Origin of the sequence: Saccharothrix algeriensis (genome assembly GCF_016907655.1) — a bacterium.
GTDB classification, from domain to species: domain Bacteria; phylum Actinomycetota; class Actinomycetes; order Mycobacteriales; family Pseudonocardiaceae; genus Actinosynnema; species Actinosynnema algeriense.
On sequence record NZ_JAFBCL010000001.1, the window covers coordinates 2504107 to 2560635 of the forward strand.

Here is a 56529-nt window from a genome sequence, read left to right on the forward strand (position 1 = left end):
CTGGTCGTGACCGATTCCGGCGCTGTGGCGTGTCGCGGGGTCGCCCTGACAGACTCCGATCCCGTGCGAGCACGTTCCGCGCTCTTCGACGTCTACGGCGGCCACCTCCGCGAGCGGGGTGGCGCGGCGACCATCGCCGCCCTGGTCCGGCTGCTGGAGCCGCTGGGCTTCGCCGCGCCCGCCGTGCGCACCGCGGTGTCCCGCACGGTGCGCCAGGGCTGGTTGGAGCCGGTGCGGCTGCCCTCCGGGCCGGGCTACGCGATGACACCGCGCGCGGAGCGCCGGCTGGACGAGGCCGCCGCCCGCATCTACCGGACCCGCCCGTCCACCTGGGACGGTCGCTGGCACGTCGTCGTGCTGGAGGAACTGCCCGCGCGGGAGCCGCGGGACCGGCTCGCCTCCTCCCTGCAACTGCTCGGCTACGGCGCGCTCGGCCCCGTGACGTGGATCGCACCGCGGCCGTCGCCGGAGCTGGCCGACGTGCTCGCCGGCGAGGGCGTGGCGGCGAGCACCTTCCACGGCGAGCACGAGGGCGCGGCCGGGGCGCTGGCGGCGCGGGCCTGGGACCTGGCCACCCTGGGCGCGGACTACGCGCGGTTCGTCGCCGAGTGGGAGCCGGTGGTGTCCGCAGTGGACGGTGCGTCGCCGGCCGGCGCGTTCGCCGCGTCCCAGCGGTTCCTGCACGCGTGGCGGAAGTTCCTGTTCCGCGACCCCGGGCTGCCCCGCGAGCTGCTGCCGGAGGGCTGGGCGGGCCGGGCGGCGGCGGAGTTCTTCGACCGGCACACCGCCCGCCTCGCGCCGGCCGCCCGCGAGTTCGTCGACGACTGCCTGGGAACCGACTAGACCGGAGGTCCTGCCCGTGTCCGACCTGCTCATCGAGGACGCCGACCGCGTCCGCACGATCACGCTCAACCGGCCGGAGTCGTTCAACTCGTTCACCGTCGCGCTGAAGGAGCGGCTGCTGGAGGTGGTGCGCGAGACGTCGGCAGACGACGCGGTGCGCGCGGTGGTGATCACCGGGGCGGGGCGCGCGTTCTGCGCGGGCCAGGACCTCAAGGAGCACGTCGCGCTGCTCCAGGCGGGCGACCCGGCCCCGCTGCGCACCGTCGAGGAGCACTACAACCCGCTGGTCGAGGCGGTGGTGGCGATGCCGAAGCCGGTCATCGCGGCGGTCAACGGCACGGCGGCCGGCGCGGGCGCGTCCCTCGCCTACGCCTGCGACCTGCGGGTGGCGGCGGCGTCGGCGAAGTTCCTGATGGCCTTCGCGAACGTGGGCCTGACGGCCGACTCGGGCGCGTCCTGGACACTGCCGCGGCTGATCGGGCACGGCCGCGCGATGGAGATGCTGCTGCTGGCGGAGCCGGTCGGCGCGGAGGAGGCGCTGCGCACCGGCATGGTCAACCGGGTGGTGGCCGACGGCCGGGCGCTGCCCGCCGCGCGGGAGCTGGCCGCCCGGCTCGCCGCCGGGCCGACCACCGCCTACGCCAAGATCAAGGAGGCGATGGCGTTCTCCGGCGCGCTGTCCGCCGCGCTGGAGGTCGAGGCGCGCACCCAGGCCGAGGCGGGCGCCACCGCGGACCACCGGGAGGCGGTCGCGGCGTTCGTGGCCAAGCGGCCGGCGCGGTTCACCGGGCGGTAGCGGCCCCGGTGGCGCGGAAGCAGGTCTCGATGTGGTCGTCGACCATGCCGGTGGCCTGCATCAGCGCGTAGCAGGTGGTGGGGCCGAGGAAGGTGAAGCCCCGCCGCTTCAGCTCCTTGGCCATCGCCGTGGACTCGGGTGTGACGGCCGGCACGTCCTGGGCGGTCCGGGGCCGCCGGTGGCGGCGCGGCGCGAACGACCACAGCAGCTCGTCCAGCCCGACGTCGAGGCGGGCGACGGCGCGGGCGTTGCCGATCGTCGCGTTGATCTTGGCGCGGTTGCGGACGATGCCCGCGTCGGCCATCAGGCGGTCGAAGTCCTCCGGCCCGTACCCGGCGACGACCTCCGGCCGGAAGCCGGCGAAGGCGCGGCGGAAGTTCTCCCGCTTGCGCAGGATGGTGATCCAGGACAGCCCGGACTGGAAGGACTCCAGGCTCATCCGCTCGAACATGGCCACGTCGCCGTGCAGCTCGACGCCCCACTCGGTGTCGTGGTACTCGGCGTAGTCCGGCGTGCTGTCGCCCCACGGGCAGCGGATCACCGGTGGTACCCCCGGGCGAACTCGGCGAACCTGCGCAGCGACCACCGCACCCCCGGCGCGAGCACCAGGCCCAGCGGCTTCGGGATGTCCTCGGCCCAGGTGAACCGGCTGCCCGCGCCGCGCGGCTCGACCAGGAACTCGGCGGTCCCGCGCACCAGCCGGCCGGTGTGCCGGACGGCGCAGCGGCGCGGCGGCTCCCAGGCCGTGACGCGCATGGTGTCGGTGAACCCGATCGGGCCGACGCCGGTGAACGCGGTCAGCCCGGTGCCGACGCCCCGGCCGTCGCCCGCGGTCACCCGGACCTCGGTGGCGAGCATCCACTCGCCCTGCCGGGCCCAGTCGGTGACCGCCGCCCAGGTCACCTCGACCGGCGCGGCGACGTCGACCCCCAGCTCAAGCCTGGTCACGCGCGGTCTCCAGCTCGGCGACCCGCGCCCGCAGCCGCTCGACCTCGCCGGCGAGCCGGTCCAGCGCCCAGTCGACCTCGGTCATCTTGTAGCCGCGGAAGACCTGCTGGAACCGCAGGTCGCGCACGTCGTCCTCGGTCAGCTCGTCGGCGGGCAGCCGGGTCGGCGACGCGCCGGGCGGCAGCGGCGCCAGTTCCTCCCCGCGTCCGAAGACGAGGGCGGCCAGCAGGAACACCACGGCCGCCACGAGGACCATGACGACGAGGTAGATGAGCGCGGTGGTCACGGGACGATCGTGGCACACGCCGCGCTTGCGGGCCGTGAGGAAGCGGCGGAAGACCGGTCCGCGGGCCCGAACCGACCGCGGGCGGCTGATCCCGGCGACAGCCGCGGGCGGCGGGTCCGACGACAGCCGCGGGCGGCTGGTCAGACGACAGCCGCGGGCGGCGGGTCAGACGACAGCCACGGGCGGCGGGTCAGACCGCGGAGAAGACCAGGCAGCGGCGGGCGAGGACGAGCAGCCGCAGCAGGACCGCCAGCAGCACCGCGCTGGCGGCGGTGACCGGCAGGGGCATCAGCAGGCGGGTGGCGTCCAGGTGGGCCGTGGCGACCACGATCGCCAGGGTGCCGAGCAGGCTGACGCCGACCGCGCCGACCGCCACCGCGCCGGCCAGGCGCGCCAGGGTGTGCGCGCCGGCGCCCCGCCGGGCCAGCCGGCGGCCCGCGAGCACGGCGCACAGCGCCGCGCCGGCGAGGACCCAGCCGGTCGAGTCGTTGGCCCGCGCCACCGCGAGGTACCAGTCCGGCGGCGGGCCGGCGTCGTCGAACGCGGACCACGGGCCCACCCAGTACTGCCGGTTCAGCTCCCACAGCACGTGGCCGAGCGGGAGGACCAGGACGAGCGTCCACAGCGTGCGCACGCCGTGCGCGAGGGCCAGCAGGCCCTGGTAGTCGCGGGCGATCCGGTGGACCGGGCCGAACTCGGCGACCGCCCGGCGCCGGGCGTCCGCCGCCGGCAGGCCGCCCGCGCGGTGGGCGGCCACCGCGTCGTCGAGGCTGTCGCGGGCCTCCGCGAGCAGGTCGCCCTTCACCTGCGCCGGTCCCCGCAGCCTGCGCTCCAGGTCGGTCAGGTACTCGTCGATCACGTCTGCGCCGGCCACGGCCCGCCCCCCAGCACGCCCTCGATCACGGCGGTGAACTCGCGCCACGCCGTCCGCTCGGCGGCCAGCGCCCGCCGCCCCGCCTTGGTGAGCCGGTAGGTGCGCCGCTGCCGGCCGCCGACGGTGCTCCACTCGCTGGCGACCAGGCCCGCGGTCTCCAGCCGGCGCAGCGCCGGGTAGACGGTGCCGGTCGGCAGGTCCAGCGCGCCGCCGCTGCGCAGCTGCAGCGCCTCGATGATCGCGTAGCCGTGCAGTTGGCCGCCGTCGAGCGTGGCCAGCAGCAGGGCGTCGAGGTGCCCGCGCAGCGCATCCGACTTCACGGGCGCCGACTCTACGGGGTCGCGGGTTCCGGGGGGCATCCGGGAAAACCCCGATCACATGTAGGTTGCCTACATATAAGGTGGCTACTCATGGACGCACTCGGACTCGCCCGGCTCCAGTTCGCCGTGACCACGTCGTTCCACTTCCTGTTCGTGCTGCTGACGCTCGGCCTGGTCACCGTGGTGGCGGTCGCGCAGACCCGCGCGGCGTTCTCCGCCAACCCCGTGCACGCGCGGATGACGCGGTTCTGGGGCCGGCTCTACGTGGTGAACTACGCGCTGGGCATCGCCACCGGCATCGTCATGGAGTTCCAGTTCGGGCTGAACTGGTCGGGGCTGTCGCACTACGCGGGCGACGTGTTCGGCGCGCCGCTGGCGATGGAGACGCTGGTGGCGTTCTTCCTGGAGTCCACCTTCCTCGGGTTGTGGATCTTCGGGTGGGACCGGCTGAACAGGTGGGCGCACCTGGCGCTGATCTGGCTGGTGGCGCTGACCGCCTACGCGTCCGCGTTCTGGATCATGGTGGCCAACGCGTTCCTGCAGCACCCGGTGGGCCACGAGGAGCGCGCCGGCGTGCTGCGCCTGGTGGACTTCCCGGCGCTGCTGGCCAACCCGCTGTTCGGCACGGCCTTCGGGCACGTCGTGCTGGCCGCGCTGACCGTCGGCGGGGTGTTCGTGACCGGCGTGAGCGCCTACCACTTCATCAAGCGCACCACCGAGGTCGAGTTCTTCCGGCGGTCGCTGCGGCTGGGCGTCGGGCTGACCGCCGTCGTCACGCCGCCGCTGGTCGCCCTCGGCCTCGGGCAGTTCCCGATCATCGACCGGTTCCAGCCCGGCAAGGTGGAGCACGTGGCGCCGGCCGGCGCGGCCGGGCTCGGGCTGATGGTGCAGATCGGGCTGGTGCTGGTGCTGGTCAGCTGGCTGACGGTGCCGCTGCTGTTCCGCGACCTGGTGGTGCGGCTGAGGTTCCCGCTGTACCTGATGGTGCTCGGGATCCCGCTGCCGTTCGCGGCGGCCGTCGGCGGGTGGCTGTTCCGCGAGCTGGGCCGGCAGCCGTGGCTGGTCCACGGGCTGCTGCGCACCGAGGACGCGCTGTCGGACGTCGGCCGGGACTCGGTGCTGCTGTCGTTCATCGCGTTCACGGCCGTGTTCACCGCGCTGGCGGTCGCCGACTGGCTGCTCATCGCGCGACTGGTCCGGCGGGGCCCGGTCGACGCGCCCGCTCCCGTGTCCCCGCTCGTGCCGGCCCTCTGAGCCGGCCCCTCGATCGACCGGTGAAGGGGTGTGACCGTGGAAGTCCTGTGGGTCGTCCTGCTCGGGCTGCTGACGGCGGGGTACTTCGCGCTGGCGGGCTTCGACTACGGCGTCGGGCTGCTGTTCCGGTTCGTCGGCCGGGACGAGGCCGAGCGGGCGCGCGTGCTGCGCGCGGTGACGCCGTTCGTCCTGGGCAACGAGGTGTGGCTGGTCGCGGCGGTCGGCGTGCTGTTCGGCGCCTTCCCCCGGCTGGAGGGGGAGCTGCTGTCCGCGCACCACGGCGGGTTCGTCGCGGTGCTGGTGGGCCTGGTGGCCTTCACCGCGGCCGTCCAGCTGCGCTCGCACCCGTGGTGGGACGTGGTCCTGGTGGGCGGCGCCGCGGTGGTGGCGGTGGGCTGGGGCCTGGTGCTGGGCGGCGTGCTCGGCGGGCCGGCGGCGCTGTGGGCGGTCGGGGTGGCGACGCTGTTCCTGTTGCACGGGGCCGTTTTCCTGGCCTGGCGGCTGTCCGGGCCGCCGCGCGCGCGGGCGGTGGCGGCGGCCCGCGCGCTGGTCGCGCCGGCCGGCGCGTTCGCGGTGGCGGCGGTGCTGTCGAGCGGCCCGGTGCGGGCGCCCGCGGTCGGGTGGGCGGGCGCCGCCACCGCGGCGGCGCTGCTGGCCGGCGCCTGGTCGGCGTTGCGGCTCAAGGCTTATCGGCCGGCCCTGCTCTGCACCGCGGCGCTGTGCGCCGTGCCGGTGCTCGCGGTGTTCGGGGCGCAGTCGGTGGTGGAGGTCGCGGCGATGGCGCACGCCCCGACGCTGCGGGTGTTGAGCTGGGCCGCCGCGGCGGTGCTGCCGCTGGTGCTGGTCTTCCAGTGGGCCACCTGGTGGATGTCCCGTGCGGCACGCTGACCGCGGGTACGTGGTCGCGCTCGCCGCCCTGGGCGTGGCGACCGCGGCCCTCGTGCTGGCGCAGGCGGAACTGCTGGCGTCGGTGCTCGCCGGTGGCGGCGGCCTGGGCCTGCTCGCCGGGGTGGTGGCCGCCCGCGCCGGGCTCGGCTGGGCCGGGCGCGCGGTGACGCAGCGGGAAGCGGCCTCGGTCAAGGCCGCGCTGCGCGCGCGGGTGCTGCGCGAGCAGGTGGTGCGCGGGAGGTCCGGCCCCGCAGGCGGGGTCGTCACGCTGGTGGTGAAGGGGCTGGACGCCGTCGAGCCCTACTTCGCGGGCTACCTGCCCCAGTTGGCGGTGGCCGCGGTGGTCCCGGTGGCGGTGCTGGCCCGGCTGGCGTTCGCGGACCCGGGCTCGGCGGTGACGATCGCGCTGACCCTGCCGCTGGTGCCGGTGTTCGCGGCGCTGGTCGGGATGCACACCCGCGACCGGACGCGGCGGCAGTGGGCCGCGACGGCGGACGTCGGCGGGCACTTCCTGGACGTGGTGCGCGGGCTGGGCACGTTGCGGCTGTTCGGGCGCGCGCAGGCGCAGGCGCGGGCGGTGCGCGCGGTGGCCGCGGCGCACGCGGAGGAGACGATGCGGACGCTGCGGGTGGCGTTCCTGTCGGCGCTGGTGCTGGAGCTGGTGGCGACGCTGTCGGTGGCGCTGGTGGCGGTGCCGGTGGGGCTGCGGCTGCTGCACGGCGGGGTGACGCCGCAGGTGGCGCTGCTGGTGCTGCTGCTCGCGCCGGAGGCGTACCTGCCGCTGCGGGCGGCCGGCGCGCAGTTCCACGCCGGCGCCGAGGGGCTCGCGGTCCTGGAGCAGGTGTCGGCGGCCCGGCCCGAGCCCGCCGCGGTGCGCCGCCGCCCGCCCGACCTGCGGGTGGCGTCCCTGGTGTGCGAGGGGGTCGAGGTGCGCTACCCCGGCCGCGCCGAGCCCGCGCTGAGCGCGTTCGACCTGCGGGTCGCGCCGGGCGAGCGGATCGCGCTGGTGGGGCCGAGCGGCGCGGGGAAGAGCACGCTGCTGGCCGTGCTGCTGGGCGAGGTCGTGCCGTCGGCCGGGCGGGTCCTGGTGGGCGGGGTGGACCTGCGCGAGCTGGACCGGGAGCGGTGGCTGCGGCAGCTGGCGTGGGTGCCGCAGCGGCCGACGCTGTTCCCGGGGACGGTCGGGGAGAACATCGCGCTGGGCGCGCCCGGCCCGGCCGCGCGGGCGGACGTGCGGGCGGCGGCGCGGGCCGTGGGGCTGGCCGGGCTGGTGGACGTCGAGCGCCCGCTGTCCTCGGGCGAGCGCCAGCGGGTCGCGGTGGCGCGGGCGCTGGTGCGCGCCGAGGCGCGGCTCCTGCTGCTGGACGAGCCCACGTCGCGGCTGGACGGCCGGACCGAGGACGTCGTGCTGCGGGCGGCGCGGGAGTGGGCGCGGGGGCGGACGGCGCTGGTGGTCGCGCACCGGCCGGCGCTGCTGGGCGAGGTCGACCGGGTGGTGGAGGTGCGGTGAGGCGGCTGGTGGCGGCGGTCGTCGCGGGCGCGGCGGCCGAGCTGGCGGGTGTCGGGCTGATGGCCACGGCGGTGTGGTTGGTCGTGCGGGCGGCCGGGCAGCCGCCGCTGTCGGCGCTGGCCGTGGCGATCGTGGCCGTGCGCGCGCTGGCGATCGCCCGCGGCGGGCTGCGCTACGTCGAGCGGCTGGCCGGGCACGGCGCGGTGCTGCGCGGGATGGCCGAGGTCCGGGGCCGGGTCTACGACTCGCTGCTGCGGCGGCCCCTGCCCGGCGGCGACGCGTTGACCCGGCTGGTGTCGGACGTGGACGCCGTGCAGGACGCGGTGCTGCGGTGCCTGCTGCCGGCGTGCGTGGCGGGCGTGGTGGGCGTCGTCGCGGTGGTGGCCGCGGGGTTCGCCTGGCCGCTGGTCGTCGGGCTGCTGCTGGGCGGGCTGGTGCTCCCGTCGGCCGCGTGCGCGTCGGCCCACCGGCACCTCCGGTCGCTCGCGCCGCTGCGCGCGGAGCTGGCCGAGCGGGTGGTGACCCTGCGGGACGGCGCGGCCGAGCTGACCGCCTTCGGGGCCGCGGAGCGGGAGCTGGACCGGGCGGGCGCGGTCGTCGACGAGCTGGCGGCGCGGGAGCGGCGGGGGTCGGCGGCCGCCGCGGCGTCGGTCGGGCTCGCGGTGGCGGTGCAGTTCGGGACGGCCCTCGCGCTGCTGGTGACCGGCCACCCGGCGCACGTCGTGCTGGGCGCGGTGGCGGTGCTGGAGGTGACGGCGCCGCTGGCCGACGCCGGCCGGCGGTGGGCCGAGGTGCGCGGTTCGGTGGCGCGGGTCCGGGAGGTGCTCGCCGCGCCGGAAGGGCCGGCAGCGGGAGGACCGGCGGCGGGAGGACCGGGGGCCGGGTGGCCGCCGGTGGACGTGGCGGGCGGGCGGCGGATCGGCGTCGTCGGGCCGAGCGGGGCCGGGAAGAGCACGCTGCTGCGCGACCTCGCGGCGGCGCACCCCGGTGCGGCCAAGGGCGCGCTGGCCGACGCGCACGTGTTCCACCGGACCGTCCGCGCCAACGTGCTGCTGGCCCGGCCCGGCGCGACGCAGCGGGAGCTGGACCGGGTCGCGCGGATCGCGGACCTCGACGTCGGCTGGGACACCGTCGTCGGCGAGCGCGGCGAGGAGCTGTCCGGCGGCCAGCGGCAGCGGCTGCTGCTGGCCCGCGCCCTGCTCGCCGACCCGGAGGTCCTGCTGCTGGACGAACCGGTCGAGGGTCTCGCGACCCGGCACGGCGACGAGGTGCTCGGCCGCGTCCTGCGCGCCGCGCGCGGCGCGGTCGTGCTGGTCACGCACCGCCTGGCGCCGCTGGTGGACTTCGACGAGGTCCTGGTCGTCGAGGACGGGCGGATCACCCGGCGCGGGACGCACGCCGAACTGGTCGGCGCCCCGGGCTACTACCGGGACCGGTGGCGCGCCGAGCACCCCGGCGACCGGACCCGCGCCTGACCGTCCACACCGGACTCAGGCGAGCGCCCGCAGCACCCGCGCGGGCGGACGGGTGCCGGCGATGCCGGCGACCATCTCCAGCACCTTGCGCGTCTGCCGCACCTGGTGCGCCCGGAACACCTTCGCGCCCTGCCACGCCGCCACGGAGGTCGCCGCGAGCGTCCCGTCCACCCGGTCGTCCAGCCGCGCGCCCAGCGTCTCGCCGATGAAGTCCTTGTTGGACAGCGCCATCAGCACCGGCCACCCGGTGCCGACCAGCTCGCCCAGGCGCCGCAGCAGCTCCAGCCCGTGCCAGGTGTTCTTGCCGAAGTCGTGCGTGGGGTCGATGAGCACGCCGGCCCGCGGCACGCCGAGCGCGACCATCCGCTCCGCGCGCTCCACCAGCTCCGCCACCACGGCGGCCACGACGTCGTCGTAGCGCACCCGGTGGGGGTCGGTGCGCGGCGGCAGGCCGCCGGTGTGCGAGCACACGATGCCGACGCCGAACTCGGCCGCGACCTCGGCCAGCGCCGGGTCCGCGCCCGCCCAGGTGTCGTTGATCAGGTCCGCGCCGGCCTCGCACACCGCGCGCCCCACCTCGTGCCGCCAGGTGTCGACGCTGATCACCAGCGACGGGTGGCGCTCCCGCACGGCCGCGACGAACGGCACGACCCGGCGCGCCTCCTCGGCCGCGTCGACCCGCTCGCCCTTGGAGCCGGCCTTCACCCCGCCGATGTCGACGATGTCCGCGCCGTCCGCCACCGCCCGGTCGACGGCGGCCATCGCCGCGTCGTCGGAGAAGGTCGCGCCCCGGTCGTAGAACGAGTCGCGCGTCCGGTTGACGATCGCCATCACCAGGGCGCGGTCCTGGGCCACGTCGCGCTCACCGAACCGCATGACGGCCATCGTGCCACGCCCGAGTCGGGCGACCCGCGTCACGCAGCGTTGCTACTCATGAGTAACCCTCTGCTCCCGGGTGACAACCGGGTGATCCGGGTCGCCCGCGGAGGAGGGCCGCGCACGCCGGGCGCTTGCCCGGCGGCACGAGCGCTCCCGGCTCGTCGGCCGCGTTCGGCGCGGACTCCCACCCGGAGTTCCCGCAAAGCTGACACCGGCTGTCAGGGGGGTTTGTCAGGATGGCCCGCATGGAATTGCAATCGCCCTTCACCATCACCCGCTGGGACGAGAAGTCCACCGACGGGACGGAGCCGCAGTTCGGCCGCGTCCAGGTCGACAAGACCTACACCGGGGTGATGGACGGCACGAGCACCGCCGAGCTGACCACCTGCCAGCCGGTGGAGGGCTCGGCCGGGTACGTGGCCATCGAGAAGTTCCGGGGCACGCTGGAGGGCCGCTCGGGCGCCTTCGCGTTCCAGCACGGCGCGACCATCTCGCCCGCCGGGCCCGACTTCTACGGCCGGATCATCCCCGGCTCGGGCACCGGCGAGCTGGTCGGCATCACCGGCACGGTCAAGCTGGAGCACGAGCTGATCACGCTGGACTACAGCCTCGGCTGACGGCCCACCGGGTGGCGGCGGGCCCGTGGCCGCTCGGCGACGGGCCCGCCGGGACCACCGGACCGGGGTGGCGGGGCCGGGCCTCAGTGCGCGTCCGCCCAGGCCCGGTGCGCCTCGTTGACCACGCGCACCGCGTCGTCGATGTCGTCGGTCAGGTGCAGCAGCGCCAGGTCCTGGTCGCCCACCTTGCCGCTGGCCAGCACCGAGCCGCGCACCCAGTCGTACAGGCCCTGCCAGTAGTCCTTGCCGAACAGCACCACCGGGAACTTGGTGACCTTCTTCGTCTGCACCAGGGTCAGCGCCTCGAACAGCTCGTCCAGCGTGCCGAACCCGCCCGGCAGGCAGATGAACGCCTGGGAGTACTTGATGAACATGGTCTTGCGCACGAAGAAGTAGCGGAAGTTCACGCCCAGGTCGACCCACGGGTTCAGGCCCTGCTCGAAGGGCAGCTCGATGCCCAGCCCCACGGAGAACCCGCCCGCCTCCGAGCAGCCCCGGTTGACCGCCTCCATCGCGCCCGGACCGCCGCCGGTGATGACGGCGAACCCGGCCTCGGCCAGCGCGCCGCCCAGCTTGCGGCCCACCTCGTACTCGGGGTGGTCGCGGCCGGTGCGCGCGGAGCCGAACACCGTCACCGCGCCGGGCAGCTCGGCCAGCGCGCCGAAGCCCTCCACGAACTCGGCCTGGATGCGCAGCACCCGCCACGGGTCGGTGTGCACCCAGTCGCTCGGACCGCGCGAGTCCAGCAGCCGCTGGTCGGTGGTGGTCCGCTCGTCGCGGTGGCCGCGCCGCAGCACGACCGGGCCGCGCTGCTTCTCCCTGGGGTGCTCGTCGACGCCGTTCTGGTCGCTCATTGGCGCGAGTCTATCCCGCCCTCAGCCCTGGTTGAGGAAGCGGTGCAGCACTTCACGGCAGCGTCGGACCTGGTTCACCGGGACGTGTTCCCCGCGGGTGTGCGCGAGCGTCGGGTCGCCCGGCCCGAAGTTCACCGCCGGCATGCCCAGCGCCGCGAACCGCGCCACGTCGGTCCAGCCCAGCTTGGCCACGGGCGTGCCGCCCGCGGCGGCGACCAGCTCCTGCGCGGCCGGGGCGCCCAGGCCGGGCAGCGCGCCCGCCGAGACGTCGGTCACGGTGACGTCGAAGCCCTCGAACAGCTCGCGCAGGTGCTGCTCGGCCTGCTCCGGCGTCCGGTCCGGCGCGAACCGGTGGTTGACCGCGAGCACGCACTCGTCGGGCACGACGTTGCCCGCGACGCCGCCGGCGATCCGCACCGCCTGCAGGCCCTCCCGGTACGTGCAGCCGTCGATGTCGACCGTGCGGGCCCGGTAGCCCTCCAGCCGCCGCAGCGCCTCGCCGACGGCGTGGATCGCGTTCACGCCCATCCACCCGCGGGCGGTGTGCGCCCGGACTCCGGTCGTGCGGACGTCGACCCGCATGGTGCCCTGGCAGCCGGCCTCGATCGCGGCGTTCGACGGCTCGCAGACGATCGCCAGGTCGGCGGCCAGCCAGTCCCGCAGCTCGCGCTCGACGCGGCCGAGGCCGTTGCGCACCGCCTCGACCTCCTCGCAGTCGTAGAACACGAAGGTCAGGTCGTGGCGGGGCCGGTCGGTGGTCGCGGCGATGTTGAGCATCACCGCGTCGCCGCCCTTCATGTCGCAGGCGCCCAGGCCGTGCAGGACGCCGCCCTCCAGCCGCGACGGCAGGTTGTCGTTCACCGGCACCGTGTCCAGGTGGCCGGCGAGGAGCACCCGCGTGGGCAGCCCGAGGTTCGTGCGGGCCAGCACGGCGTTGCCGGAGCGGACCACCTCCAGCGCCGTCTGCTCGCGCAGGGAGCGCTCGACCAGGTCCGCGAGTTCCGCCTCCTCCCCCGAGACGCTGGGGACGTCCACCAGCGCGGCGGTCAGCTCGACGGGATCGGCGGCTAGGTGCAAGGTGTCGGCCACGTGCTGCACGTTACCGTTGGCACCCGTGAGCACCCCAGATTCCACCGGCTCGGTTCCCACCGGCTCGGGTCCCACCGGCGCGCACGGCGTCGGACTCGCCACCGTCACGTCCTCCGGCACCGTGCTGGACACCTGGTTCCCGTCGCCGAAGCTGGGCGCGACCGACGCCGGCACGGTCCGGCTGTCGGCCCCCGAGGTGGCCGCCGAGCTGGGCGAGGCCGCGGCGAAGCAGCTCGGCGCCGACGCCGACCGCGACGTGGAGGTCGTGGGCGTGCGCGTGGGCATCGCCTCGCTGGCGGACGCCCCGGCCGACACCTACGACATCTACCTGCGCCTGCACCTGCTGTCCGCCCGCCTGGTCCGGCCGCACGGCCAGAACCTCGACGGCGTCTTCGGCCTGCTGGCCAACGTCGTGTGGACCAACCACGGCCCGTGCGCGGTCGAGGGCTTCGAGGAGACCCGCGCCCGGCTGCGCGCCCGCGGCCCGGTGACCGTGCACGGCGTGGACAAGTTCCCGCGCATGGTCGACTACGTGGTGCCGTCCGGCGTGCGCATCGCCGACGCCGACCGCGTCCGGCTGGGCGCCCACCTGGCCGCCGGCACGACCGTGATGCACGAGGGCTTCGTCAACTTCAACGCGGGCACGCTGGGCGCGTCCATGGTCGAGGGCCGCGTCTCGGCGGGCGTCCTGGTCGGCGACGGCTCCGACATCGGCGGCGGCGCGTCGGTGATGGGCACCCTGTCCGGCGGCGGCAAGCAGGTCATCTCGATCGGCGAGCGCTGCCTGATCGGCGCGAACGGCGGCATCGGCATCTCGCTCGGCGACGACTGCGTGGTGGAGGCGGGCCTGTACCTGACGGCCGGCACGAAGGTCACCGCCGAGGACGGGTCGGTGGTCAAGGCCGCTGCCCTGTCGGGCGTGCCGAACCTGCTGTTCCTGCGCGACTCGACCACCGGCGCGGTCCGGGTCCGGCCCCGCAAGGGCACCGGGGTCGAGCTGAACGCGGCGCTGCACTCCAACGACTGACCCGGGTGGGGGCGCTCACGGGCGCCCCCACCGCGCCCGGTCCCGGTGGGCCGCGCCCGCCGGGGTCAGCCGGCCAGGCGCCGCGCCGCGGCGGCCACCCGCTCGTCGGTCGCGGTCAGCGCGATGCGCACGTGGCGGTCGCCGGTGGGGCCGTAGAAGGTGCCGGGAGCGGCCAGGATGCCCCGCTCCGCCAGCCACCCGACGGTGTCCCAGGCGTCCTCGCCGCGCGTGGACCACAGGTACAGCCCGGCCTCCGAGTGGTCGACCGAGAACCCCGCCGCCCGCAGCGCGGGCAGCAGCACCGCCCGCCGGCGCCGGTAGCGCTCGCGCTGCTCGGCCACGTGCCCGTCGTCCTCCAGCGCCGCCGTCATCGCCGCCTGCACCGGCCGGGGCACGATCATCCCGGCGTGCTTGCGGACCTCCAGCAGGGCCGCGACCAGGCTCGGGTCGCCGGTGACGAACCCCGCCCGGTACCCGGCCAGGCAGGAGGACTTGGACAGCGAGTGCACGGCCAGCAGGCCGTCGGGCGAACCGCCGCTGACCTCGTCCCGCAGCACCGACACCGGCTCGGCCTCCCACGGCAGCGCCAGGTAGCACTCGTCCGAGGCGACCACCGCGCCCACCGCGCGGGCGTCGGCCACGGCCCGCGCCAGCGCCGCCGCGCCCTGCACCCGACCCGTCGGGTTGGACGGCGAGTTCAGCCACACCAGCCTGGTGCCCTCGGGTGGCGGCTCGCCGTCGGCCAGCCGCACCACGGACGCCCCCGCGAGCTTCGCGCCCACCTCGTAGGTCGGGTAGGCCAGCGCGGGGATCGCCACGACGTCGCCGGGGCCGACCCCCAGCAGCGTGGGCAGCCAGGCGACCAGCTCCTTGGAGCCGATGGTGGGCAGCACGGCCGCCGGGTCGACGCCCGGCACGCCGTGCCGCCGCGCCAGCGCGCCCGCCACGGCCTCGCGCAGCCGGGGGAACCCGTGGGTGGTCGGGTAGCCGGGCTGCTCCGCGACGCCGGCCAGGGCGTGCCGGATGAGCTCGGGGACGTCGTCCACCGGCGTGCCGACGGACAGGTCGACCACGCCACCGGGGTGCTCGCGCGCCTTGGCGGCGTGGTCGGCCAGGGTGTCCCAGGGGAAGTCCGGGAGCCGCTTGGTCACTCGTGCGACGCCTGCGGGGGGAGAGCCTTCACGAACGCCGGGTCCGCGCTGACCTTGCCCACCTTCGAGGCGCCGCCGGGGGAACCCAGCTCGTCGAAGAAGTCCACGTTCGCCTTCGTGTACTCCTTCCACTCGTCCGGGACGTCGTCCTCGTAGTAGATGGCCTCGACGGGGCACACCGGCTCGCAAGCACCACAGTCGACGCACTCATCCGGGTGGATGTAGAGCATCCGGTCGCCTTCGTAGATGCAGTCGACGGGGCACTCTTCGATGCACGCCTTGTCGAGCACGTCCACGCACGGCTGGGCGATCACATAGGTCACTGCGCTCTCCTGCTCTTGTTCTGGTCCACACCGCGCAAGCCGGAGAGTACGCGGCGGAGTCGATTGTCCAACGCTCAGGCTTGCCTTATCAGCACCGTGCTTCAGCTCACAGGAAACCGTTTACCAGGGCGGAGGACGATGCGCGGGCGGATCCGGCCGACGAGGTGGGGCAACTCCGCGCGGACGCGCGGCCCGCAGGGGCGGGCGGGCCGCCGGGCCGGTGGCGACAGTGGCGGCCGGCGGCTTCGCCGGGCGCGCGGACAGCGCCCTGACCACGGGCGATGCCCGTGCGCCGAGCCCCGGGGCGCTGCCCGCGGTGGTCGGTTCCGCGGCCCGGGGCGCGCTCCGGCCCGCCGCGCGCGCCGTGGTCGGGGCGCGTTCGGAGCAGGGCGTTGCGACGGTCGGGTGGCGGGTCGACGTCGATCACCCGAGCGGTGCGGAGCCGCCGGTCCTGCCCGGTCCGTTGGAATCCTTCGCCTCCCCGAAGGGTGGGGAAGCGGGCATTTCGGGGGTCCCGGTGTCCGGATGGTGGGATTCGACGGCGCGGGAGCGCCCGACGGCGCGTGCCCGGCAGCGGGGACGTGGTCGGCTCCGGGGCCGCGACGCGCGACGGCGTGGCCGTCGGGCGGCGTGCTGCACGTCGCGCGGCCGGCGGTGCGCCCGCGGGCGGGCCGGTCCGGGTCGGCACCGTGGGGCCGGAGCGCGGGGGCGGTCCACGTGCGCGCTCCAGGTGGCCGCGCACGACACGCCCGCGCTGCGGCTGTACGCGTCCCTGAGTCGCGCGGAGCGCCACCCCCACAGGTACACCAGGGTCCTCCGGGACAGCGCCCCTCGGCCCGCACCGGGGCCCTTCCGGGGCAGCCCTACTGCCGGTCGAACCACTCGTCGGCGGCCTTGCGGAGCCGGCGCTGCGCCGAGCGCTCACCGAAGTAGTCCCCCACCACGCCCACCACCGGCAGCATCCCCAGCGCCTGGTGGTAGAACCGCCCCTGCGGGCGCTTATCCAGCTCGTCCTCCAGCGCCCACAGCACCTTCGCGAGCTTCCACACCGTCCGCCCGATCGACCGGATCGTGGACCGCCCGCCCAGCTCCGCCGTCAGCTCCTCGGTGGCCCGCTGCTCGGCGTCGGCGTCCACCGCCCGCCCGTCGACCTCCCGCCCGAACAGCACGTGGGCCAGCAGCCGCACCCGGTCCTCGGTGGAGGTGAACCCGTGCTCGCCCGCCATCGCCGACAGCAGCAGCCCCTGCCCCGCCGCGCCCAGCGCCGACTGCACGGGCAGCCGGTCCGCCAGCGCGCCGCCGACCCCCGGCAGGGCCGCCAGCAGCGACACCAGCCGCCCGACCCGGCCGAACCACCACTCGTCGCGCCGCGCGACGCCCATGGCGGCCCACGCGGCCGTGCCCGGCACCTCCACCTTGGCCAGCCGCTCCCACAGCCGGTCCACCAGCGCGCGGTCCGCGCCGCCCTCGGCGGTCCGGTCCCGCAGGCCCGGCAGGTCGGCCTCGCGCAGCGAGTCCAGCAGCGGCCCGGTCGCGCGCACGAAGGGCCGCAGCGCCCGCACCACGTCGCGGTCAGTGATCGCCGGCACGGGCCTGCCTCCCCAGGGCCGCGCCCACCGCGACGGCGCCGGGCAGCGCCCCGCCGGCGAACAGCAGCAGCGAGCGCCAGTCGTAGGCCAGCACCGCGTCGCCGCCCGGCCCGAACAGGCCGAAGAGCACCAGCGTCCCCAGCCACACCAGCAGCGGCGCGGCGGTGGGCAGGGCGCGGCGGGAGTGGTGCGAGGCCCACCGCACCAGCAGCGGGGTGGTGACGGCCGCGACCGGGACCGCGACCGGGAAGGGCAGGTCGCCGACGCGGGGCAGCGTCGTGCCGTCCAGGCGCAGCGGCAGGAAGAACAGCTCCAGCACCGCGAGCACGAACGCCTGGGCCATCAGCGCCCCGATCGCCAACCGCTGCCTCAATCCAGCCCCCCGAACAGGTCCGTCCCCGCCCCGTCCGCCGGCCCGCGCGCCAGCACGTAGTACTCCGCCGGCACGACGGGCTGGGCGATGCCGTTGGACAGCGCGTACGCCGCGCCGCCCTGCCACACGCTGATCTGGGTGGAGTGGGCGCGCAGCGCGCGGACCTTCGCCACCAGGTGCTCGGAGACGTCGACGGTGGTCGTGATGAGGTCGTCGTCGGTGACCGGCAGCTCACCGGGCTCCGGCAGCCGCCACGGCAGGTCCTCGTGGGCGGCCAGGGCGGCGACGCCCGCCTCGGTGGCGGCCCGCGAGGTCACCGCGAAGAACACCCGGTCGACCCCGCCCGCCGCCGCCATGGTGATCTCGTGCGCCCGGATGTGGTCCGGGTGGCCGTACCCGCCGAACGCGTCGTAGGTGACCACCACCTGCGGCTTCACCGAGGAGATGATCGCGGCCAGCTCGGCGGCCTGCTCGTCGGCCGAGCCCCGCACGAACGCGCGCGGGTGTTCGTTGGCCGCGACCCCGGCCATCCCGGAGTCGCGCCACCGGCCGATGCCGCCCAGGAAGCGGTGGTCGGTCACGCCCAGCGCGGCGCAGGCGGACCTCAGCTCCGCCACCCGGTAGCCGCCCAGCTGGTCGGCGGCGTCGGCGCTCAGCTCGCGCAGCGCGGGCGGGATGATCTCGCCCTCCTCGCCGAGGGTGCAGGTGACCACGGTGACGTGCGCGCCGCTCGCCGCGTAGCGGGCGATGGTGCCCCCCGTCCACAGGCTCTCGTCGTCGGGGTGTGCGTGTACCAGCAGCAACCGTGGTGGAGCAGTCAGCGTCACCGGATCAGCGTAGAGACCTGGCCCGACAACGGGTTCCGGGGCCACCGCTTCGCGGTGGCCCCGGCCCGCCGTCAGCCCACCAGCAGCGGCTTCACCTCGGCGAAGTGGCACGCGGACAGCGTGCCACCGGCGTCGCCGCGGCGCTCCAGCCTGGGTTCCTCCACGGCGCAGATGTCCTGCGCCTTCCAGCAGCGGGTGCGGAACCGGCAGCCCGAGGGCGGGTTCACCGGCGAGGGCACGTCGCCGGACAGCACGATCCGCTGGCGCCGGCGCTCCAGCTTCGGGTCCGGCACCGGCACCGCGGACAGCAGGGCCTGCGTGTACGGGTGCATCGGCCGGGAGTAGATGTCCTCGCGCTCGCCGATCTCGATGATCTTGCCGAGGTACATCACGGCGACCCGGTCGGAGATGTGCCGGACGACCGAGAGGTCGTGCGCCACGAACAGGTAGGCCAGGCCCAGCCGCTCCTGCAGCTCCTCCAGCAGGTTCACCACGCCGGCCTGCACCGACACGTCCAGCGCCGACACCGGCTCGTCGAGCACGACGAGCTTGGGGTTCAGCGCCAGCGCGCGGGCGATGCCGATGCGCTGGCGCTGGCCGCCGGAGAACTCGTGGGCGTACCGGTTGCGGTGCTCCGGGTTCAGGCCGACCAGTTCCATCAGCTCGTTGACCCGCTGCTGGACGTTGCCGCCCGGCTCGATGCCGTGGATCCTGAACGGCTCCGAGATCAGCTCGTTGATCTGCCAGCGCGGGTTCAGCGACGCGTACGGGTCCTGGAACACGATCTGCATGTCCCGCCGCACGTCGCGCAGGCCCCGGCCGCGCAGCGTGGTCAGCTCGCGGCCCTGGAACCGCACCGAGCCGGACGTCGGCTTGTGCAGCTGGAGGATGGCGCGCCCGGTCGTGGACTTGCCGCAGCCGGACTCGCCGACCAGGCCCAGCGTCTCGCCCGCCTGGAGGTTGAACGTCACGCCGGACACGGCCTGCACCTGCCCGACGGTGCGCGGGATGATCCCGCCACCGCGCACCGGGAAGGACTTGACCAGGTCCTTGACCTCCAGCAGGGGCGCGGGCCCGCCGCCCGCGGCGGCGCCGCCCGCCTGCGGGTTCGCGTCAGTCGTGGTGGTCATGAGGTCGAGCTCCCCTCTTCGTGCAGCCGCGCCTCCACGTCGTCGAGGTCCTCGGCGACGGGGATGTCCGGGTTGGCCATGGTGAGCGCCGCGGGGTTCTCCACCACGCCGATCTCCTCGTGCGCGAACAGCCGCTGCGGCTGCTCGATGGTGGCGAGGTGCCCGGACCGGTGGCAGCGCGCGAAGTGGCCCGCCCGGTCGGTCTCCAGCAGCGCCGGCTCGGTCGCCCGGCACTCGTCGATCACCAGCGGGCACCGCGGGGAGAACGTGCAGCCCTGCGGCAGGTTCATCAGCGAGGGCGGCGCGCCCTTGATCGGCGTGAGCCGCTTGCCCAGCATCTGCGGGTTCGGGATGGACCCGATCAGGCCCACCGTGTAGGGCATCCGCTGCGCCTCGAAGACCTCGTCCACGGCGCCCTGCTCGACGACCGTGCCGCCGTACATGACCTGCACGCGGTCCACCATGCCCGCCACGACGCCGAGGTCGTGGGTGATGATCATGATGCCCGCGCTCGTCTCGTCCCGGATGCGCAGCAGCGTGTCCAGGATCTGCGCCTGCACGGTCACGTCCAGCGCCGTGGTCGGCTCGTCGGCGATGATCACGTCCGGGTCGTTGATGATCGCCATGGCGATCATCGCGCGCTGCCGCATGCCGCCGGAGAACTCGTGCGGGTACTGCGCCGCGCGGCGGTCCGGCTGCGGGATGCCCACCAGCTCCAGCGACTCGACGGCCTTGGCCATCGCGGCCTTCTTCGACACGTCGTGGTGCGCCCGGTAAGCCTCGGCGAGCTGCCACCCCACCGTGTAGACGGGGTTCAGCGACGTCATCGGGTCCTGGAAGATCATCGAGACGCCGTTGCCGCGGACCGGCTGCATCTCCTTGTAGGACAGGCCGACCAGCTCGCGGTCCTTGAACTTGATGGACCCGCCGATCCGGGCGGTCTTGGGCAGCAGGCCCATGATCGCCATGGACGAGACCGACTTGCCGGAGCCGGACTCGCCGACGATGCCCAGCACCTCGCCCGCGCCGAGCGTGAACGACACGTCCCGCACGGCGTGCACGGTGCCGTCGTCGGTCGGGAATTCCACCGACAGGTCCTGCACCCGCAGCAGCTTCTCCCCGCCGCGGTCCGCCGTCACCGGCCCGGGTTCGTTCATAACGTCCAACTCACTCATGCCTTCACCCTCTTCTGGCGCGGGTCGAAGGCGTCCCGGAGACCGTCACCGATGAAGTTGACCGACAGCGAGATCAGCACGATGAACGCGAACGGCGTGAAGAACAGCCACGGGTTCAGCGCCAGCTCGTTCTTGTTCAGGCTGATCATCAGGCCCAGGGAGGTGTCCGGGCTCTGGACGCCGAGGCCGATGTAGGACAGCGCGGCCTCCAGCAGCACCGCCTGCGCGATGGCCAGCGTCGCGTTGACGATGATCACGTCCACGGTGTTGGGCAGGATGTGCCGGAACACGATCCGCGAGGTCGACGCGCCCAGCGCGCGGGCTGCCTCCACGAACTCCTTCTCGCGCAGCGACAGGACCATGCCGCGGATGACCCGCGCGATGGACAGCCACATGATCAGGCCCAGGTACAGGGCCACGACCAGCCAGTTGCTGCCGCCACCGCCGGCCACCGACGCCACGAAGCTGTTGCGCACCAGCACGGCGGCGATGACCAGGCTCGGGATCACCAGGATCAGGTCGATGAGCCGGCTGATCACCGCGTCCACCCAGCCGCGCAGGTAGCCCGCGAGCGCGCCGAGGACGACGCCGATGATCGTGGACAGCACGGCGACGAAGATCGCGATCTGGAGGGAGAACTGGGTGCCGCGGATGATCAGCGCCACCATGTCGAAGCCCAGGCGGTCGGTGCCGAAGGGGTGGTCGGCGCTGGGCGGCAGGTACCGGCGGGCGGTCTCCGTGTAGGGGTGCTTCCAGAGCATTCCGCCGAAGAACGCGAACAGCACCAGCAGCGTGAACATCACCAGGCCGAACACCGCCGCCTTGTGGCGGGTGAACCGCTTGAGGATGACCTGCCACTGCTTGCGCGCCGCGGTGTTGTCGAACTGGCTCGGCTCGCCGCCGGAGGTCGGCGCGGCGGGCGTGGCCACGGGGGAACCGATCTCAGTCAAGGCGGATCCTCGGGTCCAGGACCGCGTACATCACGTCCGCGATCAGGTTGAACACGATGATGAACACGGCCGTCACCATCATGAAGCCGAGCACCTCGTAGGGCTCGATCTTCGTGATCGCCTCGATGAGGTACTTGCCCATTCCGGACCAGCCGAAGACGGTTTCGGTGATCACCGCGCCGCCGAAGTTGGCCCCGATGTTGAGCGAGGACACCGTGATGATCGGGATCAGGGCGTTGCGGAAGGCGTGCTTGAAGATGGCGCGCCCCTGCGAGATGCCCTTGGCCTGCGCGGTGCGCACGTAGTCGGCGTTCAGCGTGTCCAGCATCGACGCGCGCTGGAAGCGGCTGTAGAGCGCGAACTGGATGACCACCAGGCAGATGGTCGGGAGGATGTAGGCGCCCGAGTACTGGAAGAGCTGCTCGCCGATGGAGCCGCTGAAGCCCTCGCCGGGCGGTCCGGCCGTGATGATCCACCGGTCCGCGCCGAGCGATTCCAGCCAGTTGTTCAACTGGATACCGCCCGCCTTCAGCACGAGCGCGACGCAGAACAGCGGCATCGAGAACATCGTGAACGATATCCCGGTCGCTATGTAGTCGAATATCGAATACTGTCTCACCGCGCCGATCACGCCGACGGCGATGCCGAGGGCCAGGGCGATGATCTCGGCGCCGAGGATCAGCCGGAGCGTGACCCCGAAGGCGTCGAGGACGTTCTCCTTCACCGGCTTGCCCGCGTTGCCCGGGACGACGGACTTGCCCCAGTCGCCGGTCACGAAGTTGCCGGCCCAGTCGACGTAGCGCTCGAAGAACGGCTTGTTGTAGCCGGTCTGCTCGTAGGCGAGCTCGATCTCGGCCTGCGTCCGGGGCTTTTGCAGCTTCCACTCGCCCAGGGGGTCACCCATGGCGTTCACGAGTCCGAAGCAGAGGAACGACGCGACGATCAACAGCGGAATGGAGATCAACAACCGCCGGATTATGTAACGGAACATGACAAGTCTCTAGTCTCCCTAGGCGCCCCCGCTACAAGCGGGCCAGCCTACCGGACGCGGACGCCGGCCGGGGGGCCGGTGCTTGTGGCACCGGCCCCCCGGTCGGATGAACATCAAAAGCGTCGGAGCTGGTGGCAGCTCGACTTACTTCTTGATCTGCCAGGCGTACAGGTTCCAGGTCACGCCGCCACCGACACCGATGTAGGAGATCGGGCCGATGTCCGCCGTGGAGGCGGCGAAGTCGGTCAGCTGGAACAGCGGAACGCTGTGCAGGTCGTCACGCATCAGCTTGTCGATCTCGTTCATCGCGTCGATGCGCTTCTGGAAATCGAGCAGGCCGTTGGCGGCCTTCCACTTCTCGGTCACCTCGGCCGAGTCGTAGAGGTTGTAGTTGCCCGAGCCGCCCTTGTCCTTCTGGGCGTAGTTGCCGTACGCGCCGGCCTTGACCGGCTGGCCGACCCACGCGAACAGGGCCGCGTCGAACTCCGACGCCGGGAGGCGCTTGTCGTTGAAGTCGACGGCCTGGTCGGCGATGATCTCGATGCCGGCCTGGCGGCACTTGTCCTGCAGGATGCGGACGGTGTCGGAGCGGCGCTGGACGACCTTGTGGCCGAGCTTGAACGACGCCCGGAACTCGCCCTTGGTGTAGATGCCGTCGGCGCCCTGCTTCCAGCCGGCGTCCTCCAGCGTCTTCTTGGCCGCCGCGACGTCACCCTTGCCGATGTCGCTGTAGTGGTCCTCGTAGCCGACCTCGTTCGGCATGAACACCAGCGAGCCGAGCGGCTTGGCGTTGCGGTCGACGTCCTTGATCAGCTTCTCGACCACGTCCTCGCGGTCGAAGCACTGGGCGATCGCCGTGCGCAGCTCCTTGTTCTGCTTGAACAGGGGGCGGCTCATGTTGAAGTCGACGTGCTCGAAGGTCTGGCCACCGGCCGCGAAGACCTTGAACGAGCTGTCGCCGTACAGCTGCTGGGCCACCGCCGGGTCGGCCTGCGGCGCGATCACGACGACTTCCTTGTTCTGCAGCTGCTGGGCCGCCGACTGGGCGTCGGTGTTGGTCTTGAGGATGACCTTCGACGCGGCGGGCTTCTCACCCCACCACTTCGGGTTGCGGACCAGGACCGTCTGGTCCCGCAGGTCCGACGACTCGATCATGTAGGGGCCACCCGACAGGGCGACGGCGGGGTCGAAGCCCAGCCAGCCCTTGGTGTAGAACTCGGCGACCTTCTTGACCGTCTCGTCGTTCTGCTCCGGCTTCACCTGGGTGACGTCGGCGACGCCGCTCTTCTCCTCCAGGACGTGCGCCGGCAGCAGGTTGTCACTGCCCACCTGGGAGAACAGCGAGCGGTAGTCCGCGAACGGCTTGTCCTTGAAGAAGGTGGTCGTGATCGTCTTGTCCTCGTCCGAGCACTCGAGCTTCTCGATGTCCTCGTAGCCCGTGCGCGACGAGTCGAAGATGGACGCCTCGGAGCCGTCGTCGCCCTTGATCGACGCCTTGCTCGCGCCGGCCAGCCACTTGAGGTGGAAGTCGTCGCAGTCGATCGGCTTGCCGTCCGACCAGACCGCGGCCTTGTTGACCTTCCACTCGATGACCTGCGGGTCGGTCGAGGTGACCTTGATCGACTCCATCAGGTCGCCGTCGATCTTGATGATGACCTTGCCGTCGGACGACAGGTCGGTGATGTAGGGCGAGGGCTGCACGTTGGACAGCGCGATGGTGCTGGAGAAGTTGTTCGTCGCGCCGATGGTGTTGTTGTAGTTGTGGAAGCCCTCTTCGACCGCGACCGCGATCTCACCGATGTCGTCCACCTTGGGACGCTTGAACAGCTCGTCCTGACCGCCGATCTTGCCCGGGTCGGCGTTCTGCTGACCACCCTGGTCGCCCTCACCGGTGCCACCGCCGCCGCACGCGCTCAGCACGAGCGCGGAGCTGGTCAGCAGCGCGAGCGCCGAGACAGCCTTTGATCTCCTCATCGACACGTGCCCTCCTAGCACTGGGTTGGAGCGCCCGTTCGAGCCGAACTCCACCCATAACCGTGATGTGCCAAACGCGCCCCGAACCGACACACCGTTGCAGCACGATAAGAAGCTGCCGCAACCAGGGTCACTCCCCCTCGGCCGATCGTGACCAAAGGGTGACACGCTGGTAGCAGCAAGCTACTCCACCGTTACCGCGCGGGAGCGTTCGTTAACCGGACCACCGGAATACTGTCAATATTCACCCGGGAACGCGACCCCAGACCTCCGGTAACTCGCGCAAACACGCGCGGTCAACCGTCAACGGCCTTCCCGGCGCCACGTCGCGGCCTCGCTCAGCGGCCCCGCGAAGGGGGCGCCCGCGGTCACGTTCTGCGCCTGCGGCAGGACCACCAACAGGTCGGCTACCTGGAACAACGGCAGCGCGACGGCCTGCTGCCAGAGCACCGGCTCGACCCGCGCGAGGGCGTCGGACAGCAGCACCCGACCGGTCAGCGCGTCCTCGATCGTGGTCTGCACCGACTGATCGCAGAAACCGGTGGGATTCCCCGGAATGGGCGTACCGGTGCCTCTCGACGAGGTGCGGCAGCCGAATGCGGAAGCGAGGGTCGCGGCCGGATCACCGGTGTCCACGCGCGGCACGACCGCAATGTCGACCACGTCCGCGTTCGTTGTCGCCGGAGTCGAAAGATCACGGCCGAACAACTGATCGGGCGGCGTTGTAAGGACCCGTCCGGCGATTCCGGACAATGACAGTTGACGTTGGACCTGGCTCGCGACGGTCACGTACGGCTCCACCCCGGCCGGTGCGGCGATGGTGAGCGCGAGCTGCTTGCCGTCCCGCTCCCACTGGCCGTCGCGCAGGGCGTAGCCGGCCTCGGTGAGCAGTTGGGCCACCGGCGTCGGGTTCGGCTGGTACGTCGGCAGGTACCCGGCCCCGGTGGGCGGCACCACCTGCGAGTCCGCCCTGAGGGTGGAGCCGGGCCCGCTGCGGCTGCCGATGGCGATCAGCTCGTCCCGGTTGAGCGCGTTGAACACGGCCTGGCGGACCCGGACGTCGGCCAGCTGCGGCGCGGCCGGCCTGGCCAGCACCTGGACGACCTCCGGCCGGGGGACGGCGACCGTTGTCAGGGGCGTTGTCCGGCCGAGTTCACCGATGTCTTTCAACGCGATCGCGTCCGCCCGGATGAGCGCGACCTGGTCGTCGCCGTTCTTGAGCGCCTCGACCGTCTCGTGCTGGCTCGCCCGGCGCAGCACGACCCGGTCCAGCGCGGTGGGCTGCGCCCAGAACCGGTCGTTGCGCTCCAGGACGATCTCACCGCGCGGCTGGTCGAGCGTGCGCACGGCGAACGGGCCGGCGGTCGCCGGGAAGCTGTCGGTGAGCGCGGCGGCCCACCCGCCCGGCGCGTCCTTGAGCAGGTGGGCGGGCAGCAGGTCCGCGAACAGGCTGCGCCAGCCGGGGTAGGGCGCGCTGAAGACGACCTCCACCACCTTGCCGCCCTCGCGGGAGGTGATGTCGGAGATCAGCCGGTAGCCGGCGGGGTCGACCACACCCGGCTCCTCGCGCATCCGCTCCCACAGGTAGACGAAGTCCTCGGCGGCGATCGGCGCGCTGTCCGACCACGAGGCGTCCCGCCGGATGGTGTAGGTGACGGTGTACGGCTCGGCCCTGGTCACCTCGGCGCCGACCAGCAGGTCGCGGTCCATCCGCGGGCTGCCGTCGGTGTCGTTGCGGAAGGTGCTCGGCAGCAGCAGCGAGGACAGCGCGGTGGTGACCGTCGACTGCCCGGCCGTGGTGTGCGGGTTGTAGCTGCCCTTGACCTCGTCGACGCCGACGACGATCTCGTTCAGCTTCTCCTTCGGCACGACGGTCATGCCCGGTGTGGACGGCACCAGCGGGGGCGGCGGCGTGACCGAGCACGCCGACAGCGCCAACAGCGCGACCACCGCCGCGACGGCCGCGCGCGCGCGAGTCCCCCCAGACCGAGTCATGCGCACGAGCGTGCCAGACAGGCCGGCGGGTGGACCGAGGACCCCGGACTTCACCCCGGTAGGACGGGCGCGGGCCGGTCCGGGTTGGCCGCTGTGGGCGGTCACACGCCGGCGGTCGCCACCTTATTAATGGGGTGCGCTGCGCACCGGAACGCGAACGCGCCCCCCGGCGGGGGTGCCGGGGGGCGCGTCGTCGCAGGTCGTCAGCCGCGCAGCTTGGCGCGGTTGCGCTCCCGGCCGCGCTGGTTGGCGTCCAGGGTGACCTTGCGGACCCGGACGACCTCGGGCGCGACCTCCACGCACTCGTCGGCGGCGCAGAACTCCAGCGCCTCCTCCAGCGACAGCTTGCGCGGGCGGGCCAGCGTCTCCATCACGTCGGCGGTGGAGGTGCGCATGTTCGTCAGCTTCTTCTCGCGGCAGACGTTCACGTCCAGGTCCTCGGCGCGCGGGTTCTCGCCGACGACCATGCCCTCGTAGGCGTCCGCGCCCGGCTCGACGAAGAACGTGCCGCGGTCGGCGAGCTGGATCATCGCGTACGCGGTGATCGAGCCGGACCGGTCGGCGACCAGCGAGCCGTTGTGCCTGGTCCGGATCTCCCCGGCCCACGGGCCGTAGCCCTCGGACACGGCGTTGGCGATGCCGGTGCCGCGGGTCTCGGTGAGGAACTCGGTGCGGAACCCGATCAGGCCGCGGGACGGCACGACGTAGTCCAGCTTGATCCGGCCGGAGCCGTGGCCGGACATGTTCTCCATCCGGCCCTTGCGGTTGGCCAGCAGCTGGGTGATCGAGCCGAGGTGCTCCTCGGGCGCGTCGATGGTCAGCCGCTCGAACGGCTCGTGCAGCTTGCCGTCGACGGTCTTGGTGACCACCTGCGGCTTGCCGACGGTCAGCTCGAAGCCCTCGCGGCGCATCTGCTCGACCAGGATGGCCAGCGCCAGCTCGCCGCGGCCCTGCACCTCCCAGGTGTCCGGCCGCTCGGTGGGCAGCACGCGGACCGACACGTTGCCGACCAGCTCGGAGTCCAGCCGGGCCTTGAGCAGGCGCGCGGTCAGCTTGGTGCCGCCGCCGCGACCGGCCAGCGGCGAGGTGTTCACGCCGATGGTCATCGAGATCGCGGGCTCGTCCACGGTGATCCGGGGCAGCGGCTCCGGGTTGTCCACGTCGGCCAGCGTGTCGCCGATGGTGATCTCCGGGATGCCGGCGATGGCGACCAGGTCGCCCGCCCGCGCCTCCTCGGCCGGGACGCGCTCCAGCGCCTCGGTGATCAGCAGCTCGGTGATGCGCACCTTCTGCACCGAGCCGTCCTCGCGGCACCACGACACCGTCTCGCCCTTGCGGATGCGGCCGGCCTCGATGCGGCACAGCGCGATGCGGCCCAGGAACGTCGACGCGTCCAGGTTCGTCACCAGCGCGCGCAGCGGGGCGTCCGCGTCACCGGTCGGCGCGGGGATGTGGTTGAGCAGCACCTCGAACAGCGAGTCGAGGTTCTCCTCGTCCGGCAGGCCGCCGTCGGCGGGCTGGGTGAGCGACGCGCGGCCGGCCCGCGCCGAGGCGTAGACGACCGGCAGGTCCAGCACGGAGTCGTCCGCGCCGACCTCGGTCGCCAGGTCCAGCAGCAGGTCGTGGGCCTCGTCGACGACCTCGGAGATCCGGGCGTCGGGGCGGTCGACCTTGTTCACCACCAGGATCACCGGCAGGCCGGCGGCCAGCGTCTTGCGCAGCACGAACCGGGTCTGCGGCAGCGGCCCCTCCGAGGCGTCGACCAGCAGCACCACGCCGTCGACCATGGACAGGCCGCGCTCGACCTCGCCGCCGAAGTCGGCGTGGCCCGGGGTGTCCACCACGTTGATGGTGACCACGCCGTCGGCGGTGTGCCGGCGCACGGCCGTGTTCTTGGCGAGGATCGTGATCCCCTTCTCGCGCTCCAGCTCGCCGGAGTCCATCACCCGGTCGACCGGTTCGGCCCGTTCCGAGAAGGCGCCGGACTGGCGGAGCATGGCGTCGACCAGGGTGGTCTTGCCGTGGTCAACGTGCGCGACGATCGCGACGTTGCGCAGGTCGTTGCGGACCAGCGTTTCCTTGATCGACGCGGTGGCCGTGGGCACGCGGAACTCCTAGAGCTGTCTGTCGAGGATGGGCAGGCGCCGGGACGTGAGAACGCGCGAGCCATCGGACAGCCTACCCGCACGGCTGCAATTACCACACACGAGCGCGGGGTGAGGTCAACCACCTACTGTGGGTGGTCGCGACCGGGCGGGAGGCGGCAGGTGGGCAAGCACAAGGTGAAGAAGAAGTGCTGCCGGTCGGAACCGCGCTGCAAGAGGTGCCCGGTGACCGCGCTGGCCGAACAGCGCCGGAAAGCGATCAAGAAAGCGGAGCGGGCCGCGCGCGGGAAACCGAAGAAGGCGGACTGATCCGCGCCACCCGGTGCGGGCCGGGTGGCGGGGTCGGCGCGGCGCTCAGGTCAGCGCGGCTTCGTTGAGCTTGTCCAGTTCCGGGGCGGTCCTGGTGGCCTGGAACTCCACCACCCGGTAACGGGCCAGCTTGTTGACGGCGAAGGGGTCGGTGGCCAGCAGCGCGTCCAGCCTGCCGCGCGGCATCGGCCGGGCGATGATCACGCCGCCGACGCGGGGCACCTGGCGCCCGGAGACGAGGAAGTGACCGGCTTCGTACTGCTTGTTCAGCCAGTCCACGTGATCCGGTAGCGAGTAGTCGACTTCGTCCAGCGGCTTGATGTACTCCAGCAGCACGACGTACATGGGAAAATGGTAGTCCCGCGACACCCGGGTGAACCCGCTATGATCGGGCCGTGCGCACTCTTTACCCGTTCTGGTGGTCCGCTTCGAGGCGGCCCTGAGAACTGCGCGTTGACGAGAACGCAGGCCGCCCGCTGGGGCGGCCTCCACGTGTCTCGAGGCCGGTCGGGCGGGCACACCCGAGAGGAAGCCACCCATGATCCGGCTGTCCGCGATCACCCCGTCCGGCCCCGTCCAACTGGGCAACTACCTCGGCGCGATCCGGCGGTGGGCCGCCGAGGGCACCGACGAGGACGTCTACTTCATCAGCGACCTGCACGCCATGACCACGTCGCACAACCCGGCCCGGTTGCGGTCGCTGGCGCGGGAGCAGCTGGCGGTGCTCATCGCCGCCGGCGTCGACCCCCACTCCGTGTCGGTGCAGTCCGACCTGGTGCGCGAGCTGGGCGCGCTCACCTGGGTCCTGGAGTGCACCTGCACGTACGGCGAGGCCGCGCGGATGATCCAGTTCAAGGAGAAGTCCGCCGGCCGGTCGTCGGTGCGGTTGAGCCTGCTCACCTACCCGGTGCTGATGGCGGCCGACATCCTGCTGCAGGGCGCGCACGAGGTGCCGGTCGGTGACGACCAGGCGCAGCACGTCGAACTGGCCCGCGTGCTGGCCCGGCGGTTCAACGGCACGTACGGCGAGGTGTTCACGATGCCGAAGTCCGTGGTCCCGCCCACCGCGGCGCGGGTGCGCGACCTGGCGGACCCGTCCCGCAAGATGGCGAAGTCCGCGAAGGACGCGGCGGGCACCGTCTTCGTGCTCGACCCACCGGACCTGATCCGCCGCAAGGTCAAGCGGGCCGTGACCGACGACCTCGGGGTCGTGCGGTACGCGCCCACCACCCAGCCGGGCGTGGCGAACCTGCTGGAGATCCTGGCCGCCTGCACGGCGAAGGACCCGGAGGAGTTGGCGTCCACGATGCCCGACTACGCGCAGTTGAAGGAGGCGACGGCGGAGGCGGTCATCGAGGAGTTGCGCGGCGTCCGGGAGAAGACGCAGGCCCTGCTGGACGACCCGGCCGAGCTGGACCGGGTCCGGGCCCACGGCGCCGAGCGCTCCCGTGAGCGGTGCGGTCACCGCTTGGACGCCGCCCTGCGCGTGTCCGGCCTGGGCTGAGCCCCACGCGATCCGGGGAGCCGGGCCCCGCACGACAGCCCGGCTCCCTGGACACCGACCTCCAGGACACCCCGGAAGCCCAGGCACCTCGAAGCCTCGAAGCCTCGAAGCCAGGGCATCGCAACGGGAGCCACCGACGCGACTCCACCCACCGATCAGATTTCGTGGTTTTCTGAGCAGCGGGACCACCGCAGAGGGACCACGACGCAAGGCGAACGATCGGTACGCAGGTCCGGGCTCAAGTCGGGAACGCTAAGCAGAGGGACCACATCATCGCTTGTACACAAATCCGCTGGATGAGATCCCCCTTCTGTTGCCCTCGATCGCGAAGAGCCCTCATGAGTGCCTCCTCATCAGCGGCTCGACACGGTGACGCGTGCGCGCACGAGGACGACAGATGGGGGATCCCGGCAGCGGATTTGTTTTTACCGAAAGTGTGGTCCCTTTGCTCAGCGTTCCCGACTTGAGTGGAGACCTGCGTAGCCGACGTTGCGTTGCTTCGTGGTCCCTCTGCGGTGGTCCCGCTGCTTAGAACGACTTCAAAAGATTTCAAGCTTCAAAGCGAAAAGCACAAAAGCCAAGGACGCCAAGGACGCCAAGGACGCCAAGGACGCCAAGGACGCCAAGGACATCGAACCCGTGTCGGTGGAGGCGCGGGAGTGGCGGGGGCTGGGGCTAGTGGGGTGGTTGCAGGAGGGCGTGCAGGGCGGGCAGCAGGGCCCGGTCGGCGGGCAGCCAGTCGAGGCCGTCGAGTTCGGCCCGGCTCACCCAGCGCACCGCGGGGTGGTCCAGCGCCCGCGGTTCCCCGCGCGTCAGGTCGGCCCGGTACACGCGGAGCAGGTGGTCCACCCGCAGGGGGATGTCCGGGCCGACCTGGTCACCTGGTGCGACCGTCACGCCCAGTTCCTCTTCGCACTCCCGGACCACCGCGGTGTGGTCGTCCTCCCCCGGCTCGACCCGCCCGCCGGGCAGTTCCCAGCCGCCCGCCACGTCCTGCGGGTAGCCGCGTTGCTGGGCGAGCAGCAGGCCGTCCCGCACGACCGCCGCGCCGACGACGACCTTCGCCACCGCCAGCTGCCCGCTGCGCTCGGCCACGGCCCGCACCCGGGCCCGCAGCACCTTCAGCGCCAGGCCGCGCCCCACGACCGCGTCGGCCAGTCGGCCCAGCGGTCCGCCGGGGCTCGTCCACTCCACCGAGTCGGCCACCAGGGTGCCGCCCTCCGCGGGCGCCAGGTCCGTGACCAGCGCGAGCTTGGGCAGCGGGCCGTTGACCAGGGTCGCCGAGACGCCGGTCCCGTCCGCCCTGGTGATCAGGAGCCCGCCCCTGACCGGCCCCACCGAGCCGGTCAGCTCCGCCCCCGCGTGCAGGACCGGGCCACCCGGGTCGACGCGCACGCCCAGGCCGCGGACGGACCGGGCCAGGAGCCGGGCGTCGAGCAGCGCCGCCGCGACCGTTCGCGGTGGCGCGGGGACCAGCGTGGTCGCTCGGAGCTGCGGCACGGGTGCGATCCTGCCATCACCGGTAGGCGGGCCAGCGCACCTCCAGGCGTGCGCCGCCCTCGGGCGACTCCGCGGCCCGGACCGTGCCCCTGCGGCGGCGCACGAGGTGCGCGACGAGCGCCAGGCCGAGCCCGAAGCCGCCGGTGGCCCGGCCCCGGTCCGACTCCACGCGGTAGAAGCGGTCGAACACCTTCTCCCGGTGCTCGGGCGGGATGCCGTGGCCGTCGTCGTCCACCAGCAGCCGGATCTCCCGGGGCGCGGGCAGCACCGAGATCCGGATGAACGTCCGCGCGTAGCGGGCGGCGTTGCGGAGCAGGTTGTCCAGCACCAGCTCCACCTCCGTGCGGGCGGCCTGGATGAGGCACGCGCCGATCGGGGCGTGGATCGACACCAGCAGCCCCGTCGTGGCCATCCGCTCCACCGCGGCCTGGGACTGGAGCACCAGGTCCACCGGTTCGGCGCGGGGCAGCTCGCCGGTGTCGGCGCGGGCCAGCAGGAGCAGGGCGTCGACCAGGTTGGACAGCCGCTCGGACTCCTCCACCACGGACTCCAGGACCTCGATGGAGAAGTCCGGGTCCGGGTGGGCCACCGCCACCTCCGCCTGCGCGCGCACGGACGTGACCGGGGAGCGCAGCTCGTGCGCGGCGTCCCCGGTGAACCGGCGCAACCGCTCGGTGGCCTCGTCGCGCCTGGCCAGCAGCGCGTTGAGGGCCTCGGCGAGGGCCTGCAGCTCGTCCCGCGCGGCCGGCACGGGCAGCCGCTCGCCCCCCGGCAGCCGGCCCGCCGCGACCCGCATCCGCTCCACCGGGCGCAGCGACGAGCGCACCGACAGCCAGGTCGCGATGCCCACCAGGCCCGCGACCAGCACCGCCGCCACCGCCAGCCACCGCGTGCCCAGGTCGTTGGCCTCCCGGTAGCCGACCAGGGTGTCGCCCACGACGTGCAGCTCCGGGGTGCCGTCGGCGGCGAACACCACCCGGCCGAGCCAGCGGTGCGCGCTGGCGCCGTCGACGCGCAGCACCCGCTCGCCCGCCTTGAGCTGCCGGATGTCCGCCGCGGTCAGGTCGGGCCTGGGCCCGCCGTCCAGCGGGTTGCCGGCGGTGTCCAGCACGCGCACCGACCCCGAGCGCTCCAGCTCGGCGTCCACCGCGCTGACCTGCACCCGCCCGATCAGGTCCGGGGCGAGCAGGGTCAGCGCCAGCAGGCACAGCAGCGCCACGCCGGTCGACACGACCGTGATCCGGAACCGCAGCGTGCGCCGCAGCCACCAGCGGCGCGGGTTCACCTGCGCCTGGCGGCCGACGAGTCGAGCGCCGCGTCCAGGTCGGGCGTCGAGGCCAGGTACCCGTGGCCCCGCACGGTGCGCACCACCTCCCCCGCGCCCATCGCGTCCAGCTTGCGCCGCAGGTAGCCGACGTAGACCTCCACCGCGTTGCGGGTCGCCGCCTGCTCGTCGCCCCACACCGTGCGCAGCAGCTCGTCCTTGGTCACCACCGAGCCCGCGCGACCGGCCAGCACGTCCAGCACGGCGTACTCGCGCGGCGACAGGTTCACCGGCTCGCCCGCCCAGCTCACCTCGCGCACCGCGCGGTCCACCACGAGGTCGCCCAGCTTGAGCTTGCGCCGGGCCAGGTCCGCCTGGTTGCGCCGGAGCAGCGCCCGCACCTGCGCGACCAGGACCACGAAGCTGAACGGCTTGACCAGGTAGCCGTCGGCGCCCAGGTCGAGGCCGTCGGCCTGGTCGACCTCGCCGTCCTTGGCCGACACCATGAGGACCGGCGTGCGCACGCCCTCGGCGCGCATCCGCTGGAGCACCCGGTAGCCGCTCAGGCCGGGCAGCATGATGTCCAGCAGCACCACGTCGAAGGCGCCGGTCAGCGCCACGCGCAGCGCGTTCGGCCCGTCGGCCGCGGTGACCACCTCCATGCCCTCGGCGGACAGGCCCCGCTCCAGCGCGCGCCGCACGCCCACCTCGTCGTCAACTACCAGCACCCGTGGCCTCACGCTCCTCAGGATGCCCGCTGGGGGTGACAATCGGCTCGGGATCCTCAGTCGGTTCTCAGCGTCGGGGCGACTCTCAGCGTGATCTCAGCCCCACCCGAGGAAGGTCTGGGTTGTCGGACCGGCGCCCGGTCGGCCGACGCCCTTGGAGGAGGGGACATGAACCGGAGAAGGGTGACCGTGGCCGCCGCGGCGGTCGGCGTGGTCGCCGGAGCCGCGGGTCTGGGGGTGCTCGCGATGCCCGCCGGTGCGGGGCCCGCCCCCGTCCTGCCGGACGTGAGCGCGGAGGCCCTGGTCGAATCGGTGCTCACCGCCGAGCCCACCGCGTTCGGCGGCTCGGTGGAGGTGTCCAACGACCTGGGTGTCCCGGGCATCGCGGGCCTGCCCCAGCTGTCCGACGGCGACTCCAGGCTGCGGATGTGGACCGACGGCGAGGGCCGCGTGCGGGTCCAGCTCCCGGCGGGCGACTCCGAGCGGACGTTCGTCGACGACGGGCGGACGGGCTGGCTGTGGAACTCGGCCGACCAGACGGTGACGCAGCTGCCGCACGGCGAGCTGTCCGAGCCGACCCTGGAGCTGGACCCGCAGGCGCAGAAGTCCGTCCCGCCGGACCCGGTGTCGCTGTCCCGCGAGGTCGTGGCGAAGGTCAAGGAGTTCAGCGACGTCAGCGTGGACGGCACGGCCCGCGTCGCGGGCCGGTCGGTCTACGAGCTGGTGCTGACCCCGAAGCCGACGGAGCGGACGGTGCTGCGCGAGGTCCGCGTCGCCGTCGACTCGGAGCTGCGGGTGCCGCTGCGGGTGGCGGTGCTGACCAACGGCACCGACGCGCCGGCCGTGCAGGTCGGCTTCGCGGAGCTGACCGTGGGCCCGCAGGACGCGAGCCTGTTCACCTTCACGCCGCCGGCGGGCGCCAAGGTCAAGCAGTTCGAGCAGGGCGGCCCGACCGAGGAGGAGAAGGCCGCGGTCCAGGGCGCGCTCGAAGCGGCGAAGCCCGAGGTCCTCGGTGAGGGCTGGGACGTCGTGCTGACGGTGAAGGTCTCGCCCGACGCCCTGACGACCCTGTCCGAGCAGCAGTCCCGCCGGGACCGCGGGGAGGGCCGTGACCGGGCGGAGGACGTCGACGTGCAGGGCATGCTCAAGCAGCTGGGCAAGCAGGTCAGCGGCCCGTGGGGCAGCGGCACCCTGATCACCACGAAGGTGGGCGGCGTCCTGCTGGCCGACGACGGCCGGGTGGCGGCCGGCGCGGTGCCGGAGCAGGTGCTCACCGAGGCCATCGCCCAGGTCGAGTAACCGCACCGGCCGGCGCCGGGTCCAATCCCCGGCGCCGGCCGCTACTGGCACCTCGGCGCGGCTGCCGCACTCCGGCACTTCAGCACTTCAGCACTTCAGCACTTCAGCACTTCAGCACTTCAGCACTTCAGCACTTCAGCACTTCAGCACTTCAGCACTTCAGCACTTCAGCACTTCAGCACTTCAGCACCGACGATGGGAGAGGAGGTCCGCGATGCCACGCCACCCCTTGACCCACACCACCCCTGGGCGCCACCCACACCGCGCACAACCCGGCCACCGGCCGCGCGTCGCCGGGCCTCACCCCGCGAGGTGCCTCGCGGGCCGCCCGACCAGGGCCGGTTCCCAAGCCTGCTCCACCGCACTCCCGGGTCCGGAGCCCCGTCGCCGGGGGTCGACCAGCCCGGCTCATCCGCTCCGCCCGACACCCGGGCCGATCGGCGCACGCGACGACGCACCCGGCCACGATCCAGCCGGACCACGATCCACCCGGACCACCGCCCGCACCGCCGGGCCACCCGGCCTCCGCTCGCCCAGCGGTCCGCCAGCCACCTCTGCTCTGCCGCAACCCACCTTCCCGACCTGCGCGGATCCGGTACGAGGGTTCCGCGTGGCGGGCGTGCTCCCGTCTCGGAAGCCCGAGCCGTCGGCCACGAGCGGGCGGGCGGGGGTGGGCGGGGTGTCGGTCCGGTGGGCGGGGTGTCGGTGGTCGTCGCGGGCCGGTGGGCCGGCCGGCGGCGGACGGACCTCATGACTCGCCGGAACAGGCGAACACGCACCGCGGCACGCCGCGGACGAACCACAGGAGAAGACGGTATGACCACCTCGACCAGCGCGCGGGCGGAGCCGGCCGACGCCGGTGACGCCCCGCCCCTCGTGGCCCGGACGCGAGGGCTGCGCAAGGTGTACGGGCGCACCGTCGCGGTGGACCGGGTGGACCTCGACGTGCCGGAGGGCGCGGTGCTGGGGATGCTCGGGCCCAACGGGTCGGGCAAGACCACCACGATCCGGATGCTGCTCGGGCTCGTGCGGCCGACCGCGGGGGAGGTGGAGCTGCTCGGGCAGGCGCTGCCCGACGGGGCCGCGGCGGCGTTGCCGCACGTCGGCGCGCTGGTCGAGGGGCCGGGGTTCCACCCGTTCCTGTCCGGGCGGGAGAACCTCCGGCGGATCGCGGCGTTCGAGCCGCTGCTCGCCACCGGTTCGATCAAGCAGGCCGTGGAGGAGGCCCTGGAGCGGGTCGGGCTCGGCGCCGCCGCGCACCGCCGGTACCGGGGCTACTCGCTGGGCATGAAGCAGCGGCTCGGGCTGGCCTCCGCGCTGCTGGTGGAGCGCAAGCTGATCGTGCTCGACGAGCCGACCAACGGCCTGGACCCGGCGGGCACGCGGGAGGTGCGCAACGTCATCGCCGAGCTGCGCAACGGCAGCACCACGGTGGTGGTGTCGTCGCACCTGCTCAGCGAGATCGAGGCGACCTGCTCGCACGTGGCCGTGCTGCACCGGGGCACGGTGGTGGCCCAGGGCGACCTGGCCGAGCTGCTCCAGGCCGAGAGCAGCGCGCTGCTGGTGGTCACCCCGGAGTGGATGGAGGCCCTGAACGTCCTGCGCGAGGGGCGGATCTCGGCGCGGGCGACCAACGACGGGCTGCGGGTCGAGCTGATCGGCACGACCCCGCCCGCCGTGCTGGAGACGCTGGTCAAGGCCGGCATCCCGGTGTGCGAGGCGCGGCGGCAGCGGACGGGGCTGGAGGAGCTGTTCGCGCGGCTGACCGAGGCCGAGGAGACCGACGAGGGGCTGTCCGCGGTGGACACGATCGAGGAGGACGCGTGATGGGCACGCTGGTCGCGACCCGCGCTCCGCTGGGCCGCCAGCTGCGGTCGGAGCTGCGGTGGATCGTGCGTCGGCCGCGGACGGTGATCGGGCTGTCGGCGCTGTGCCTGGTGCCGGTGCTGGCCGGGGTCGGGATGTGGTTCGCGGTGGACGGCGACGAGGGCGGCGGCGCGGGGCCGGGGCTCGCCGCGATCATCGCGGGCAACGGCCTGGTGCTGCCGATCTTCACCCTCTTCCTGGCGCTGCCGCTGCTGCTGCCCCTGGTCGGGGCGATCTGGGCGGCGGACGGGCTGGCCGGCGAGTCGCAGCACGGCACGCTGCGCGGGCTGCTGCTGTCCCCGGTGGGGCGGTTGCGGCTGCTGGCGGTCAAGGCGTTCGGCGTGGCCACGATGACGTTGTTCGCGGTGCTGCTGCTCGCGTTCGTCGGGGCCGTCACCGGCGTGGTCCTGTTCGGCGGGCAGGGGTTGCTGACGCTGTCCGGCAACACGCTGCCGTTCCTCGACGCCCTGGGCCGGATCGCGCTGACCGCCGTGCTGGTCACGGTGCAGGTGTGGGGTGTGGCGGCGATCGCGCTGGCGATCTCGGCGTGCACCGAGCACCCGCTGGTGGTGATGGCGGCGACCATGGCGGGCGTGACCGTGTTCAACGTGCTGGGCCTGTTCAGCGCGCTGGACTGGCTGCACCCGTACCTGATCACCTCCGGCTGGCCGGGGCTGATCGACGTGATGCGCGACCCGCTGCCGGGCGACGAGCTGTGGAACAGCACAGCGCTGGCGGGCTGCTACATCCTGATCGGGCTGTCGCTGGCGGCAATGCGGTTGGCGACCAAGGACGTCTGAGGCATCTTCGACCCGTGTTCCTGGAAACCGAGCGCGTGGTGCTGCGGGACTTCACGCCGTCCGACGTGGACGCCCTGGCCGACCTGCACGCCGATCCGGCGGTGATGCGGTACCTGGAGGCCGGCCGGCCGCTCGACCGCGAAGCGGTGGCGCGGGACCTGCTCCCGCGCTTCCTCGCGGGCGCCGGCTGGTGGGCCGGGGTCGACAGGGGGACCGGCCGGGTCATCGGAGCTTTCGAGTTCCGCGAGACCGAGCCGGGCGTGCGCGAGCTGGGCTACCGGCTGCACAGCCGGCACTGGGGCGTGGGCTACGCGACCGAGGTGTCCGCGGCGCTGGTGGCGAAGGGCTTCCGCGAGCTGGGGGTGCGCCGGGTGGTCGCCACGACGATGGCGGTGAACGCCGGTTCGCGCCGGGTGATGGAGAAGGTGGGGCTCCGCTTCGCGCGGGCCTTCCACCAGGACTGGCCCGACACGATCCCCGGCTCCGAGCACGGCGAGGTCGAGTACGCGCTCGACCGGGAGGAGTGGGCCGCTACCCGATGACGGCGACGCCGTCCGGGTCGACGGCCAGCCGGACGCGGTCGCCGGGTGCGGGAGGGTCGGCGATCGGGGCCACCGCCTCGAACTCGTCCGCCTCCCCGCCGGCGCCCGAGCCACCCCCACCCGCCGCCGGGCCACCCGCCGCCGCGCCACCCGACCCGCCGTCGACCGCCGCCCCACCCGATGCCGCGCCACCCACCCCCACGCCGTCTGATGCCGGGCCACCCGCCGCCGGGCCACCCGACCCGGCGATGCCCGCCGCCGCGCCACCCGACCCGGCGGTGCCGGCACCCGGTTCGACGCGGCCCGGTTCGACGCGGCCCGGTCCGGTGCGTCCCGGTGCGGCGTGGTCCGGTGCGGCGTGGTCCGGTGCGGCGTGGTCCGGTGCGGCGTGGTCCGGTTCGGCGTGGTCCGGTTCGGCACCACCGCTCCCCGCGTCGCTGCTCCCGGCGCCGCCGCTGCCAGGACCACCCGTCCCGCCGTCGACCGCCGCCCCACCGCTCAGCACGCCCCCGGCGTCCACCAGGCGGACCAGCAGCCGGACGTGGTCGCGGCGGTGGACGCGTTCCAGGACCTCCGCCTCCAGCGGGCCGTCGGGGGTCACGCGCAGCGCCGTCGACCGCAGGCCCACCCGTGCCGGCACGCCGACCAGCCGTTCCGCCACGCCGGCCGGCAGCACCTTCCCGCACCCCAGGAACCGCGCCACCGCCACGTCCACCGGCGACCGCCACACCTGCGCGGGCGGCCCGACCTGGCGGATGCGCCCCGCGCGCATCACCGCCACCCGGTCCGCCAGCGTGAACGCCTCGTCGTGGTCGTGCGTCACCACCAGCGCCGTCGCCCCCGCCTCGCGCAGCAGCCGCGCCAGGTCCACCGCCAGCGACTCCCGCAGCGCCCGGTCCAGCGCCGACAGCGGCTCGTCCAGCAGCAGCAGGCGCGGCCGGGGCGCGAGGGCGCGGGCCAGCGCCACCCGTTGCTGCTCGCCGCCGGACAGCTCGGTCACCCGGCGCCCCCGGTAGCCGGCGAGCCCGACCAGCTCCAGCAGCTCGTCGACCCGCTTGCGCCGCGCCTCCCGCTCGACACCGCGCATCCGCAGCCCGAACGCGACGTTCCCGGCCACGTCCCGGTGCGGGAACAGCTGCCCGTCCTGGAACACCAGCCCGAACCCGCGCCGGTGCACCGGCGTGCCGGCCAGGTCCACCCCGTCCCACGCCACGGTCCCCGCCGAGGGCGCCTCCAGCCCCGCGACCGCCCGCAGCAGCGTCGACTTCCCGCAGCCGGACGGCCCGAGCAGGGCCACGACCTCGCCGTCCCCGACCGACAGGTCCACCCCGGCCACCGCCTCGACGGCCCCGTACCGGACGGTGATCCCGCTCAGCTCCAACGACACCTAGAACTCCCCGCCGGCCGGCACCCGCAGCCGCTCGATCAACAGCACCGCCGCCGTGGTCACCACCATCAGCAGCGCGCACGCCGCGTACGCCATCTGGCTGTTCAACTCGCCCGGCCGCGACATCAGCCGCGCGATCACCACCGGCAGCGTCGGCGCGTCCGGCCGGGCCAGGAAGCTGGTCGCCCCGAACTCGCCCAGCGCCACCACGAACCCGAACCCGGCCGCCGCCAGCAGCGACCGCGACGCCAGCGGCAGGTCCACCTCCCGCCACACCCGCCACGGGCTCGCGCCCAGCGTCGCGGCGGCCTGCCGCAACCGCTCGTCGACCGCCCGCAGCACCGGCAGCACGATCCGCACCACCAGCGGCGTCACCACCAGGGCCTGCGCCAGCGGCACCAGCAGCGGCGAGGTGCGGAAGTCGCCCGGCAGGGCGTCCATGGTGATCAGGTAGCCGAACCCGACCGTCACCGCCGACACGCCCAGCGGCAGCATCAGCGCGGTGTCCAGGGTCTCGGCGAACCACGACCCGTGCCGCCGCAGCCCGACCAGCACCACCGCCGAGACCACCCCGACGACCAGCGCGACCAGCGTCGCGTCCGTGGCCACGCGCAGCGAGTTCACCGCCGCGCCCCAGCCGGTGACGGCGAGCGTGCCGCGCTCCCCCGTCCCGGCCAGCGCCCGGTACCCGGCCAGGCTCCACCCGTCCTCGGCGGCCACCGACCGCACCAGCAGGCCCACCACGGGCAGCAGCAGCGCGCCGACCACCAGCCAGGCCGCGCCCACGACCGCCCACTCGCCGCCGACCGGCCGCCGCACCGGCTCGACCCGCAGCGCCTGCGACCGCTCCCGCCGCCGCCGCGCCGCGCCGCCCACCAGCAGCACCGCCAGCACCGCCGCGAACTGCACCAGCGACAGCGCCGCCGCGCCGGGCAGGTCGAACAGCTCGACCGTGCGCAGGTAGATCTCCGTCTCCAGGGTCCGGTGCCGCGCGCCGCCGAGCACCAGCACCACGCCGAAGCTCGTCGCGCAGAACAGGAACACCACCGACGCGGCCGAGCCGATCGCGGGCGCCAGCGCGGGCAGCACCACGGACGTGAACGCCCGCAGCCGCGACGCGCCCAGCGCCCGCGCCGCGTCCTCGGCCCTCCGGTCCACCCGCGCCCACAGCCCGCCGACGGTCCGCGCCACCACGGCGACGTTGAAGAACGCGTTGGCCAGCACGATCGGCAGCACCCCGCCGTCGGGCCACAGCGCCCGGAACGCCAGCCCGACCACCACGGTCGGCAGCACGAACGGCACCACCACCGCCGCGCGCACCACGCCCGCGCCCCGCACCCGGCACCGGGCCAGCAGGAACGCCACCGGCAGCCCGGCGGCCAGGGCGAGCGCCGTCGCCCCCGCCGCCTGCCCGAGGGTGAAGCCGACCAGGTCCCAGGTGCGCCGGTCCACCAGCGCCGGCCACACCCCGCCCTCGCCCAGGCCGAGGCCGACGATCGCGACCACCGGCCAGGCGAAGAACACCCCCAGGAACGCCAGGGGCAGCAGCGCGGCCAGCGACCAGGTCAGCCTTGGACCAGCGAGCGCCACTGCGCGACCCACTGCTCGCGGTTGGCGTCGACCCGGTCGGCGGGCAGGGTCCGCGCCTCTTCCGGCAGCGGCGCGGCCTTGGTCCACGCCTCGGGCAGCGCCACGCCCTCGCGCGAGGGGTAGACGTACATCTGCTCGGGCACGTCGGCCTGGAACCGCTCCGACAGCAGGAAGTCCACCACCTTGCGGGCGTCCTCCGGGTTCTTCGCGCCGTTCAGCACGCCGGCGTACTCCACCTGCCGGTAGCAGGTGTCCAGCAGCGCCTTGGTGCGCGGGGCGCCGTCGTCACCGATCTCGGCGGACGGCGAGGAGGCGTAGGACACCACGATCGGCCGCGAGCCCTTGCCGCTGGAGCCGGAGAAGTCCTGCGTGTAAGCCTCCTCCCAGCCGCTGACGACCTTGACGCCGTTGGCCTTGAGCTTCGTCCAGTACTCCTGCCAGCCGGATTCGCCGAACTCGGCGATCGTGCCCAGCAGGAACGCCAGACCGGGCGAGGAGGTGGCCGGGTCCTGCACGACCAGCAGGTCCCGGTACTTCGGGTCGGTCAGGTCGGCGTAGGTCCGCGGCTCGCCCTCGTCCTGCAGCGCGGCCACGTCGACGTTCACGCACACGTCGCCGACGTCGACCGCGTGCAGCCGGTTCGGCGGGTCCAGCCGGTAGCGCTGCGCGCCCTTGTCCGCCTCGGCGCTCGCGTGCTCGGCGAACACGTCCTCCGCCAACGCCCGCGAGGCGAACGTCGAGTCGACGCCGAAGGCCACGTCGCCGATCGGGTTGCCCTTGGTGAGCACCAGCTTGTTGGTCAGCTCGCCCGCGTCGCCACTGGCCAGCGGCTTGACCGTGATCCCGGTCTCGGCCTTGAAAGCCTCCAGCAGCTCGGGCTTCACGGTGAACGAGTCGTGGGTCACCAGCGTGACGACCCGCTCCTGCGGCGGGGACTGGTTGGCGGTCACCGAGCACGCGGTCAGCGCGATCCCGGCGACGGCGGCGGTCAGCACTCGTCGAAGCATCATCTCTCCCTACACCGGCATGACCCGGATCAGGTGTGGACGGTCGAGGGCTGGCGCGCCCTCCTCTCAGCCCGGCGCAGCACCGGACTCCCGTGGCAACCGCGCAGCCTACGCCATGCGGTGGGAACATCCCGGTATGGCCGAACTGCTGACCGACGACCAGGTGACCAACGCGCTGTCCACCCTGCCGGGGTGGCGCGCCCGGGACGCGGCGCTGGTGCGCACCGTGGAGCTGGCGAGCTTCGCCCAGGCGATCCAGGTGGTGAACCGGGTGGCGGAGATCGCCGAGAACGACGACCACCACCCCGACATCGACATCCGCTGGCGCACGCTGACGTTCCGGTGCAGCACGCACTCCACCGGCGGGATCACCGCCCTGGACGTGTCACTGGCGCAGGAGATCGACGGAGTGGTCGACGCCCTGGCGTGAGCGCTGCCCCAGCACCACGGCGACCGCGACGAGCGTGAGCAGGCCCACCGCCGGGTACACCCAGCCGAGCAGCGAGAGGTACCACGGGCGCGGGATGATCCAGATGGACGGCTGCGCGATCAGCAGGAACGAGATGAGGTAGCTGCCGATCGCCAGCAGCCACGCCCAGGCGGTGACCGCCGCGAGCCGGTGGCGCACGCCGTGGACCAGCCACATGAGCGCGGGCACGGCCCAGACCCAGTGGTGGCTCCACGAGATCGGCGACACCAGCAGGCCGAGGAACTGGACGGTGACGATCATCGCCAGCGCGTCCCGCGCCCGCGCCGCGGAGCGCAGCGCCCACGCGGCCAGCGCCACCGCGACCGCGACCGCGGCCAGGTAGAGCGGGCCGGTCTGCACGTCGTGGCCGACGGTGCGGGACAGCGCGCCGCGCAGCGACTGGTTGATCGCCGACCCGACCGGGCCGACCCGCGTGGCGTCGCCGAGCAGCTGGAACCAGAACTGGTGGGACTGGCTCGCGGAGACCAGGTAGCCCAGGCCGACCGTGCCCGCGAACGCGGCGACCGACCAGGCCGCCGCCCGGAAGTTCCGCGTGACGAGGAAGTACAGCCCCGTGATGGCGGGCGTCAGCTTGATGCCCGCCGCGACGCCGACACCCGCGCCGCCCACCCAGGGCCGCGCGCTGACCACCGCGCCCAGCAGCAGCGCGGCGAGCACGAGGTTGACCTGCCCGTAGTTGAGCGTGGTCCGCACCGGCTCGACCCACACGAACAGGCCGGTCCACAGCAGCGCGCGGCGGGGGTCGCGGCTGCCCGCCAGCTCCAGCGATTTGCGCACCAGGAACCACAGGCACGCCAGGCTCAGCAGCTGCCAGAACCAGCGCGCCACCCCCCACGAGACCCAGTGCAGCGGCAGGAACAGCAGCGCCGCGAACGGCGGGTAGGTGAACGGCAGCGCGAACTTGTCGGAGAACTCCGTCAGCCGCCACTGGTACAGCTCGCCGGTGAACAGCTCGGGCGAGCCCGAGCGGTAGACCATCAGGTCTACCATGGTCATCTGCGTCTGGAAGGCCACCATCGTCAGGTGACCGACCAGGGAGAGCCCGAACAGCCAGGGGGCGAGGGCGAGCACGCGGGCCTCGATCGCTCGCAGGTTCACTCCACTACCTCCACGTCCGTGTGAATTGCACGACTGTCGGGCCACGAAACGGGGTACTCGTTCGTCAAGACGAGTGGGAGATCAACGCAAGGGGATTCGCATGACCGCCGACATCGTCGTGTTCACCGTCGCAGCGCTCGGGATGCTGGCCACCGCCGGGGGCGTGTTCGCCCTCGCGCGGCACGAACGCAACCACGTGCGCTGACGCCGTGATCCGCTGACGCGCCCGACGGGGCCTCCTGCCGAGGGCGGGAGGCCCCGTTCCACGTCCTGCGTCACACGTTGAACCGGAACTCCACGACGTCGCCGTCGACCATCACGTAGTCCTTGCCCTCCATGCGGACCTTGCCCGCGGCCTTCGCCGCGGCCATCGAGCCCGCCGCCACCAGGTCGTCGAACGAGACGACCTCGGCCTTGATGAAGCCGCGCTCGAAGTCCGTGTGGATCACGCCGGCCGCCTGCGGCGCCGTCGCGCCCTTCGGGATCGTCCAGGCCCGGGACTCCTTGGGGCCGGCCGTCAGGTAGGTCTGCAGGCCCAGGGTGTGGAACCCCGCGCGGGCGAGGGCGTGCAGGCCGGGCTCGTGCTGGCCGATCGACTCCAGCAGCTCGGCGGCCGACTCCTCGTCCAGCTCCAGCAGCTCCGCCTCCACCTTGGCGTCGAGGAACACCGCGTCCGCCGGCGCGACCAGCTCCCGCAGCTCCCCGAGCCGGGCCTCGTCGGTGAGGACGGCCTCGTCGGCGTTGAAGACGTAGAGGAACGGCTTGGCCGTGAGCAGGCTCAGCTCGCGCAGCAGCTCACCGTCCACTTCGGACTGCGCCGCGAACAGCGTGCGGCCGGAGTCGAGCACCTCGCGGGCCTTGACCGCGGCCTCCAGCGCCGGGCGGCGGTCCTTCTGCGTCCGGGCCTCCTTCTCCAGCCGGGGCACGGCCTTCTCCAGGGTCTGGAGGTCGGCGAGGATCAGCTCCGTGTTGATCGTCTCGATGTCGCCCGCCGGGTCGACGCGGCCGTCCACGTGCACCACGTCCGAGTCGTCGAAGACCCGGATCACCTGGCAGATGGCGTTGGCCTCGCGGATGTTGGCGAGGAACTTGTTGCCCAGGCCCGCGCCTTCGGACGCGCCCTTGACGATGCCCGCGATGTCGACGAACGACACCACGGCGGGCACCTCGCGCTCCGAGCCGAAGATCGCCGCCAGCTCGCCGAGCCGGGCGTCCGGCAACGGCACCACGCCGACGTTGGGCTCGATGGTCGCGAACGGGTAGTTCGCCGCGAGCACGTCGTTGCGCGTGAGGGCGTTGAACAGGGTGGACTTGCCGACGTTGGGCAGGCCGACGATACCGAGGGTCAAACTCACGGGAGGTGAGTCTACGCGCCGGGCCGCCGTGTCCGATTCCCGCGAGACGCCTGGTGCCGGCGATGGCAGAGTGACCACCATGCCGGTCGACGCCGAACGCGCCTACCGGGCCGTCGCCGCCCGCGACGCCCGGTTCGACGGGTGCTTCATCCTCGCGGTGCGGACCACCCGCATCTACTGCCGCCCGTCCTGCCCGGCGATCACGCCGAAGCGGCGCAACGCCGAGTTCTACCCGACGGCCGCCGCCGCGCAGTCGGCCGGCTACCGGGCGTGCCGGCGGTGCCTGCCGGACGCGGTGCCGGGCTCGCCGGAGTGGAACCTGCGGGCCGACCTCGCCGCGCGGGCCATGCGGCTGATCTCCGACGGCGTCGTCGAGCGCGACGGCGTGCCCGGCCTCGCCGCCCGGCTCGGCTACTCGGAGCGGCACCTGACCAGGGTGCTGACCGCGGAGCTGGGCGCCGGGCCGCTGGCGCTGGCGCGGGCGCACCGGGCGCACTCGGCGCGGCTGCTGATCGAGACGACCGACCTGTCGTTCACCGACGTCGCCTTCGCCGCCGGGTTCGCCAGCGTGCGGCAGTTCAACGACACGATCCGGGCGGTGTTCGCGGCCACGCCGTCGGCGCTGCGGGCGAAGCGCCGGGTCGCCGGCAACGCGGGCCGCATCGCGCTGCGGCTGCCCTACCGGCCGCCGTTCGACGCCGCCGGGCTGCTGGCCCACTTCCGGGCGTCGGCGATCCCGGGCGTCGAGCACGTGACGGACACCTCCTACGCCCGGTCTCTGCGCCTGCCGCACGGGCAGGCGACGGTGCTGCTGGAGCCGGCCGCCGGCCACGTGGCGTGCTCGCTGCGCCTGACCGACCTGCGCGACCTGGGCAGCGCGGTGAGCCGCGTGCGGCGGCTGCTGGACCTCGACGCCGACCCGCAGGCCGTCGACGGGTTCCTCGGCGAGGACCCGGTGCTGCGCCCCCTGGTGCGCGACCGGCCGGGCGTGCGGGTGCCGGGCAGCGTCGACGGCGCCGAGACGCTGCTGCGGGCGCTGGGCCACCGGTCGCCCGGCGAGCCGCTGGACGTCCCCGACGGCCCGGTCACCCACCTCTACCCCGCGCCCGCGGCGGTCGACTCGCCGGTGGCCGCGGCGCTGGCCGACGGCAGCCTCGTCGTGGACGTCGGCCGGGACGCCGACGAGCTGCACGCCGAGCTGGCCGCGTTCCCCGGCGTCGGGCCGGACGTCGCCCGCTACGTCGTGATGCGCGTGCTCGGCGCGCCCGACGTTCCCCTGACCACCGACAACGCGGCCTGGCGCCCTTGGCGCTCCTACGCCGCGATGCACCTGAGGAGGACCGCGTGAGCACCGGATTCACGTCCACCGTGGACACCCCGATCGGGCCTTTCACGGCCGTCGTCGCCACCGACGGCGCCGTGCTGGCCAGCGGCTGGACCGCGTCGACCGACGACCTGCTGCCCCAGGTCGCGACCGCGCTGCGCCCGTCGACCCTGACCCCGCGCCGCGACCTGGGCGCGGTGACCAGGGCGGTGCGCGACTACCACGCGGGCGCGCTGGACGCGATCGCCGACGTGCCGGTGCGGCAGCGCTCGGGCGCGTTCGTGGAGCACGCCTGGACGGCGCTGCGCGCGGTGCCGGCGGGCAAGCCGGTCAGCTACGCGGACTACGCCCTGCTGGCCGGCCGCCCCTCGGCCGTCCGGGCCGCCGCCGCGGCCTGCGCGCGCAACGCGGCCACCCTGTTCGTGCCGTGCCACCGGGTGATCCGCAGCGGTGGCGCGATCGGCAACTTCCGGTGGGGCGTGGACGTGAAGCGCTGGCTGCTCGGCCACGAGGACCGGGGCTGAGCTGCCCGACCGGCGCGGGCGCCCGCGCCGGTCAGGCCACGACCTCCAGCGAGGAACCGCCGCGCGCCTTGCGCACCCGCAGCCTGGTCGGGATGCGCTGGCGCAGCTCCTCCACGTGCGACACCAGGCCCACCACGCGCCCGCCCGCGCGCAGTTCGTCCAAAGTGGACATCACCAGCTCCAGGGTGTCCGCGTCGAGCGTCCCGAAGCCCTCGTCGATGAACAGCGTGTCGAGCACCGCCCCGGCCGCCACGACGTCGGCCAGGCCCAGCGCCAGCGCCAGCGAGGCCAGGAACGACTCGCCGCCGGACAGCGTCTTGGCGGGCCGCTGCTGCCCCGAGTAGTCGTCCAGCACGTCGAGCCCCAGCCCGCCCCTGGTGCCCCGCGGACCGGCCTCGACCGAGTGCACGAACCGGTAGCGGCCCTGGCTCATGCGCTCCAGCCGGGCGCTCGCGGCGACCGCCACCTCCTCCAGCCGGGCCGCCAGGACGTACGTGCGCAGGGTCATGCTCATGGTGTTCTGCCCCTGGCCGTTGATCACGTCGGTCAGCGCGTCCAGCTCGGCGTACTCCGCCTCCACCGGCTCCAGCCCGGCCCACGCGGCGGTCAGCCGGCCGGCCAGCTCGCCCGCCCGGCGCGCCCGCTCCCGGGCCGCGGCCAGCGCCGACGCCGCCCGCTGCGCCCGCTCGTGCAGGTCGCGGTGGCGGGCCTCGGCCCCGGCCAGGTCCACCTGCGCGTCCGGGTCCACGTCCGGCAGCTCCGCCAGCACCGCCTCGGCGGCGGCCCGCGCGCGCTCCACCTCGCCGACGCGCGCCTCCAGGTCGGCGACGGCCTCCTCGGACCGGACCGCCGCCAGCGCCTCCGCCACGTCGGCGAACCCCGCGTCGGCCGCCAGGCGGGACACCTCGACGCGCTGCTCGGCCAGCCGCTCGGCGTGCTCGGCGACGGCGGCGCGGCGGTCGGCCAGCGCGGTCAGCGCGTCGGCGAGGTCGAGCAGGTGGGCGCGGCGCGCGGTCACGTCGGGGAAGTCGCCGCGCGCCTGCTCCAGGCGGGCCGCGCGCTCCCCGACCGCGTCGAGCAGCTCGCGCCGCCGCGCGGTCAGCTCGGCGACCTCGCGCTCCAGGGCCGCGCGCTCCCGCGCGGCGGCCTCGACCCTGCCCTCCAGGGTGGTCAGCGCGGTCGCGCGCTCGGCCCGCCGGGCGGCCAGGTCCCGCACCTCGCGGTGCGCCGCGACCAGGGCCTCCGGGTCCTCGTCGCCGACCGCCTCGCGCAGCGCGGCCACGCGGGCCGTCGCGTCCTGCGCGACCTGCTCGGCCGCACCCCGCCGCTCCAGCGCGGCCTGCTCCGCCGCCGCGGCGCGCTCCTCGTCGGCGGCGGTCACCGCGTCGCGCACCGGCGGCGCGGGTCGCGGGTGCTCGGCCGAGCCGCACACCGGGCAGTCCCGACCGGCGCGCAGCGACGCCGCCAGCTCGACGGCCATGCCGTCCAGGCGCCGCTGCCGCACCCGCAGCAGCACCTCCTTGGCCTCCTGGTGGGCGTCGACCGCGGCCCGGCGCGCCTCCTCGGCCGCCCGCAGCGCCCGGTCGGCGGCGGGCAGCTCCCGCGCGGCCGACGCCTTCGCCGCCACCGCGTCGAGCCGGGCCGCGGCCAGCGCGGACTCCTCGGCCGCCGACCGGGCGGCGGCCAGCCGGTCGGGCACCTCGGCCAGCGCCGCCACCAGCTTCGCCAGCCGGGCGCCCGCGTCCTGCGAGCGCCGCGCCAGCTCGTCCGCGCGGCGCCGGTCCTCGTGCTGCCGCCGCGCCTCGGCGGCCAGCTGCGTCAGGCCGCCCGCCTCCTCGCGGAACCGCTCGCCGTCGGCGCGCAGCTCCTCGCCCCGGTAGCCGAACGAGGCCACGGCCCGCGCCGCCGCGCCCTCCTGCGCCGTCACCGCGTCGAGCGCCTGCCCCAGCCGCCGCACGGCCTCGTGCGCGGGCGCCACGACCGACGCGCGCCGCGCCGCGTCCCGCTCGCGCACCCACGCCGCCCGCCGGGGCTCGGCCTCGGCGCAGCGCGCCAGCCCGGCCCGCGCGCCGCGCACCCGGCGCACCCGCTCGGCCAGCTCCCGGGCCCGCTGCCGGTCCCGCTCGGCGGCGGACCGCAGCTCCGCACCGGCCGCCGCGGCCCGGTCGGCCTCCCGCTCCGCCTCGTCCAGGCGCTTGAGCAGCGAGCTGAGCCACTCGCGGTCCCCGCCGCCCTCCGGCGGCTCCTCGCCCGCGACCTCGGCCACCCGCTGCACCAGGTCGCGGGCGGCCCGGCCGAGCGCCTCCAGCTCCCGCCGCTTGACCAGCCGCCGGTCCCGGAACCAGCGCTCCACGTCGAGGAACCGCTCGGTGCCGAACAGCCGCTCCAGCAGCTTCTCCCGCTCGGCGGTCTCCGCCCGCAGGAACCGCGCGAACTCGCCCTGCGGCAGCAGCACGACCTGGAAGAACTGCTCGGCGGTCATCCCGAGCAGCGACTCCACCTCGCGCGCCACGTCGTCGATGCGGGTGTGGCCCTCGCCGCGCCACCCGCTGATCCAGGTCAGCGACACCCGCGCGGGCTGCCGGGTGAACCCGTCGCCGCGCTTCTTGGGCCGGTCGTACTCGGGGCTGCGCACCACCCGGAACCGGCGGCCCCGCACCGTCAGCTCCAGGGCCACCTCCGTCGGCGCGTCCCGGTCGGCGTAGTCGCAGCGCAGCCGCTTGACGTCGCCGCGCGCGCCGGGCACCCGACCGAACAGCGCGAACGCCACCGCGTCGAGCAGCGTGGTCTTGCCCGCGCCCGTGTCGCCGTGCAGCAGGAACAGCCCGTCCGCGCCGAGCAGGTCGAAGTCCACTTCCTCGCGCCCCGCGTAGGGCCCGAACGCGCGGACCTCCAGCCGGTGCAGCTTCACGAATCCCCCTCGCGCGCTGCGGTGGCGAGCGCCTCCCGCAGCAGCCCCAGCTCCCGCTCCGCCGGGAGGCTGCCCCGGACGTCCTCCAGGAAGCAGCAGGCGACCTCCTCGTCGGTGCGACCCCGGACGCGCTCGGCGAAGCGCAGCTCCCCGGTCCGGCCGCCCTCCGGCCGCCACTCGACGTGCACCGCGTGCGGGAACCGGACCTGCAGGCGGCGCAGCGCGTCCAGCGGCCGGACCCGGTCGGTCAGCACCACCGACAGGAAGTGCTCCTCCACCGGCCGGTGCTCCGGCGCGGCCAGCAGCCGCTCCAGCTCGCCGCTCAGCGTGGACAGCCGCCGGGGCACCGGCAGCGCGCGGTGCTCCACCCCGGCCAGGCCGCCCGCGTCCAGCTCGGCCAGCCACACCGACTTGCTGTGCCGCGCCTCGGAGAACGAGTACGCCACCGGGCTGCCCGAGTAGCGCAGGTGCTCGGCCAGCACCTGCCGGCCGTGCAGGTGCCCCAGCGCCACGTAGTCCACGCCGTCGAACACCGCGCCCGGCACGTCCTGCACGCCGCCCACCGCGATCGTCCGCTCCGACTCGCACGGCTCGCCGCCGGTCACGAACGCGTGCGCCAGCACCACCGCCCGCCCGCCGCGCGCCGCGCGGTCCGCGCCGACCCGGCGCATCGCCTCGGTCAGCACCGCCGCGTGGCCCCGGCCCTCGACGCCGAGCGCGTGCCGCGCCGTCTCCGGCTCCAGGAACGGGATGCCGTACACGGCGACCGGCCCGTGCGCGTCCGCGAACAGCACCGGCTCGTGCAGCGCCGCGATCCGGGTGCGCAGGTGCAGCCCGCCCGCCGCCGCGAACCCGCCGAACAGGCCCAGCCGCGCGGCCGAGTCGTGGTTGCCCGGCGTGATCACCACCCGCGCGCCGGCCGCCCGGATGCGCTCCAGCACCCGCGCGCACACCGCGACCGCCTCCGCGTTGGGCACCGCGCGGTCGAACAGGTCGCCGGCCACCAGCACCACGTCGACCCGCTCGTCGACCACCAGGTCGGCCAGCGCGCCCAGCACCGACTCCTGCTCGGCCAGCAGGTCGCGGCCGTGGAACGTCCGCCCCACGTGCCAGTCGGACGTGTGCAGCAACCTCATGCCGGCCAACGTAGGGGCGGGCACCGGCACAACCGCGCCATCCGACTCGGCGTGTCGCTCGAACGTGTGATCGGAACGGTGTGCGCGATGATCGGGGCCATGACAGCGGTCCTCAGCACGGCGGCGGTGGTCGTGGCACTCCTGCTCGCCGGTGCGCTGGTGTTCCTGTGGCGGCTCTACCAGGACGGGGTCCGGCGGGTGGACGCCGCCCTCGCGGCCGTGCAGCGGGAGCGGGAGCGCGGCGACGCCACCCGCGCCGCGCTCCAGCGCTACGAGGTGGCGTTCTCGTCGGTCAGCGGGCGCGGCGAGCTGGGCGAGCGGGTCCTGGTGGAGACCGCGCGGGCGCTGGGCCTGCGCGAGGGCGTGCACTTCCGGCTCCAGGTCGACGTGGCGGGCGGCGGCGCGGTGCGGCCCGACCTGGTGCTCGACGTGGGCGGCGGCCGGCAGGTGCCGGTCGACGCCAAGATGAGCATGGCGACGTGGGCCGAGGCGGTGGAGACCGACGACCCGGCGGAGCGGGCCGACGCGCTGCGCGTGCACGTGCGCAACATCCGGGCCCGCGCGGCCGAGCTGGCGGGCAAGGGCTACCAGCGCTGGGCGGACGCCATCTACGGGACGATCATGTTCGTGCCCAACGACGGCGCGGTGGTCGCGGCCCTGGACACCGACCCGGAGCTGCTGCGCTGGCTGCTGGACCGGCGGGTCTTCCTGTGCGGGCCGACCGGCTTCGCGGTCATCGCGTCGGCGGCGATGTTCGCCGTCACCGACCGCGCGCTGGCCGACGACGTGGAGCAGGTGCGCGCGCAGGCGTCCCGGGCGCACCGGGCCGCCGACGGCGCGATCGACGCGGTCAACCTGTCCAGCACGCACCTCCAGCGGTTCCTGTCGGCGCGCCGGCGCGAGCTGGACGCGCTGGAGAGCTTCCGGGCGGCGGTGGAGCCGCTGACCGCCGCGTCGGCCAGCCCCAGCCCGCCGGCGCTCGTGCGCCGGACCGACGAAGGCGTCAGTGCACCCTTGGACGCCCGCGAGGCGTAATAGAGTGTGGGACCCGGAGCCGAAGCCGAACGAGGAGTGGGCGTGACCGCTGCAACGCGCGAGCCGGAGGACGAGGAACTCGACCCCGTCCGCTGGAACGACCGCGCCCTCTTCGGCACCTTCCGGGGCCTGCCCTGGTGGGCGGCCGTGCTCGGGACGTTCGTGCTGGCCGTCGTCGGCACCTACGTCGACGTCAGCTCGTCGGCGAAGACCGTGGGGTGGGTGTTCGCCGTCACGTTCTTCGTCGGGGCCGTCGGCGCGGTGGTGTTCGTGGAGCGGCGGTCGATGTTCGGCCCGGTCGTCCAGCCGCCGCTGGTGCTGGCCATCGTCGTGCCGCTGATGGTGGTGCTGACCGGCGGCCTGCCCTCGGGCGGGCTGCCGGCGATCGGCCTGGGCCTGGGCAAACCGCTGATCGACGGCTTCCCGGCGATGGCGATCACGACGGCGTGCACGGTGATCATCGGCCTGGTGCGGGTCACCACGCAGAAGGACCCGAACCGCCCCACCCGGGAGGAGGTCCGCGAGGCCGAGGGCGAGCCGGCGCGGTCCGCCGAGGACCGCCCGAAGCGCCCCCGCGAGTCCGCGCCCGCCCGGGAGGCCGCTCGCGACGCCGAGGACCGGCCGCGCCGCAAGGCGCCCAAGGGCGACGAGCCCCGCCGCAAGCCCGCCGACGGCGACGAGCCCCGCCCCAAGCGCCCGCGCCCGCAGTCCGACGAGGACCGCCCGCGCCGGCCCCGCGAGCAGGGCTCCCGCTCGCCGCAGCGCCGCCCGCGCCGGCGCGACGAGGACTGACACCGACGCGAACCGGCGCCGGAGCCAGCCGGCACCGGAGCCCGCGGCCCGTTCACAGCAGCGGGTCGGGGCAACCGCCCGCAGAGCCCTTCACCGACGTCCCGCAGAGCCCTTCACCGACGTGAGGGGCTTCGCGGCAGCCGTCCCGCGCCCGCGTCCCGGGAGGGGTCCACTCCGGACCGGGGGTTCCCGGACGGCCCGGGATCCCGGCACGGGGTCCTCGGCCCGGTGTCCCGGCGCGGGACCCCCGGCGCGCTGCTCAGCGCACCATGTCCTTGCGCAGCTCGCGGGGCAGGGCGAAGGCGATCTTCTCGTTGGCCGTGGTGATCTCCTCGACGTCCCCGTACCCGCGCTCGGCCAGGAACTCGAGCAGCTCCATCACCAGGATGTCCGGCACGGAAGCGCCGGAGGTCACCCCGACGGTGGTCACGCCGTCGAGCCACGCCGGGTCGACCTCGCGCGCGTAGTCGACCAGGTGCGCCGCCCGCGCGCCCGCCTGGAGCGCCACCTCGACCAGCCGCACCGAGTTGGACGAGTTCCGGGAGCCCACCACCAGCACGAGGTCGCACTCGGGGGCCATGGTCTTCACCGCCGTCTGGCGGTTGGACGTCGCGTAGCAGATGTCGTCCGACGGCGGCTCCTGGAGGTCCGGGAACCGCTCCTGCAACTGCCGCACCCGGATCATCGTCTCGTCCACCGACAGCGTGGTCTGCGACAGCCACACCACCTTGGACGGGTCGCGCACGACGACCTTGTCCACGTCCTCGGCCGTGTCCACGAGCTGGATGTGCTCCGGGGCCTCGCCCGCGGTGCCCTCGACCTCCTCGTGCCCCTCGTGGCCGATGAGCAGGATGTCGTAGTCCTCGCGCGCGAACCGGCGCGCTTCGTTGTGGACCTTGGTCACCAGCGGGCAGGTGGCGTCGATGGTGCGCAGCCGGCGGGCCGCGGCCTCCTCGTGCACCGCGGGCGACACGCCGTGCGCCGAGAACACCACGAGCGCGCCCTCGGGCACCTGGTCGGTCTCGTCGACGAAGATCGCGCCACGCCTGGACAACGTCTCGACCACGTGCTTGTTGTGGACGATCTCCTTGCGCACGTACACCGGCGCGCCGTACTGCTCCAGCGCCTTCTCGACGGTGACGACCGCGCGGTCCACGCCGGCGCAGTAGCCGCGCGGCTTGGCCAGGAGCACTCGCTTGTCCATGCCCCAAGGGTACGGGCTGCCCGGGGGCGCGGACCGCCCCAGGGGCACGGGCGCGGAAGGTGGGCATCCGCGGCCCGACTGCGGCAGGCTAGGGGGCATGAAGCCACTGCCGCTGCCCGTCCGCCTCGCCGCGGGACTGGCGGTCACCGCCGTCGAGCAGGCCCGGAAGCTCCCGCACCAGCTCGTGGGGCTGCCGGTGACCGTGGTCAGCGAGGCGCTGCAACTGTCGATGCGGGTCCAGCAGCGGGTGACGGAACTCGCAATCAAGGGCGACGACGCCCTGGCCGGGTTGCGCCCCGCGGAAGCCGAGCCGGAGTGGGCCACGTTCGACGAGGACGACGACACCGCCGCGGGCGCCCCGGCGCCGGAGGGGTTCGCGGACCCCGGGGCCGCCGGCGCGCCGGTCGACGACCCGTGGGAGGCCGAGGAGCAGGCGCTGGCCGCCGAGCCGCCCGCCGCGCTGCCGAACTACGACGAGCTGACGCTGCCGCAGCTGCGCGCGCGGCTGCGGGGGCTGTCGATCGCGGACCTGGAGCAGCTGCTCGACCACGAGCGCACCCACGCGGCCCGCCCGGAGTTCACCGGGATGCTGACGCGCCGGATCGCCAACCTCCGCCCGGCCGCGAGCCCCGACCAGCGGTGACCGACCAGAAGTCCAGCCCCGAGCACCCCTGGCCGGTCCGCACGGTCGCGCGCAAGGTCTTCGAGTGGATCAACCGGCTCGGCGACGTGTGGGTGGAGGGCCAGGTGACGCAGCTCAGCGCGCGCCCCGGCACGGCCACCGCGTTCCTCACGCTGCGCGACCCGTCGGTCGACATGTCGATGACGCTGACCGCGCCCGTGGCCATGGTCCGCGAGCTGCAGCTGACCGAGGGCAGCCGCGTCGTGGTGCACGGCAAGCCCCACTACTTCCCGAACCGGGGGACGTTGAGCCTGCGCGTGGACGAGATCCGCGCGGTCGGCGTCGGCGAGCTGCTGGCGCGCGTCGAGCGGCTCAAGAAGCTGCTCGCCGCCGAGGGCCTGTTCGACCCGCGCCGCAAGCGCCGGCCGCCGTTCCTGCCCAACCGGATCGGGCTCATCACCGGCCGCGCGTCGGCCGCCGAGCGGGACGTGGTGACCAACGCGCACGCCCGCTGGCCCAACGCCCGCTTCCGCGTGATCAACGTCGCGGTGCAGGGGGCGTCGGCCGTCCCGCAGATCCTCACGGCGCTGGCGACCCTGGACCGCGACCCCGAGGTCGACGTGATCGTGCTGGCGCGCGGCGGCGGCAGCGTGGAGGACCTGCTGCCGTTCTCCGACGAGGCGCTGTGCCGGGCGGTGGCGCAGGCCCGCACGCCCGTGCTGTCCGCGATCGGGCACGAGCCGGACAGCCCGCTGGTCGACCACGTGGCCGACCTGCGGTGCTCGACGCCGACCGACGCGGGCAAGCGCGTGGTGCCCGACGTCGCCGAGGAGGCCGAGCGGATCCGGCAGGCGCGCGACCGCAGCAGGCGCGCGCTGCACGGCTGGGTGGACCGGGAGCGCGAGCTGCTCGCCTCGCTGCGCAGCAGGCCGGCGCTGGCCGACCCGCACGGGCCGCTGGAGCGGCGCGCCCAGGACGTGGCGCAGTGGCGGGAGCGCTCCCGGCGGGCGATCCGCCACCGGCTCGACAAGGAGGCCGCGGGGCTGGCCGCGACCACCGCGCGCTTGACGACCCTCGGACCGGCCGCCACGCTGGCCCGTGGGTACGCCGTGGTGCAGTTGGTCACGCCCGACGGGGTCGTCGGCGTGGTCAGGTCGGTCGAGGACGCGCCGGCGGGGGCCCGGCTCCGGGTGCGGGTGGCGGACGGGGCCGTGCGCGCGGTCGTCCAGGACGCCGAGGAAGGAGGCGGTGGTGCCCACTCCGGCAGGTGAGCCCACGTTCCTGCCCCTGACGACGGCCGCCGCCGACGGCGCCGACGACGAGGGCTCCCGCGCGGTGCGCGACCGCGTCGAGGCCGCCGACCGCGCGGCGGCCGACTGCTGGCTGTCGCTGGTGGCGGGCTGCGCGTCCGGCCGGTCGGCGCTGGCCGACCGGCTGCACGACCTGTCCTCGGCGACCTCCGACTACGCCGGGGAGCGCTGGTGGCTGTCCGGCGGCTCGGTGCACCGCCGGCGGGTCGCGGAGGCCGAGCACCGCATCGACGACGCGGTGCGAGAGGGTGACGGCGCCGAGTTCGCGGAGGCGTTCGTCGGCTACGACCAGGCGGTGGCGACCGTCGTGGTGCACGTCCGCAACCGATTGGGGAAGTTGTCCACGTGAGCGAGCCGGGCTACGAGGAGGCCAGGGACGAACTGGTGGAGGTGGTCCGCCGGCTGGAGGCGGGCGGCCTGTCGCTGGAGGAGTCGCTGGCGCTGTGGGAACGCGGCGAGGCCCTCGCCAAGACCTGCGAACAGCGGCTCGCGGGCGCCCGCGAGCGGATCGATCAAGCGCTCGCTGTGACCGAGGAGGACGTCGCGCAGGGCTGACGACGTGCGAGGATTGGTCTACCGGCCGGTAATCGCAGGAGGAACTCCATGGTGTCCAGCAGCAGCCCGTCCGAGCGTCGTCGCGAAGCACCCGACCGGAACCTCGCGCTCGAACTCGTCCGCGTCACCGAGGC

General features: G+C 74.2%; 55 protein-coding genes and 1 pseudogene (1 of these 56 only partly in view). 24 read left to right on the top strand and 32 right to left on the bottom strand.

The features are described 5' to 3' along the window. Positions 1–63: 63 nt before the first annotated feature. Positions 64–843: a PaaX family transcriptional regulator gene (locus JOE68_RS11185; RefSeq protein WP_307819634.1), complete on the top strand. Its 780-nt coding sequence runs from the start codon at positions 64–66 to the stop codon at positions 841–843. 10 nt (positions 844–853) lie between these two features. Next, positions 854–1639 carry an enoyl-CoA hydratase-related protein gene (locus tag JOE68_RS11190; protein WP_239563506.1) on the top strand — a complete coding sequence of 262 codons (786 nt, stop codon included), beginning with the start codon at positions 854–856 and terminating at the stop codon, positions 1637–1639. Here JOE68_RS11190 and JOE68_RS11195 read toward each other — a convergent pair. The 5 genes from JOE68_RS11195 to JOE68_RS11215 all read right to left on the bottom strand — a co-directional run bounded on the left by JOE68_RS11195 (position 1626) and on the right by JOE68_RS11215 (position 4067). Then, entirely contained in the window at positions 1626–2180 is a 555-nt protein-coding gene (locus JOE68_RS11195) for a DNA-3-methyladenine glycosylase I (protein ID WP_204842301.1), read from the bottom strand. The two genes, JOE68_RS11190 and JOE68_RS11195, sit on opposite strands and share 14 nt — an antisense overlap. Next, the gene (locus JOE68_RS11200; RefSeq protein ID WP_204842302.1) at positions 2177–2587 is read right to left on the bottom strand and encodes an SRPBCC family protein; all 411 of its coding nucleotides are present in this window, start codon (positions 2585–2587) and stop codon (positions 2177–2179) included. The genes JOE68_RS11195 and JOE68_RS11200 overlap by 4 nt, the downstream gene beginning before the upstream one ends. Then, positions 2574–2873, bottom strand: a complete 300-nt coding sequence (locus tag JOE68_RS11205) for a DivIVA domain-containing protein (RefSeq protein ID WP_204842303.1) — start codon at positions 2871–2873, stop codon at positions 2574–2576. The genes JOE68_RS11200 and JOE68_RS11205 overlap by 14 nt, the downstream gene beginning before the upstream one ends. A 190-nt stretch (positions 2874–3063) precedes the next feature. Continuing rightward, complete coding sequence (locus JOE68_RS11210; protein ID WP_204842304.1) at positions 3064–3747, bottom strand: permease prefix domain 1-containing protein; 684 nt, start codon at positions 3745–3747, stop codon at positions 3064–3066. Then, the gene (locus JOE68_RS11215) at positions 3729–4067 is read right to left on the bottom strand and encodes a helix-turn-helix transcriptional regulator (protein ID WP_204842305.1); all 339 of its coding nucleotides are present in this window, start codon (positions 4065–4067) and stop codon (positions 3729–3731) included. The genes JOE68_RS11210 and JOE68_RS11215 overlap by 19 nt, the downstream gene beginning before the upstream one ends. A 90-nt stretch (positions 4068–4157) precedes the next feature. On the opposite strand from JOE68_RS11215, the gene JOE68_RS11220 reads away from it, so the two are divergent. Genes JOE68_RS11220 through JOE68_RS11235 form a run of 4 tightly spaced genes read left to right on the top strand, consistent with a single transcriptional unit; the run spans position 4158 to position 9194 of the window. Beyond that, entirely contained in the window at positions 4158–5321 is a 1164-nt protein-coding gene (locus JOE68_RS11220) for a cytochrome ubiquinol oxidase subunit I (protein WP_204842306.1), read from the top strand. A gap of 36 nt (positions 5322–5357) precedes the next feature. After that, a complete protein-coding gene (locus tag JOE68_RS11225; RefSeq protein ID WP_204842307.1) occupies positions 5358–6209 on the top strand; it encodes a cytochrome d ubiquinol oxidase subunit II in 852 nt (283 codons plus the stop codon). Next, entirely contained in the window at positions 6196–7719 is a 1524-nt protein-coding gene (cydD, locus tag JOE68_RS11230) for a thiol reductant ABC exporter subunit CydD (RefSeq protein ID WP_204842308.1), read from the top strand. Before JOE68_RS11225 ends, cydD begins: the two co-directional genes overlap by 14 nt. Continuing rightward, positions 7716–9194, top strand: coding sequence for an ATP-binding cassette domain-containing protein (locus JOE68_RS11235; RefSeq protein ID WP_307819635.1), 1479 nt, complete (start codon positions 7716–7718; stop codon positions 9192–9194). Before cydD ends, JOE68_RS11235 begins: the two co-directional genes overlap by 4 nt. 15 nt (positions 9195–9209) lie before the next feature. On the opposite strand, the gene folP is transcribed toward JOE68_RS11235, so the two are convergent. Next, positions 9210–10079, bottom strand: a complete 870-nt coding sequence (gene folP, locus JOE68_RS11240; protein ID WP_204846044.1) for a dihydropteroate synthase — start codon at positions 10077–10079, stop codon at positions 9210–9212. A gap of 239 nt (positions 10080–10318) precedes the next feature. On the opposite strand from folP, the gene JOE68_RS11245 reads away from it, so the two are divergent. After that, positions 10319–10690: a DUF3224 domain-containing protein gene (locus JOE68_RS11245; protein WP_204842309.1), complete on the top strand. Its 372-nt coding sequence runs from the start codon at positions 10319–10321 to the stop codon at positions 10688–10690. A gap of 83 nt (positions 10691–10773) precedes the next feature. Here JOE68_RS11245 and JOE68_RS11250 read toward each other — a convergent pair whose 3' ends face one another. Both JOE68_RS11250 and dapE read right to left on the bottom strand, forming a co-directional pair. After that, entirely contained in the window at positions 10774–11544 is a 771-nt protein-coding gene (locus JOE68_RS11250; RefSeq protein WP_204842310.1) for an LOG family protein, read from the bottom strand. Between the two features lie 21 nt (positions 11545–11565). Next, complete coding sequence (dapE, locus tag JOE68_RS11255) at positions 11566–12633, bottom strand: succinyl-diaminopimelate desuccinylase (protein ID WP_204842311.1); 1068 nt, start codon at positions 12631–12633, stop codon at positions 11566–11568. Positions 12634–12649: 16 nt separating this feature from the next. Between dapE and dapD the strand changes: the two genes are divergently transcribed. Continuing rightward, positions 12650–13660, top strand: a complete 1011-nt coding sequence (gene dapD, locus JOE68_RS11260; RefSeq protein WP_372443285.1) for a 2,3,4,5-tetrahydropyridine-2,6-dicarboxylate N-succinyltransferase — start codon at positions 12650–12652, stop codon at positions 13658–13660. A 65-nt stretch (positions 13661–13725) separates the two neighbouring features. Here the strand turns inward: dapD and dapC are convergent, their stop codons facing one another. The 12 genes from dapC to typA form a co-directional block, all read right to left on the bottom strand. Continuing rightward, positions 13726–14811 (bottom strand): succinyldiaminopimelate transaminase, encoded by a 1086-nt coding sequence (gene dapC, locus JOE68_RS11265; RefSeq protein WP_204842313.1) that lies wholly within the window; start codon positions 14809–14811, stop codon positions 13726–13728. Continuing rightward, a complete protein-coding gene (fdxA, locus tag JOE68_RS11270) occupies positions 14808–15134 on the bottom strand; it encodes a ferredoxin (RefSeq protein WP_033430540.1) in 327 nt (108 codons plus the stop codon). The genes dapC and fdxA overlap by 4 nt, the downstream gene beginning before the upstream one ends. A gap of 863 nt (positions 15135–15997) precedes the next feature. Next, entirely contained in the window at positions 15998–16723 is a 726-nt protein-coding gene (locus tag JOE68_RS11275) for a hypothetical protein (protein WP_204842314.1), read from the bottom strand. Next, the gene (locus JOE68_RS11280) at positions 16707–17096 is read right to left on the bottom strand and encodes a hypothetical protein (RefSeq protein ID WP_239562211.1); all 390 of its coding nucleotides are present in this window, start codon (positions 17094–17096) and stop codon (positions 16707–16709) included. The genes JOE68_RS11275 and JOE68_RS11280 overlap by 17 nt, the downstream gene beginning before the upstream one ends. Further along, a complete protein-coding gene (gene mshB, locus JOE68_RS11285; RefSeq protein ID WP_204842315.1) occupies positions 17093–17923 on the bottom strand; it encodes an N-acetyl-1-D-myo-inositol-2-amino-2-deoxy-alpha-D-glucopyranoside deacetylase in 831 nt (276 codons plus the stop codon). The genes JOE68_RS11280 and mshB overlap by 4 nt, the downstream gene beginning before the upstream one ends. A gap of 71 nt (positions 17924–17994) precedes the next feature. Continuing rightward, positions 17995–19053 carry an ABC transporter ATP-binding protein gene (locus JOE68_RS11290; RefSeq protein WP_239562212.1) on the bottom strand — a complete coding sequence of 353 codons (1059 nt, stop codon included), beginning with the start codon at positions 19051–19053 and terminating at the stop codon, positions 17995–17997. Next, positions 19050–20228, bottom strand: coding sequence for an oligopeptide/dipeptide ABC transporter ATP-binding protein (locus tag JOE68_RS11295; RefSeq protein WP_204842316.1), 1179 nt, complete (start codon positions 20226–20228; stop codon positions 19050–19052). The genes JOE68_RS11290 and JOE68_RS11295 overlap by 4 nt, the downstream gene beginning before the upstream one ends. Continuing rightward, positions 20225–21178 carry an ABC transporter permease gene (locus JOE68_RS11300; protein WP_204842317.1) on the bottom strand — a complete coding sequence of 318 codons (954 nt, stop codon included), beginning with the start codon at positions 21176–21178 and terminating at the stop codon, positions 20225–20227. The genes JOE68_RS11295 and JOE68_RS11300 overlap by 4 nt, the downstream gene beginning before the upstream one ends. Continuing rightward, positions 21171–22169: an ABC transporter permease gene (locus tag JOE68_RS11305; protein WP_204842318.1), complete on the bottom strand. Its 999-nt coding sequence runs from the start codon at positions 22167–22169 to the stop codon at positions 21171–21173. Before JOE68_RS11305 ends, JOE68_RS11300 begins: the two co-directional genes overlap by 8 nt. A 144-nt stretch (positions 22170–22313) precedes the next feature. Further along, positions 22314–24143 (bottom strand): ABC transporter family substrate-binding protein, encoded by a 1830-nt coding sequence (locus tag JOE68_RS11310; RefSeq protein ID WP_204842319.1) that lies wholly within the window; start codon positions 24141–24143, stop codon positions 22314–22316. 303 nt (positions 24144–24446) lie between these two features. Further along, positions 24447–26138: an ABC transporter family substrate-binding protein gene (locus tag JOE68_RS11315; RefSeq protein WP_204842320.1), complete on the bottom strand. Its 1692-nt coding sequence runs from the start codon at positions 26136–26138 to the stop codon at positions 24447–24449. A gap of 203 nt (positions 26139–26341) precedes the next feature. Then, positions 26342–28243 carry a translational GTPase TypA gene (gene typA, locus JOE68_RS11320; protein WP_204842321.1) on the bottom strand — a complete coding sequence of 634 codons (1902 nt, stop codon included), beginning with the start codon at positions 28241–28243 and terminating at the stop codon, positions 26342–26344. 162 nt (positions 28244–28405) lie between these two features. Here typA and JOE68_RS11325 point away from each other — a divergent pair, with 162 nt between their 5' ends. Beyond that, positions 28406–28552, top strand: coding sequence for a hypothetical protein (locus tag JOE68_RS11325; RefSeq protein WP_204842322.1), 147 nt, complete (start codon positions 28406–28408; stop codon positions 28550–28552). Positions 28553–28597: 45 nt separating this feature from the next. Here JOE68_RS11325 and JOE68_RS11330 read toward each other — a convergent pair whose 3' ends face one another. Continuing rightward, the gene (locus tag JOE68_RS11330; protein ID WP_204842323.1) at positions 28598–28897 is read right to left on the bottom strand and encodes a YciI family protein; all 300 of its coding nucleotides are present in this window, start codon (positions 28895–28897) and stop codon (positions 28598–28600) included. Between the two features lie 193 nt (positions 28898–29090). Between JOE68_RS11330 and trpS the strand changes: the two genes are divergently transcribed. Beyond that, complete coding sequence (gene trpS / locus JOE68_RS11335) at positions 29091–30056, top strand: tryptophan--tRNA ligase (protein WP_204842324.1); 966 nt, start codon at positions 29091–29093, stop codon at positions 30054–30056. 675 nt (positions 30057–30731) lie between these two features. Here the strand turns inward: trpS and JOE68_RS11340 are convergent. Genes JOE68_RS11340 through JOE68_RS11350 form a run of 3 tightly spaced genes read right to left on the bottom strand, consistent with a single transcriptional unit; the run spans position 30732 to position 33548 of the window. Next, positions 30732–31556, bottom strand: coding sequence for an NUDIX domain-containing protein (locus JOE68_RS11340; protein WP_204842325.1), 825 nt, complete (start codon positions 31554–31556; stop codon positions 30732–30734). A 16-nt stretch (positions 31557–31572) separates the two neighbouring features. Next, on the bottom strand, positions 31573–32841 hold the full coding sequence (locus JOE68_RS11345) for a sensor histidine kinase (protein ID WP_204842326.1): 1269 nt from the start codon (positions 32839–32841) through the stop codon (positions 31573–31575). Further along, positions 32838–33548, bottom strand: a complete 711-nt coding sequence (locus tag JOE68_RS11350; RefSeq protein WP_307819636.1) for a response regulator transcription factor — start codon at positions 33546–33548, stop codon at positions 32838–32840. Before JOE68_RS11350 ends, JOE68_RS11345 begins: the two co-directional genes overlap by 4 nt. A 168-nt stretch (positions 33549–33716) precedes the next feature. On the opposite strand from JOE68_RS11350, the gene JOE68_RS11355 reads away from it, so the two are divergent. The 4 genes from JOE68_RS11355 to JOE68_RS11370 all read left to right on the top strand — a co-directional run bounded on the left by JOE68_RS11355 (position 33717) and on the right by JOE68_RS11370 (position 38055). Further along, complete coding sequence (locus JOE68_RS11355; protein WP_204842327.1) at positions 33717–34847, top strand: LolA family protein; 1131 nt, start codon at positions 33717–33719, stop codon at positions 34845–34847. Positions 34848–35663: 816 nt separating this feature from the next. Next, positions 35664–36674 (top strand): ABC transporter ATP-binding protein, encoded by a 1011-nt coding sequence (locus JOE68_RS11360; protein WP_204842328.1) that lies wholly within the window; start codon positions 35664–35666, stop codon positions 36672–36674. Beyond that, the gene (locus JOE68_RS11365; protein WP_204842329.1) at positions 36674–37513 is read left to right on the top strand and encodes an ABC transporter permease; all 840 of its coding nucleotides are present in this window, start codon (positions 36674–36676) and stop codon (positions 37511–37513) included. The genes JOE68_RS11360 and JOE68_RS11365 overlap by 1 nt, the downstream gene beginning before the upstream one ends. A 14-nt stretch (positions 37514–37527) precedes the next feature. Beyond that, positions 37528–38055 (top strand): GNAT family N-acetyltransferase, encoded by a 528-nt coding sequence (locus JOE68_RS11370; protein WP_204842330.1) that lies wholly within the window; start codon positions 37528–37530, stop codon positions 38053–38055. 481 nt (positions 38056–38536) lie between these two features. Here the strand turns inward: JOE68_RS11370 and JOE68_RS11375 are convergent. The 3 genes and pseudogenes from JOE68_RS11375 to JOE68_RS11385 form a co-directional block, all read right to left on the bottom strand. After that, positions 38537–39442, bottom strand: a pseudogene (locus JOE68_RS11375) (ABC transporter ATP-binding protein); the annotation flags it as partial. Beyond that, entirely contained in the window at positions 39443–41032 is a 1590-nt protein-coding gene (locus tag JOE68_RS11380; protein WP_346038595.1) for an ABC transporter permease, read from the bottom strand. Beyond that, the gene (locus JOE68_RS11385) at positions 41008–42039 is read right to left on the bottom strand and encodes a thiamine ABC transporter substrate-binding protein (protein ID WP_204846048.1); all 1032 of its coding nucleotides are present in this window, start codon (positions 42037–42039) and stop codon (positions 41008–41010) included. The genes JOE68_RS11380 and JOE68_RS11385 overlap by 25 nt, the downstream gene beginning before the upstream one ends. Before the next feature lie 136 nt (positions 42040–42175). On the opposite strand from JOE68_RS11385, the gene JOE68_RS11390 reads away from it, so the two are divergent. Next, positions 42176–42469, top strand: a complete 294-nt coding sequence (locus tag JOE68_RS11390; RefSeq protein WP_204842331.1) for a 4a-hydroxytetrahydrobiopterin dehydratase — start codon at positions 42176–42178, stop codon at positions 42467–42469. On the opposite strand, the gene JOE68_RS11395 is transcribed toward JOE68_RS11390, so the two are convergent. Both JOE68_RS11395 and ychF read right to left on the bottom strand, forming a co-directional pair. Beyond that, positions 42425–43627 carry a mannosyltransferase gene (locus tag JOE68_RS11395; protein WP_204842332.1) on the bottom strand — a complete coding sequence of 401 codons (1203 nt, stop codon included), beginning with the start codon at positions 43625–43627 and terminating at the stop codon, positions 42425–42427. The genes JOE68_RS11390 and JOE68_RS11395 overlap by 45 nt on opposite strands. Positions 43628–43902: 275 nt before the next feature. After that, complete coding sequence (gene ychF / locus JOE68_RS11400; RefSeq protein ID WP_204842333.1) at positions 43903–44982, bottom strand: redox-regulated ATPase YchF; 1080 nt, start codon at positions 44980–44982, stop codon at positions 43903–43905. A gap of 79 nt (positions 44983–45061) precedes the next feature. Between ychF and JOE68_RS11405 the strand changes: the two genes are divergently transcribed. Both JOE68_RS11405 and JOE68_RS11410 read left to right on the top strand, forming a co-directional pair. Then, on the top strand, positions 45062–46330 hold the full coding sequence (locus tag JOE68_RS11405) for a DNA-3-methyladenine glycosylase 2 family protein (protein ID WP_204842334.1): 1269 nt from the start codon (positions 45062–45064) through the stop codon (positions 46328–46330). After that, on the top strand, positions 46327–46830 hold the full coding sequence (locus tag JOE68_RS11410) for a methylated-DNA--[protein]-cysteine S-methyltransferase (RefSeq protein ID WP_204842335.1): 504 nt from the start codon (positions 46327–46329) through the stop codon (positions 46828–46830). Before JOE68_RS11405 ends, JOE68_RS11410 begins: the two co-directional genes overlap by 4 nt. 31 nt (positions 46831–46861) lie before the next feature. On the opposite strand, the gene JOE68_RS11415 is transcribed toward JOE68_RS11410, so the two are convergent. Both JOE68_RS11415 and JOE68_RS11420 read right to left on the bottom strand, forming a co-directional pair. Further along, positions 46862–49741 (bottom strand): AAA family ATPase, encoded by a 2880-nt coding sequence (locus JOE68_RS11415; protein ID WP_204842336.1) that lies wholly within the window; start codon positions 49739–49741, stop codon positions 46862–46864. Then, positions 49738–50877, bottom strand: a complete 1140-nt coding sequence (locus JOE68_RS11420; protein ID WP_204842337.1) for an exonuclease SbcCD subunit D — start codon at positions 50875–50877, stop codon at positions 49738–49740. Before JOE68_RS11420 ends, JOE68_RS11415 begins: the two co-directional genes overlap by 4 nt. 99 nt (positions 50878–50976) lie before the next feature. On the opposite strand from JOE68_RS11420, the gene JOE68_RS11425 reads away from it, so the two are divergent. Together JOE68_RS11425 and JOE68_RS11430 are read left to right on the top strand one after the other, a co-directional pair. After that, complete coding sequence (locus JOE68_RS11425; RefSeq protein ID WP_204842338.1) at positions 50977–51912, top strand: DNA recombination protein RmuC; 936 nt, start codon at positions 50977–50979, stop codon at positions 51910–51912. A 42-nt stretch (positions 51913–51954) separates the two neighbouring features. Next, positions 51955–52704: a DUF6542 domain-containing protein gene (locus JOE68_RS11430; protein WP_204842339.1), complete on the top strand. Its 750-nt coding sequence runs from the start codon at positions 51955–51957 to the stop codon at positions 52702–52704. A 259-nt stretch (positions 52705–52963) separates the two neighbouring features. On the opposite strand, the gene JOE68_RS11435 is transcribed toward JOE68_RS11430, so the two are convergent. Further along, on the bottom strand, positions 52964–53908 hold the full coding sequence (locus JOE68_RS11435) for a 4-hydroxy-3-methylbut-2-enyl diphosphate reductase (RefSeq protein WP_204842340.1): 945 nt from the start codon (positions 53906–53908) through the stop codon (positions 52964–52966). 97 nt (positions 53909–54005) lie between these two features. Here JOE68_RS11435 and JOE68_RS11440 point away from each other — a divergent pair, with 97 nt between their 5' ends. The 5 genes in view from JOE68_RS11440 to glpX are tightly spaced (at most 48 nt apart) and all read left to right on the top strand, a layout consistent with a single transcriptional unit that may run on beyond the window. Next, positions 54006–54551 carry a lipid droplet-associated protein gene (locus JOE68_RS11440; protein ID WP_204842341.1) on the top strand — a complete coding sequence of 182 codons (546 nt, stop codon included), beginning with the start codon at positions 54006–54008 and terminating at the stop codon, positions 54549–54551. Beyond that, complete coding sequence (xseA, locus tag JOE68_RS11445; RefSeq protein WP_204842342.1) at positions 54548–55801, top strand: exodeoxyribonuclease VII large subunit; 1254 nt, start codon at positions 54548–54550, stop codon at positions 55799–55801. The genes JOE68_RS11440 and xseA overlap by 4 nt, the downstream gene beginning before the upstream one ends. Then, positions 55782–56189 carry a sugar ABC transporter substrate-binding protein gene (locus tag JOE68_RS11450; RefSeq protein ID WP_204842343.1) on the top strand — a complete coding sequence of 136 codons (408 nt, stop codon included), beginning with the start codon at positions 55782–55784 and terminating at the stop codon, positions 56187–56189. Before xseA ends, JOE68_RS11450 begins: the two co-directional genes overlap by 20 nt. Continuing rightward, complete coding sequence (locus JOE68_RS11455) at positions 56186–56395, top strand: exodeoxyribonuclease VII small subunit (RefSeq protein ID WP_204842344.1); 210 nt, start codon at positions 56186–56188, stop codon at positions 56393–56395. The genes JOE68_RS11450 and JOE68_RS11455 overlap by 4 nt, the downstream gene beginning before the upstream one ends. A 48-nt stretch (positions 56396–56443) precedes the next feature. Then, on the top strand, positions 56444–56529 hold the 5' portion of the coding sequence (glpX, locus tag JOE68_RS11460) for a class II fructose-bisphosphatase (protein WP_204842345.1). It continues 970 nt past the right edge of the window; the window shows 86 of its 1056 coding nt (coding positions 1–86); its start codon is at positions 56444–56446; its stop codon lies off the right edge, out of view.

Excerpts from the sequence above, each read along its gene's own strand:
- JOE68_RS11220 (WP_204842306.1), top strand. The coding sequence starts at position 4,158 with ATGGACGCACTCGGACTCGCCCGGCTCCAGTTCGCCGTGACCACGTCG.
- folP (WP_204846044.1), bottom strand. The coding sequence starts at position 10,079 with ATGGCCGTCATGCGGTTCGGTGAGCGCGACGTGGCCCAGGACCGCGCC.
- JOE68_RS11245 (WP_204842309.1), top strand. The coding sequence starts at position 10,319 with ATGGAATTGCAATCGCCCTTCACCATCACCCGCTGGGACGAGAAGTCC.
- JOE68_RS11250 (WP_204842310.1), bottom strand. The coding sequence starts at position 11,544 with ATGAGCGACCAGAACGGCGTCGACGAGCACCCCAGGGAGAAGCAGCGC.
- JOE68_RS11290 (WP_239562212.1), bottom strand. The coding sequence starts at position 19,053 with ATGACCACCACGACTGACGCGAACCCGCAGGCGGGCGGCGCCGCCGCG.
- JOE68_RS11295 (WP_204842316.1), bottom strand. The coding sequence starts at position 20,228 with ATGAGTGAGTTGGACGTTATGAACGAACCCGGGCCGGTGACGGCGGAC.
- JOE68_RS11305 (WP_204842318.1), bottom strand. The coding sequence starts at position 22,169 with ATGTTCCGTTACATAATCCGGCGGTTGTTGATCTCCATTCCGCTGTTG.
- JOE68_RS11310 (WP_204842319.1), bottom strand. The coding sequence starts at position 24,143 with ATGAGGAGATCAAAGGCTGTCTCGGCGCTCGCGCTGCTGACCAGCTCC.
- JOE68_RS11315 (WP_204842320.1), bottom strand. The coding sequence starts at position 26,138 with ATGACTCGGTCTGGGGGGACTCGCGCGCGCGCGGCCGTCGCGGCGGTG.
- JOE68_RS11330 (WP_204842323.1), bottom strand. The coding sequence starts at position 28,897 with ATGTACGTCGTGCTGCTGGAGTACATCAAGCCGCTGGACGAAGTCGAC.
- trpS (WP_204842324.1), top strand. The coding sequence starts at position 29,091 with ATGATCCGGCTGTCCGCGATCACCCCGTCCGGCCCCGTCCAACTGGGC.
- JOE68_RS11355 (WP_204842327.1), top strand. The coding sequence starts at position 33,717 with ATGAACCGGAGAAGGGTGACCGTGGCCGCCGCGGCGGTCGGCGTGGTC.
- JOE68_RS11360 (WP_204842328.1), top strand. The coding sequence starts at position 35,664 with ATGACCACCTCGACCAGCGCGCGGGCGGAGCCGGCCGACGCCGGTGAC.
- JOE68_RS11365 (WP_204842329.1), top strand. The coding sequence starts at position 36,674 with ATGGGCACGCTGGTCGCGACCCGCGCTCCGCTGGGCCGCCAGCTGCGG.
- JOE68_RS11385 (WP_204846048.1), bottom strand. The coding sequence starts at position 42,039 with ATGCTTCGACGAGTGCTGACCGCCGCCGTCGCCGGGATCGCGCTGACC.
- JOE68_RS11390 (WP_204842331.1), top strand. The coding sequence starts at position 42,176 with ATGGCCGAACTGCTGACCGACGACCAGGTGACCAACGCGCTGTCCACC.
- JOE68_RS11405 (WP_204842334.1), top strand. The coding sequence starts at position 45,062 with ATGCCGGTCGACGCCGAACGCGCCTACCGGGCCGTCGCCGCCCGCGAC.
- JOE68_RS11420 (WP_204842337.1), bottom strand. The coding sequence starts at position 50,877 with ATGAGGTTGCTGCACACGTCCGACTGGCACGTGGGGCGGACGTTCCAC.
- JOE68_RS11425 (WP_204842338.1), top strand. The coding sequence starts at position 50,977 with ATGACAGCGGTCCTCAGCACGGCGGCGGTGGTCGTGGCACTCCTGCTC.
- JOE68_RS11435 (WP_204842340.1), bottom strand. The coding sequence starts at position 53,908 with ATGGACAAGCGAGTGCTCCTGGCCAAGCCGCGCGGCTACTGCGCCGGC.
- JOE68_RS11440 (WP_204842341.1), top strand. The coding sequence starts at position 54,006 with ATGAAGCCACTGCCGCTGCCCGTCCGCCTCGCCGCGGGACTGGCGGTC.